General features: G+C 59.3%; 48 protein-coding genes and 12 pseudogenes (2 of these 60 running past the window's edge). 25 read left to right on the forward strand and 35 right to left on the reverse strand.

Annotated elements, in window-relative coordinates:
- Together A3C3_RS41235 and A3C3_RS0106225 are read right to left on the reverse strand one after the other, a co-directional pair.
- Positions 1-348: pseudogene (locus A3C3_RS41235) on the reverse strand (ATP-dependent DNA ligase) (its annotated part extends 320 nt beyond the left edge of the window); the annotation flags it as partial.
- Positions 272-622: a hypothetical protein gene (locus tag A3C3_RS0106225; protein WP_145611696.1), complete on the reverse strand. Its 351-nt coding sequence runs from the start codon at positions 620-622 to the stop codon at positions 272-274. The gene A3C3_RS0106225 and the pseudogene A3C3_RS41235, both read right to left, overlap by 77 nt.
- Between A3C3_RS0106225 and A3C3_RS0106230 the strand changes: the two genes are divergently transcribed.
- From A3C3_RS0106230 to A3C3_RS41240, 3 genes and pseudogenes are all read left to right on the forward strand, one after another.
- Entirely contained in the window at positions 612-1259 is a 648-nt protein-coding gene (locus A3C3_RS0106230) for an HAD family hydrolase (RefSeq protein ID WP_198019855.1), read from the forward strand. The two genes, A3C3_RS0106225 and A3C3_RS0106230, sit on opposite strands and share 11 nt — an antisense overlap.
- 267 nt (positions 1260-1526) lie before the next feature.
- Positions 1527-1781 (forward strand): annotated as a pseudogene (locus tag A3C3_RS46735) (hypothetical protein); the annotation flags it as partial.
- 425 nt (positions 1782-2206) lie between these two features.
- Positions 2207-3500 (forward strand): annotated as a pseudogene (locus A3C3_RS41240) (methyl-accepting chemotaxis protein); the annotation flags it as partial.
- A gap of 214 nt (positions 3501-3714) precedes the next feature.
- On the opposite strand, the gene A3C3_RS41245 reads toward A3C3_RS41240, so the two are convergent.
- From A3C3_RS41245 to A3C3_RS0106275, 6 genes are all read right to left on the reverse strand, one after another.
- Entirely contained in the window at positions 3715-4923 is a 1209-nt protein-coding gene (locus A3C3_RS41245) for a trypsin-like peptidase domain-containing protein (protein WP_233450577.1), read from the reverse strand.
- A gap of 270 nt (positions 4924-5193) precedes the next feature.
- Entirely contained in the window at positions 5194-5559 is a 366-nt protein-coding gene (locus A3C3_RS0106255; RefSeq protein ID WP_022713750.1) for an SPW repeat protein, read from the reverse strand.
- Between the two features lie 33 nt (positions 5560-5592).
- On the reverse strand, positions 5593-5916 hold the full coding sequence (locus A3C3_RS0106260) for a hypothetical protein (RefSeq protein WP_022713751.1): 324 nt from the start codon (positions 5914-5916) through the stop codon (positions 5593-5595).
- 432 nt (positions 5917-6348) lie between these two features.
- The gene (locus A3C3_RS46745) at positions 6349-6642 is read right to left on the reverse strand and encodes an NADH dehydrogenase ubiquinone Fe-S protein 4 (protein WP_233450578.1); all 294 of its coding nucleotides are present in this window, start codon (positions 6640-6642) and stop codon (positions 6349-6351) included.
- Between the two features lie 111 nt (positions 6643-6753).
- Positions 6754-7263, reverse strand: coding sequence for an Hsp20/alpha crystallin family protein (locus A3C3_RS0106270; protein ID WP_022713752.1), 510 nt, complete (start codon positions 7261-7263; stop codon positions 6754-6756).
- 93 nt (positions 7264-7356) lie between these two features.
- A complete protein-coding gene (locus A3C3_RS0106275; RefSeq protein WP_022713753.1) occupies positions 7357-7833 on the reverse strand; it encodes an Hsp20 family protein in 477 nt (158 codons plus the stop codon).
- A 217-nt stretch (positions 7834-8050) separates the two neighbouring features.
- Here A3C3_RS0106275 and A3C3_RS46750 point away from each other — a divergent pair.
- Positions 8051-8272, forward strand: a pseudogene (locus A3C3_RS46750) (hypothetical protein).
- 41 nt (positions 8273-8313) lie between these two features.
- On the opposite strand, the gene A3C3_RS0106280 reads toward A3C3_RS46750, so the two are convergent.
- From A3C3_RS0106280 to groES, 6 genes are all read right to left on the reverse strand, one after another.
- Complete coding sequence (locus tag A3C3_RS0106280; protein WP_022713754.1) at positions 8314-10524, reverse strand: amylo-alpha-1,6-glucosidase; 2211 nt, start codon at positions 10522-10524, stop codon at positions 8314-8316.
- A gap of 16 nt (positions 10525-10540) precedes the next feature.
- Entirely contained in the window at positions 10541-11635 is a 1095-nt protein-coding gene (locus A3C3_RS0106285; protein ID WP_022713755.1) for a glycosyltransferase family 4 protein, read from the reverse strand.
- Positions 11636-11721: 86 nt separating this feature from the next.
- On the reverse strand, positions 11722-12147 hold the full coding sequence (locus tag A3C3_RS0106290) for a hypothetical protein (protein ID WP_022713756.1): 426 nt from the start codon (positions 12145-12147) through the stop codon (positions 11722-11724).
- Positions 12148-12198: 51 nt separating this feature from the next.
- Positions 12199-12444, reverse strand: a complete 246-nt coding sequence (locus tag A3C3_RS0106295; RefSeq protein ID WP_022713757.1) for a hypothetical protein — start codon at positions 12442-12444, stop codon at positions 12199-12201.
- A 59-nt stretch (positions 12445-12503) separates the two neighbouring features.
- On the reverse strand, positions 12504-14132 hold the full coding sequence (gene groL, locus A3C3_RS0106300; RefSeq protein WP_022713758.1) for a chaperonin GroEL: 1629 nt from the start codon (positions 14130-14132) through the stop codon (positions 12504-12506).
- 46 nt (positions 14133-14178) lie between these two features.
- The gene (gene groES, locus A3C3_RS0106305) at positions 14179-14493 is read right to left on the reverse strand and encodes a co-chaperone GroES (protein WP_028739445.1); all 315 of its coding nucleotides are present in this window, start codon (positions 14491-14493) and stop codon (positions 14179-14181) included.
- Positions 14494-14773: 280 nt separating this feature from the next.
- Here groES and A3C3_RS0106310 point away from each other — a divergent pair, with 280 nt between their 5' ends.
- On the forward strand, positions 14774-15046 hold the full coding sequence (locus A3C3_RS0106310) for an usg protein (RefSeq protein WP_022713760.1): 273 nt from the start codon (positions 14774-14776) through the stop codon (positions 15044-15046).
- Between the two features lie 253 nt (positions 15047-15299).
- On the opposite strand, the pseudogene A3C3_RS41255 reads toward A3C3_RS0106310, so the two are convergent.
- The 4 genes and pseudogenes from A3C3_RS41255 to A3C3_RS0106335 form a co-directional block, all read right to left on the reverse strand.
- Positions 15300-15756: pseudogene (locus tag A3C3_RS41255) on the reverse strand (alpha/beta fold hydrolase); the annotation flags it as partial.
- A 45-nt stretch (positions 15757-15801) separates the two neighbouring features.
- A pseudogene (locus A3C3_RS41260) lies at positions 15802-16270 on the reverse strand (nuclear transport factor 2 family protein).
- Positions 16270-16896, reverse strand: a complete 627-nt coding sequence (locus tag A3C3_RS0106330) for a pyridoxamine 5'-phosphate oxidase family protein (protein WP_022713764.1) — start codon at positions 16894-16896, stop codon at positions 16270-16272. Before A3C3_RS0106330 ends, A3C3_RS41260 begins: the two are co-directional and overlap by 1 nt.
- A 98-nt stretch (positions 16897-16994) precedes the next feature.
- Complete coding sequence (locus A3C3_RS0106335) at positions 16995-17966, reverse strand: alpha/beta fold hydrolase (protein ID WP_022713765.1); 972 nt, start codon at positions 17964-17966, stop codon at positions 16995-16997.
- A 505-nt stretch (positions 17967-18471) separates the two neighbouring features.
- On the opposite strand from A3C3_RS0106335, the gene A3C3_RS0106340 reads away from it, so the two are divergent.
- Together A3C3_RS0106340 and A3C3_RS0106345 are read left to right on the forward strand one after the other, a co-directional pair.
- Positions 18472-20382: a PAS domain S-box protein gene (locus A3C3_RS0106340; RefSeq protein WP_022713766.1), complete on the forward strand. Its 1911-nt coding sequence runs from the start codon at positions 18472-18474 to the stop codon at positions 20380-20382.
- Positions 20372-20995, forward strand: coding sequence for a response regulator transcription factor (locus A3C3_RS0106345; RefSeq protein WP_022713767.1), 624 nt, complete (start codon positions 20372-20374; stop codon positions 20993-20995). Before A3C3_RS0106340 ends, A3C3_RS0106345 begins: the two co-directional genes overlap by 11 nt.
- Positions 20996-21327: 332 nt before the next feature.
- Here the strand turns inward: A3C3_RS0106345 and A3C3_RS0106350 are convergent, their stop codons facing one another.
- Positions 21328-22398, reverse strand: a complete 1071-nt coding sequence (locus A3C3_RS0106350) for an LLM class flavin-dependent oxidoreductase (protein ID WP_022713768.1) — start codon at positions 22396-22398, stop codon at positions 21328-21330.
- A 313-nt stretch (positions 22399-22711) separates the two neighbouring features.
- Here A3C3_RS0106350 and A3C3_RS0106355 point away from each other — a divergent pair, with 313 nt between their 5' ends.
- The 3 genes from A3C3_RS0106355 to A3C3_RS0106365 all read left to right on the forward strand — a co-directional run bounded on the left by A3C3_RS0106355 (position 22712) and on the right by A3C3_RS0106365 (position 24364).
- Positions 22712-23518 (forward strand): sulfite exporter TauE/SafE family protein, encoded by an 807-nt coding sequence (locus A3C3_RS0106355; protein WP_022713769.1) that lies wholly within the window; start codon positions 22712-22714, stop codon positions 23516-23518.
- Positions 23519-23831: 313 nt separating this feature from the next.
- Positions 23832-24074 (forward strand): type II toxin-antitoxin system ParD family antitoxin, encoded by a 243-nt coding sequence (locus tag A3C3_RS0106360; RefSeq protein ID WP_028739446.1) that lies wholly within the window; start codon positions 23832-23834, stop codon positions 24072-24074.
- On the forward strand, positions 24071-24364 hold the full coding sequence (locus tag A3C3_RS0106365) for a type II toxin-antitoxin system RelE/ParE family toxin (protein WP_022713771.1): 294 nt from the start codon (positions 24071-24073) through the stop codon (positions 24362-24364). Before A3C3_RS0106360 ends, A3C3_RS0106365 begins: the two co-directional genes overlap by 4 nt.
- A gap of 306 nt (positions 24365-24670) precedes the next feature.
- Here A3C3_RS0106365 and A3C3_RS37845 read toward each other — a convergent pair.
- Positions 24671-25249, reverse strand: a pseudogene (locus tag A3C3_RS37845) (LysR substrate-binding domain-containing protein); the annotation flags it as partial.
- On the opposite strand from A3C3_RS37845, the pseudogene A3C3_RS46755 reads away from it, so the two are divergent.
- Together A3C3_RS46755 and A3C3_RS48500 are read left to right on the forward strand one after the other, a co-directional pair.
- Positions 25244-25366: pseudogene (locus A3C3_RS46755) on the forward strand (substrate-binding domain-containing protein); the annotation flags it as partial. The pseudogenes A3C3_RS37845 and A3C3_RS46755 sit on opposite strands and share 6 nt — an antisense overlap.
- Positions 25367-25467: 101 nt before the next feature.
- Positions 25468-25654: pseudogene (locus A3C3_RS48500) on the forward strand (amidohydrolase family protein); the annotation flags it as partial.
- A gap of 209 nt (positions 25655-25863) precedes the next feature.
- On the opposite strand, the gene A3C3_RS0106385 reads toward A3C3_RS48500, so the two are convergent.
- Positions 25864-26454 (reverse strand): SOS response-associated peptidase, encoded by a 591-nt coding sequence (locus tag A3C3_RS0106385; protein ID WP_022713775.1) that lies wholly within the window; start codon positions 26452-26454, stop codon positions 25864-25866.
- A 56-nt stretch (positions 26455-26510) separates the two neighbouring features.
- On the opposite strand from A3C3_RS0106385, the gene A3C3_RS0106390 reads away from it, so the two are divergent.
- Positions 26511-27008 (forward strand): SOS response-associated peptidase family protein, encoded by a 498-nt coding sequence (locus tag A3C3_RS0106390; RefSeq protein WP_022713776.1) that lies wholly within the window; start codon positions 26511-26513, stop codon positions 27006-27008.
- On the opposite strand, the gene dinB is transcribed toward A3C3_RS0106390, so the two are convergent.
- On the reverse strand, positions 27005-28093 hold the full coding sequence (gene dinB / locus A3C3_RS0106395; RefSeq protein ID WP_028739447.1) for a DNA polymerase IV: 1089 nt from the start codon (positions 28091-28093) through the stop codon (positions 27005-27007). The two genes, A3C3_RS0106390 and dinB, sit on opposite strands and share 4 nt — an antisense overlap.
- Positions 28094-28785: 692 nt before the next feature.
- Here dinB and A3C3_RS0106400 point away from each other — a divergent pair.
- The 4 genes from A3C3_RS0106400 to A3C3_RS0106415 all read left to right on the forward strand — a co-directional run bounded on the left by A3C3_RS0106400 (position 28786) and on the right by A3C3_RS0106415 (position 35525).
- Positions 28786-29796: a DUF7256 domain-containing protein gene (locus tag A3C3_RS0106400; protein ID WP_022713778.1), complete on the forward strand. Its 1011-nt coding sequence runs from the start codon at positions 28786-28788 to the stop codon at positions 29794-29796.
- A gap of 272 nt (positions 29797-30068) precedes the next feature.
- A complete protein-coding gene (locus tag A3C3_RS0106405; protein WP_022713779.1) occupies positions 30069-30827 on the forward strand; it encodes an ImuA family protein in 759 nt (252 codons plus the stop codon).
- The gene (locus tag A3C3_RS0106410; protein ID WP_022713780.1) at positions 30748-32262 is read left to right on the forward strand and encodes a Y-family DNA polymerase; all 1515 of its coding nucleotides are present in this window, start codon (positions 30748-30750) and stop codon (positions 32260-32262) included. The genes A3C3_RS0106405 and A3C3_RS0106410 overlap by 80 nt, the downstream gene beginning before the upstream one ends.
- Positions 32262-35525, forward strand: a complete 3264-nt coding sequence (locus tag A3C3_RS0106415) for an error-prone DNA polymerase (RefSeq protein WP_028739449.1) — start codon at positions 32262-32264, stop codon at positions 35523-35525. The genes A3C3_RS0106410 and A3C3_RS0106415 overlap by 1 nt, the downstream gene beginning before the upstream one ends.
- Before the next feature lie 38 nt (positions 35526-35563).
- On the opposite strand, the gene A3C3_RS0106420 is transcribed toward A3C3_RS0106415, so the two are convergent.
- On the reverse strand, positions 35564-36595 hold the full coding sequence (locus A3C3_RS0106420) for a LacI family DNA-binding transcriptional regulator (protein ID WP_022713782.1): 1032 nt from the start codon (positions 36593-36595) through the stop codon (positions 35564-35566).
- A gap of 114 nt (positions 36596-36709) precedes the next feature.
- Between A3C3_RS0106420 and A3C3_RS0106425 the strand changes: the two genes are divergently transcribed.
- A complete protein-coding gene (locus A3C3_RS0106425; RefSeq protein ID WP_022713783.1) occupies positions 36710-37660 on the forward strand; it encodes a dihydrodipicolinate synthase family protein in 951 nt (316 codons plus the stop codon).
- Between the two features lie 225 nt (positions 37661-37885).
- Entirely contained in the window at positions 37886-39268 is a 1383-nt protein-coding gene (locus A3C3_RS0106430; RefSeq protein ID WP_022713784.1) for an MFS transporter, read from the forward strand.
- Positions 39269-39271: 3 nt separating this feature from the next.
- Here A3C3_RS0106430 and A3C3_RS48110 read toward each other — a convergent pair.
- The 11 genes and pseudogenes from A3C3_RS48110 to A3C3_RS0106490 form a co-directional block, all read right to left on the reverse strand.
- Positions 39272-39545, reverse strand: a pseudogene (locus A3C3_RS48110) (DUF5615 family PIN-like protein); the annotation flags it as partial.
- On the reverse strand, positions 39542-40174 hold the full coding sequence (locus A3C3_RS0106440) for a DUF433 domain-containing protein (RefSeq protein ID WP_022713786.1): 633 nt from the start codon (positions 40172-40174) through the stop codon (positions 39542-39544). The pseudogene A3C3_RS48110 and the gene A3C3_RS0106440, both read right to left, overlap by 4 nt.
- 150 nt (positions 40175-40324) lie before the next feature.
- Positions 40325-41048, reverse strand: a pseudogene (locus tag A3C3_RS41265) (amidase family protein); the annotation flags it as partial.
- A 21-nt stretch (positions 41049-41069) separates the two neighbouring features.
- A complete protein-coding gene (locus A3C3_RS0106455) occupies positions 41070-41423 on the reverse strand; it encodes a cupin domain-containing protein (protein ID WP_022713789.1) in 354 nt (117 codons plus the stop codon).
- Entirely contained in the window at positions 41416-42084 is a 669-nt protein-coding gene (locus A3C3_RS0106460) for a cysteine hydrolase family protein (RefSeq protein ID WP_022713790.1), read from the reverse strand. Before A3C3_RS0106460 ends, A3C3_RS0106455 begins: the two co-directional genes overlap by 8 nt.
- A complete protein-coding gene (locus A3C3_RS0106465; protein WP_022713791.1) occupies positions 42084-43634 on the reverse strand; it encodes an ABC transporter ATP-binding protein in 1551 nt (516 codons plus the stop codon). The genes A3C3_RS0106460 and A3C3_RS0106465 overlap by 1 nt, the downstream gene beginning before the upstream one ends.
- On the reverse strand, positions 43631-44332 hold the full coding sequence (gene biuH / locus A3C3_RS0106470; protein WP_022713792.1) for a biuret amidohydrolase: 702 nt from the start codon (positions 44330-44332) through the stop codon (positions 43631-43633). Before biuH ends, A3C3_RS0106465 begins: the two co-directional genes overlap by 4 nt.
- 11 nt (positions 44333-44343) lie before the next feature.
- The gene (locus tag A3C3_RS0106475) at positions 44344-45360 is read right to left on the reverse strand and encodes a formamidase (RefSeq protein ID WP_022713793.1); all 1017 of its coding nucleotides are present in this window, start codon (positions 45358-45360) and stop codon (positions 44344-44346) included.
- Positions 45361-45372: 12 nt separating this feature from the next.
- The gene (locus A3C3_RS0106480; RefSeq protein ID WP_022713794.1) at positions 45373-46299 is read right to left on the reverse strand and encodes an ABC transporter permease; all 927 of its coding nucleotides are present in this window, start codon (positions 46297-46299) and stop codon (positions 45373-45375) included.
- The gene (locus tag A3C3_RS0106485; RefSeq protein ID WP_022713795.1) at positions 46299-47429 is read right to left on the reverse strand and encodes an ABC transporter permease; all 1131 of its coding nucleotides are present in this window, start codon (positions 47427-47429) and stop codon (positions 46299-46301) included. Before A3C3_RS0106485 ends, A3C3_RS0106480 begins: the two co-directional genes overlap by 1 nt.
- Positions 47430-47449: 20 nt before the next feature.
- On the reverse strand, positions 47450-48577 hold the full coding sequence (locus A3C3_RS0106490; protein ID WP_022713796.1) for a BMP family ABC transporter substrate-binding protein: 1128 nt from the start codon (positions 48575-48577) through the stop codon (positions 47450-47452).
- Between the two features lie 339 nt (positions 48578-48916).
- Between A3C3_RS0106490 and A3C3_RS0106495 the strand changes: the two genes are divergently transcribed.
- The 4 genes and pseudogenes from A3C3_RS0106495 (at position 48917) to A3C3_RS0106515 (ending at position 52888) form a co-directional block, all read left to right on the forward strand.
- Complete coding sequence (locus A3C3_RS0106495; RefSeq protein ID WP_028739450.1) at positions 48917-49591, forward strand: GntR family transcriptional regulator; 675 nt, start codon at positions 48917-48919, stop codon at positions 49589-49591.
- Positions 49592-49599: 8 nt separating this feature from the next.
- Positions 49600-50142: pseudogene (locus tag A3C3_RS48505) on the forward strand (IS3 family transposase); the annotation flags it as partial.
- 540 nt (positions 50143-50682) lie between these two features.
- The gene (locus A3C3_RS42505; RefSeq protein WP_145611702.1) at positions 50683-52443 is read left to right on the forward strand and encodes a polysaccharide lyase family 7 protein; all 1761 of its coding nucleotides are present in this window, start codon (positions 50683-50685) and stop codon (positions 52441-52443) included.
- 181 nt (positions 52444-52624) lie between these two features.
- Positions 52625-52888 carry a hypothetical protein gene (locus A3C3_RS0106515; RefSeq protein WP_022713800.1) on the forward strand — a complete coding sequence of 88 codons (264 nt, stop codon included), beginning with the start codon at positions 52625-52627 and terminating at the stop codon, positions 52886-52888.
- Between the two features lie 39 nt (positions 52889-52927).
- On the opposite strand, the gene A3C3_RS0106520 is transcribed toward A3C3_RS0106515, so the two are convergent.
- On the reverse strand, positions 52928-54013 hold the full coding sequence (locus tag A3C3_RS0106520; RefSeq protein WP_022713801.1) for an alginate lyase family protein: 1086 nt from the start codon (positions 54011-54013) through the stop codon (positions 52928-52930).
- Positions 54014-54932: 919 nt separating this feature from the next.
- On the opposite strand from A3C3_RS0106520, the gene A3C3_RS0106525 reads away from it, so the two are divergent.
- Complete coding sequence (locus tag A3C3_RS0106525; protein WP_233450579.1) at positions 54933-56249, forward strand: nucleotide sugar dehydrogenase; 1317 nt, start codon at positions 54933-54935, stop codon at positions 56247-56249.
- 6 nt (positions 56250-56255) lie between these two features.
- A protein-coding gene (locus tag A3C3_RS0106530; RefSeq protein ID WP_022713803.1) for a glycosyltransferase crosses the window boundary here: on the forward strand, positions 56256-56942 show its beginning. Its footprint extends 843 nt past the window's final position; only the first 687 of its 1530 coding nucleotides appear in the window; it begins with the start codon at positions 56256-56258; its stop codon lies off the right edge, out of view.

A 56942-nucleotide genomic window follows, 5' to 3' on the forward strand; every position in this document is an offset into this window, starting at 1 on the left:
TATCGAGCAGGCCTTCACCAGAAGTACGGCACCATCGCCATGCACTTCTTCCGACAGCTGGATTGCGCCGGTGGCGCCATCCAAAAAGTCTTCCAGCAGATGCCGGCGGACGGAGAGCTCGGTTCCCGTCAGGTCATGACCATCGAAACAGAGAAGGTCGAACGCGAAAAACAGCGATTCCATCGACGAACGCTTGCCCCCGCGTCCACCCAGCGAGCGCTGCAGCGCCCCGAAATCAGACCGACCCTCTTTATCGAGCACCACGGCCTCGTCATCGAGGATGGCTGTTCCCACGCCGAGCTTTCGTGCCGCCTCGGCGATGACTGGAAACCGGTGCGCCCATAAGTGCCATGGCGATCATGATCCTGCGCCGGTCGCCGATCAGGTCGGAGAGAATGCCGAGCGAGACGCTGATGGTGACCGCCGACACCGAGAGATAGGGCAGGGTCGAGCCATAGGCGGAACCCTGGACGAAGATCATGAAGGCAAGGAGCAGTAATTGCGGCCGGGCACGGATCTGACGAAGGGAATGAAACATCGGAAATGCAATCTCAAAGCGGACCTCCGTCGCATCGTCGACAGAAGCGCTGGAGCGCTTGCAGGCAAATGGAGTGAAAGTCATTCCAGTAACCGCCGCTCCGGCAGGCTGGTGCGATCAGATGGCACGCATGTGGCCCGTGGACGGTGTGATCGGGGAAAACGGCGGATTTTTCTTCCGACGACAACCGCAAGGACACGGTCTGGAACGGCACTTTTGGCATTCGTTGGCCGACCAGGAATCCACCCGCGACCGCCTTAAGGAGATCGCCGACATTGTCCGTACCAAGTTTGGCACGGCCAGGCTCGCCGAAGATCAACCGTTCCGATTGACCAGTCTAGCCTTTGCCCAGCCGGACACACCGACCGACGTCGCCGCCATCGTTGCGGCCCTGCGCGAGGCGGGAGCAAATGTGACGGTCAACAATCTCTGGATCCTCGCTTGGCTGGGCAACTATGACAAGCTGGCCATGAGCCGGAGGATATTGTCCGCACACTATAACCTGGATATCGACAGGGACCCCCAGCAAGTCCTCTACGCCGGAGATTCCACAAACGATGCGCCGATGTTCGCTTTTTTCAGGCACTCGGTTGGCGTGAGTACTGTCGTCCGCTATCTCGCCGAGATACCGAAGCCACCCAACTGGATCACGGAAGGCCCTGGCGGGGCCGGGTTTGTGGAAATCGCCGACGCCGTAATCGCTGCACGGTCTGGAAGTTAGGAGCTGATTTCGGCTCGATGTCCCCTTGCCGCGCTCGGGCGATCGTTCTGGTGTGTCACTGATCGCGATGAGGCTTTGAGCCTGCCGGCGGGGCGAGGTGGCGAATTCGCCCGTGGTTCGCCGGCCCGGATTCACGAGAGCGAGCCCCGGCGGTCGGGACATTTTCATTTCAGTCCTTCGTATTGATACGGTGAAAATCAAAGGCCGGAATTTTCATCAAGGAATCCACTGCGATTGCTCTGTTTGAGTGGGAGTCCGGCGGTTCGATTATCCTGGGCAGAGGCGAAGGGTTTCGAGCGTGACGTCTACCAGCAGATGGCCCGCGACAATCCCGACCCAACCCCTGAGGGGCGGCCGGATCTTCCTCGATCCGCAACGATCGCATGGCCACCGCCGTGGCACCGCTGTCGCCGCGCGCATGTCCCGGCGCTGCTTGCGAAAAACCTCCGCCTGGCGGGACTATTGTGAGAGCGACCGCTAGAGCAGGCGGTCAAACGGCTCGGAAAATCACGCGCAACGTGATCTCTGAAGTGTTTCTTCCGGCTATTCAAGTGGCAGAGCCACGACCAAAATCGAAGCTTGCGGCCAGTCGCTTATGTCGCGGAGCCAGTCCAACGATCGTCAACCTCTCGTCGGCTGTAACGCCATCCTGCCACCCCGAACGAACTCTTCGTCGCGAGCGCCGCTTGTTAATTCGATTCGCTGTGAGCCCCCAGCAAACCACCCTGGATAGCATGCCTAATGGGCCTTGCTATGTGTCGTTTGTAAGCAACACAAAACTCGAAGCCAGTGAGGGCGGAAATGAATGAAGTTAATTCTAAATTAGCACAACGCCCGAGTGTCAAGCAGGCCCTTATTGCCGTTTTGTCCGTCATCTGTGGCGAATTCTTGAAGTTACTCGACCCGCGTGGTCGCCCTCAGGAGCTGGAGACCCGAATGAAGCCACCGCCGCAAGCGATGCGTTCATAGTCACAGCAATAATTGCAACCCTCGCAGTTCTGGTCGCCTTGGCCGGAACGATATTCGCCGTGCTCGGCATCGCAAATCCGATCCGCCGCATCGCCTCTGCCATGAAGATCTTGTCCGACGGCGATCTGCAAAGTGAGATCCCCTTTGCCGGCCGCGCCGATGAGATTGGCGCGATGGCGGCAGCGGTTGAAGTATTCCGACAAAATGCCATAAATGTCCTTCGCTTGGAGCAGGGAAGCGTCGGCATCGCGAAGCCAGTCAGAGGCCGCTCGTGCAGCTGCACAGGAGCGTGCGGAGCGAGAAGCGCAACAATTGCGGTTTGCGACGACGACGCTGGGCGACGGGCTGAGACGTCTGGCTGGCGGCGACGTCTCTTTCCAGCTGGCGGAGCCCTTCGCTGCGGAATACGAGCAATTACGCGAGGATTTCAACACGTCGCTCAAACAGCTCGGTACGGCGATCGGCGCTGTATTGCAAACGGTGCACAGCATCGACAATGGAACGCGCGAAATCGCGTCCGGTGCGCAAGATCTTTCCAAGCGTACGGAGCAGCAGGCCGCCTCCCTGGAGGAGACGGCGGCAGCTCTCGATGAGATTACCACCAACGTTGCCACCGCCTCCAAGCGAACCGACGAGGCTCGCAATGTCGCACACGAGGCTAATGTCAGTGCTGACCGTTCCGCGGCCGTCGTGTCTGAAGCCGAACAGGCTATGAGGCGCATCGAGGACAGCTCGGTGCAGATCTCCAATATCATTGGTGTGATCGACGAAATCGCTTTCCAGACAAACCTCCTGGCGCTCAACGCAGGCGTCGAGGCAGCCCGCGCCGGAGAAGCCGGCAAAGGCTTTGCGGTTGTCGCTCAGGAGGTGCGCGAGCTCGCGCAGCGCGCAGCGACGGCGGCAAAGGAGATTAAAGGGCTCATCGAAAAGTCGTCCGTCGAAGTCGGAACCGGCGTGAGACTGGTCCTCGAAACGGGCCTGTCGCTGAAGTCGATCGGCAATCATGTGTCTCAGATCAATCAGCTAATGTCGGCGATCGCGACATCCGCTCGAGAGCAGTCTACGGGCCTCGCCGAGATCAACACCGCCGTCAATCAAATGGATCAATCCACTCAGCAAAACGCGGCGATGGTCGAACAGTCCACGGCAGCGGCAGCGTCCTTGTCGAGCGAGGCGAGCAGACTGCGCGATCTGGTCAACCAATTTCGTCTCGACGATGCCCCCAGCCGTAGTGCCACGATGAGAAGTGATGTCCGACACAGGGCAGCGTGATCGTGGCTCGGCCGTCTCGTCGGACGGCGGCTGCTGTGATTGGCGGTCAAGCGCTCCTGCTTTAGTTCATCACGTGCTCGCTGATGTCGAAGATCGCCGCGTTATCCTGGACCTCACGCAGGTCCTTGTAGGCGGGATGGCAGGTCCCCGACCAGCCACGATAGTCAATCTCGGCGATGAGCGTCGGTTGCGCTGTCGCGGCCCTGTGTCCGGATTACCTGATGACCAACAGAAAGCGAGCCCCGTCACGGAAAAGCTCAAGGGCGGCTATAGCTGCCTTTTTGCTGATGGCTCGGCGCAACTCGGCGACAGAAGTGACCGGGATTCTGTTGACCGCAACGACCATATCCCCGGCGCGAAGGCCGGCGCGGTCAGCCACGCTGCCAGCGGCCACGCTCGCGATGACGACGCCGGAAACACCAGCTGCCCCAGATTCAGCAGCTGAGGCATCCCGCAGTCTCGCGCCGTCGAGCGGTGTGCCCGAGAAGTCCGCGGGGGCGCGATCTTCGCTTGCGATGGGTACCTCAATTTCCCGCTGGTCATCACTTCGCTTCACGGTCAGCCTGATCTTGCTGCCTGCGGGCGTTAGACCGATGCGGTTCCTGAGGTCAGTGGCGCCGCGCACTTGGCGTCCATCAATGGCCGTCACCACGTCCCCGCTCTTCACTCCAGCCCGATCGGCCGCCGAGCCGCGTTCAACGTTGGCGACGAGCGCGCCGCGAAGGCCGCCGAGATTGAGGGCTTCCGCCAGATCCGGCGTAGATCCTGGATACCGATGCCCAGCCTGCCACGCTGCACCTCGCCGTGGGCGGTCAACTGGTTCATTACGGACACCGCGATGCTGCTCGGCACCGCGAAGCCGATACCCACATTCGCACCGGCCGGGCTGAGGATTGCGGTATTGACTATTGACCCCGATCAGCTTGCCGTCGAGCGTGACCAGCGCTCCGCCTGAATTGCCGGGATTGATCGAGGCATCGGTTTGGATGAAGTCTTCATAGCCTTCGATATTGAGCCCGCTGCGCCCGAGCGCACTGACAATGCCGGAGGTGACCGTCTGGCCGAGTCCGAACGGGTTGCCGATGGCGACGACATAATCACCGACCTTGAGAGTATCGGAGTCTCCGATCTGGATCGCCGTGAGGTTCTTCGCGTCGATCTGCAGCAGCGCAATGTCGGTCTCCTTGTCGCTGCCGATCAGTTTAGCAAGCAGCTGCCGGCCATCTTTCAACGTGACGGAGATCTCCGTGCCGCCATCGACAACGTGGTGGTTCGTCAACACGTAGCCCTTGTCAGCGTCGACGATAACGCCGGAGCCGGCGCTCATCCGAGCCTGGGGTTGCTGCTCAGGCAGATTGAAGTACCGTCGGAAATAGGGGTCGTTGTAAAGCGGATTGTTTTCGGTCGGCGACCGCGAAACCACCGCAATGTTGACGACGGCCGGCGTGACATCGGCGCAAGTGTCGGCAGGTTCGCGGACGAAGCAGCTGGTGCGAGCGTCTGCGCAACGACCGGTGCGACCGTGAACAGGAGGGCTCCGGCGGCAATCGCTGCGGATGCGGCGATCGTGCGGAACCTCGGGGCGGGATCGGACATCGGTTGCTCCTTGAATCTAATGGTTCTTCTCTTCAGGCATGACGCGCGCAGGGACCAAAGGAACGGGCCCGGGGGCCCGGACCCGTTCTCACCCGGTTCACACGGTTGACAACGGATGGTTATGGCTGAACCAGATGCTGCCTGCGGCGAGGAGCGCGACGACAAGGCCGGCAATCACGTGCGCCCACATGGCTGCTGTCACGGCAGAGAAGCCGAGGACCCATGGAGCGACCACGGCCCATATGCCGAGCACCAAGTTGATCCACTCCTCTGCCTCATAAAAGGCATAGAGCGCCGCGACGGCGACCACGGCGATGGCCGCACCGACAATCCATGCATTCCAGGCGGCATAGGTCTCAGCGGCGAAACCGAAGAGCCAGGGGGTGATCAAAAGACCAAGACCGGCAACGATATTGACGATATCGAAAGCCGTCCGGTGGTTCGAAGATAGGGACTTCAGCATCGTTCATTTTCTCCTTCTCGGTTGGTTGCATCATCAATAGGCCGCCTCCTGCGAACAGGAGACGGGTGCGGCGGCGGCATTTGAACCGCCGTCGCCGCGAAGCCCGGTCATCGTGGAATTGGAATCCGGAAGAGGCGCTGTTGCTGCTGGTCCGGACACGAACAACGCCAGTTCGGCCCCGGCGAGCACGCCACTGGCGATCTCCTGGAGCGCAAGTTCGCTCTCATTTATGCCCGGCAGATCAACCCTTGGCTTCGCACCACGGTTGAGGGCGCGGCAGCACGCGGCTGCCGCAACAGCCAGCACGAACTTGTTTGGCAGGATCTTCTGGCAATCGAAGACGACATGAGGGTCCATGGGCGCATCTCACGCGGCTTTCCGACCGACCATACTATCGTCCCGCCTGCTCGTGGTTTCTCGATCGAGCGCGAGCAAAGCCTCCTCGATCTCATGGAGGTGCGAAGGCCGGTTGTTCTCCGGCGTGCATTCGTAAATCGCGTGACTGGCTAGATATTCCGTCCAGGCCCAGTTCATCAGGATCGAACGCTTCGCTTCAAGGGACAGCGCTCGATCGCGGAGGACGCCTATCGGAAATGACCACATCGCCGGGCCGGAAGCATGGTCCTGGTTCGTCTTCCCATCCAGTGCACGCCTGTCGCTTTGCTGAAGCGCGGGAGGGTCAAGCCGTTCCAGTGTCGCATCAGCCAAGGCATCAGACGGTTGGTGCGACCGCTGGCCGGTGCCTTGCTTTGCCTGTGCAGCCGTTTTGCCTGGCGGGCGTTGCACCACTTAGCTAAGCCCCTGACCCTCGGCATAGCGGATGGCGGATTCGAGCGTGGGGAATTTCAGCTCCACCTGGGTAAGCGTGTCGGCACTTCCTGTGTAGCCCATTAAAGGTTCGATGAATGGCGCGCTGCGGCGGTCGAAAACAAGCCGCCAGCCCTTCGTCCACGCGGTCCCTGATGTTGTCACCGAGCGCGACGGTTTGAAGATCCGGGCAACGGCTTTCTCGGGAAACAGTGAATGCCCGAAACAAGGATGGCTCCGCCGGTTGTCGTTCGAGACACGCGAACCGGAAGCCATTGCTATTCTCCCGTTATGTGTGGGTCTGACAGTCTCCATCATTTGTCCTCCCCATGTTGGCGAAGGATGCGCGGCGGCCGCCAGGTGGCCGGCGCCGCGCGTTCGTCTCGATCAGCTCTTGATGGTGATGCGCTTGACCTGCGACTGCGCCTTCTCGGTCTTCGGCAAGGTGACAGTCAGCACGCCGTTCCTGAAGGTGGCGTCGACTTGGTCTTCCTTGACCTCGAAACCGAGCGGAATGCGGCGCTCGAAGCGGCCGTAGTAGCGCTCGGAGAACTGCCGATCCTTGTCCTCGCTCTCGGAGCGCTTGTCGCCCTTCAGGGTCAGCACGCCATCATTGAGCAGGACTTCGATGTCCTTTTCCTCAAGGCCGGGGACTTCGGCCGTCAACTTGATCTCCTTGTCGGTGTCGGAGATCTCGACGCTCGGCCAGCCACCCCCGAAGGCGGAGGCGTTGCCGAAGGACGGCAGGCCGGAGGCAAAGCCTCGGAAGACATCATCGAACAGACGGTTCACCTCACGATGAAGCGACAGGAAGGGATCACGGTCGTCATCGCGCAAGAGACTTGGAACCCGGTTGCCATTGTTGCGGCCCCAGGGAATCAGATCACGAACACTCATGTTTCTTCTCCTTTCTGTTGGTTCGTTTGGCGAAACTTTCCTGCCGGCGCCGGACCATGCCCGGCGCCTTGTTTGCGGTCTGCTGGGGAACGCTTAAGCCGCCTGGTGCTTGCCCTCGATCTGCTTGGTCTCGGCCTTCGGCATTATCTGGCCGGTTCGGATCTCGATCTGGCGCGGCTTCATCTCTTCAGGGATTTCGCGCTTGAGATCGATGGTCAGTAGACCGTTGACGAGACCCGCACCCATGACCCTGACGTGGTCGGCCAGTTCGAAGCGACGCTGGAATGAGCCGCTGCCGATGCCGCGATGCAGATATTGGACGTCATCGCCGTTCGCCTTCTGTCCGGAGACGATGAGCATGTTCTGCTCTTGGGTCATCGCCAGTTCGTCCTGTGAGAAGCCCGCAACTGCCATGACAATGCGGTAATCATTCTCGCCAGTTTTTACGATATCGTAAGGCGGCCAACTGTCGCTCGTCTCCGCGCGGCTTGCAGCCTCGAGAGCGTTCAACATTCGGTCGAAGCCGATGCTCGACCGGAACAGGGGTGAGAAATCGAGGTTTGTCCTCATAGCCATATCCTCCTTATAAGCAACATGGATACAAGGAGACGCCAAGAGCGACCGGCGTCTCCTGGACCTGTGTCGATCCCCGGTGGGCAATCGACTAATACTGATATAATTCAGTGCCTTAGAATTTCAAGGGAAGTGGAATTTCTCGGTGGAAAAAATGGAATTTTTCCGGGGCGCCACCATGTTCGGGCCGAGGTAAAGAGGGGAGAAAATGGCTATGACCATGACTTCAGACGACGTCATCGCGGTCCTTGGGCCGACGAAACGCTAGTGGCCGAGGTCATCGCGACAGGTGCAACCCAGGCCGAACTCGCCGAGGCATTTGCGTGGGCCATCAACGACGAAGCCTTGATGGGCGAAGGAAGCCGTCTGCCGACAGGCACGGTTGCCGCGCTCGTTGAGCTGCTGGTCCGCCGACGAGGAAGAGCAGGACAAATAGCATGGTTTGGACTTGACCGCCGGAGCGGTCGATCCAACCGGTCATGCCGTCGTGAGCACGCGGATATCGCCCGTGCGATCGATCACGTCCACCACGACATTGCGACCAGAGCGTCGAATGGCAATGTCGACCGAACCATTGCCGATCAGCAGGTGCCGCAACGTGACTTCGTCGAGGAAGCTAGGAAGCCGCGGCTCGTTCAAACTGATCTGCAAGGCGTTCGGATCGAACTCGAGACCGAGGCACGATTGCAATAACGACAAAGGAGTTGCCGCCGCCCATGCCTGCGGCGAGCAGGCGACCGGATAGAAGGTCGGCCCCTGTGCGCGCCTGCGCGGCAGGCCGCAGAAAAGTTCGGGAAGCCGCCGCAAGTCGATATAGGTCGAAGCGCTAAATAATCCCTCGAAGATCCGCGCGGCTTCCGCGCGATAGCCATAACGAGCAAGACCGCTGGCGATCAAGGCATTGTCATGCGGCCAGACCGAGCCGTTGTGGTAGCTCATGGGATTGTAACGCGCCTCTGTGGAGGCAATAGTGCGGATGCCCCAGCCACAGAAGGATGAGGCACTCATCAAAGTGAGGGTGAGCTGTGCGGCCCGTTCGGGATAGGCGATGCCGGTAAACAGGGCATGGCCGGCATTGGAGGAGCGGACCCTGCAGGGTCGCTTGTCCCCGTCGAGCGCCAGCACGTAGGTGCCAAGTTCCTCGTCGAAGAAGCTCGTATCAAAGGCGCGACGCAGGCGCTGCGCCCGTGCTAAGAAGCCGGCGGCCCGTTCCGGCCGGCCGAGAAGCCGAAAGATCTCGGCCGCCGCATGCCAGGCGCCATAGACATAGGCCTGAACTTCGGCGATCGCGATCGGACCCTTAGCCAGCGTACCGTCAGCGTGGAAAATGGAGTCGTGGCTGTCCTTCCATGCTTGGTTGACCAACCCTTCTTCCGTCTGCCGCCCATATTCGACGAAGCCGTCGCCGTCGCGATCGCCATGGTCGTCAATCCATGTCAGTGCGGCTTCGATATGCGGCTGGAGACGGTCGATGGTCGCAAGATCACCGGTTCGTCTGAGATATTCGCCGGCCAGCATCACGAATAAAGGCGTCGAATCGATACTGCCATAGTAGCGGCGAAAAGGAACCTCGCCGAGCTCGGCCATTTCGCCACAGCGCACCTCGTGCAGGATCTTGCCGGGTTCCGCATCGGCGACTGGATCGATCTCCGCTGCCTGGTTGGCTGCCAAGTGGCCAAGAACTCCGCGGGCGACCTCCGGATCGAGCCAGAGCGTCTCCAGCGCCGTAATCAGAGCATCACGTCCGAAGACCGTGCTGAACCAGGGAATCCCGGCGTAGGGATAGGGGCCTTCCGGCTTGTCGGTCATCAGCATGTAGAGGTCGGAGATGCTGCGTCGGGCGACTTCGTTGAAGATTTCGTTCGACGTTGAGATCGAGGCGGCGCGCGACGAAGAGGCGCGCAGGGCTCTGCGTGAATCCCGCAGGGCAAGGAAAAACGAACGGTGGCCGGGTTTTCGAGACCCCATCTGATCACAGCCGATTTCTATGAACAAAGACCGGCTCTCATGCGGGGCCAGATGGAGATCATAAATGACATGGTCGGTGGCGAGTTCGTCCGGCTGCGGATCGAAGGAAAGTCGCGTCGATCGTCCTCGGTTGTCGAGGCCGATATAGGAGAGACAGACACAATCCTGCTCGACGACAGGGGAAAGATGGCGCCCTCTTTTCGCCCTGACCGTTCCGCGAACTTCGAACAGATCGGCGAAATCCGCTCCGAAAGCAATCTCGATACGAATAAGCTGCGGCCGGTCGTCAAAATTCTTTATCGATAGTCGCTCGTAGCAGTGAGCATTCCAGAGGAAGCGAGACCTGCGCAGGTGGATGAGGTCGTGGCCGAGGACAAGCCGTTCCTTGTCGTCGAAGAGGTCGGGATTGGTGAGATCGCATGTGAGCGACGCGTTGTCGTCGCGCAGTGTCGACGACAACAGCATCGGGCGCTTGCCGTTGATCGTCAGGTGGAGATGCGAGAGATACCGGGTGTCACGATGAAACAGGCCTTCCGGGCTGCCTGGCCCGGAAACTGCGTCGCCATTGTGATCGAATACGGCGAAGGTATCGCCGTGCTTGAGAGTGCGCGGCCGGCGCTCCTGCAGTGATGCGGTGGCCGGAATGAAAAATTGCGCGACCGGTGTCGCCGGGCCGGCCGATGCGGGCGCTGGACTCCTGTCTGCGGAAGCGATCGACATTGCTCCTCCTGAAGTTTCAGGCGACCACCTGCAGGTCGAGTGGCTGCCCATTCGACCGGCGAAGTGGAGCGGCTTTGGTACGGACGCCGGGTAGGTTACGGTAGAGGTCGACGTAGTCGCTCGCCATCCGTTCCGCGGTGAAGCGCTTCTCGAATGTGGCCCGCACTCTGCGGCGATCAATCCGAAGCGCCCATTCGACGTTCTCGGCCGCCTCGGTGACGCTGTCGACCAGGATGCCGGACACGCCGTTGTCGATCACCTCCGGAACCGAGCCGCAGCCGAAGGCGATGACCGGGGTGCCGCAAGCCATTGCCTCGATCATCACCAGTCCGAACGGCTCCGGCCAATCGATCGGAAAAAGCAAGGCTCCAGCATTTCCAAGGAACGCTGCTTTCTGATGCTCATTGATCTCGCCGATGAACTCGACATTGGAATGACGTTTCACCATCGGCTCGATGACCGTTTCCCAGTAGGCCCTGTCGGCATTGTCGATCTTGGCGGCGATCTTCAGCTGCATGCCGACTTTTGCCGCGATCTCTATGGCGCGATCGGGTCGCTTTTCCGGCGAAATGCGGCCGAGAAACGCGAGGTAATTGCCCTTTGGTTTTTCCGTGAAGGGCAGCAGATCGGCGGGTAGACCGTGGTAAACCGTCCCGGCCCAGTTGACCGGTGGCATAGGCCGGCGCTGGTCATTGGAGATCGATACGAGCGGAATATCTGCGAAGGCTTGGTAGAAGGGCTTGAGATCCGGCAGATCGAGACGGCCGTGCAAGGTCGTCAACGTGCGGTCGGCAAAATCCCGGATCAGCGGGAAATGCAATAGATCGATGTGGAAATGCAGCACGTCGAACTCATGGGCGCGGCGGCGAATTTCCTCAAGCATCACGACCTGATGTGGCAGGTGGTCCTTGACCGCCGGGTTGAGTCGTAGCGCAAGATCTGAGCAGGGCACCAGTCTTGCATCGGTGACGGAGTCGCCACTGGCAAAGAGCGTGACGCCATGGCCCTGTGCAACAAGTTCTTCGGTGAGATAGGAGACAATCCGCTCCGTTCCCCCATAGAGCTTCGGCGGAACGCTTTCGGCGAGCGGTGCGATCTGCGCGATCTTCATCGGCAAAACCTCCTCAAGTGAGCAAAGAGTCGTCGGTAAAAATCTTCTCCGCGTCCGACCAGGCACGCGGCGTTCAGAGGGATTGGCTAGATCTCGAATGGTTGCTTGCGACGCCCTCCTTTCCAGTAGCTGCACAGGTTGAAGCCGCCGCCGGATCGGTACGACCGGGGTCTGCGGCGACGGCTTTTGCTGTCATTAAAGAAAGCCACAGTCTTTTGCGCCGACGTGCTTTGATCGTCACCATCGAGGGCCTTCAAGGTCGCAAGAACCTCATCATAGGAGACGATCTGCTCCGTACCCGGATAGCGTCGCCAGGCCGGCATGGATTCGATTGCACACATGTCGGACGCCCATGAGGCCAGAATGGCCCGCTTCTCGTCCTTGCTGATATTGTCCGCCATCAGCACGTCGCGGGGATGATCGAAATGCATGGCCGGGTGCAACAGATGCGCGGCGCTTATTGTTGCTACGGCATGCTTGGCTGCAGAATTGCTATCAGTTTCCTTTCTCATGTTCCGACTCCACGGATATAGGACCAATAGACCTTGTCGACTCTCTTATGGTCACGCGGCTTGGGCAGGCTGCTTTTCGAACAATCCGCGCGCGGCCTGAACCATGGTCTTCAGGTGTTCGGGATTGCGAACACCCTGCCGATAAAGCTCCACGACGATGGCCGCGATGCGTTCGGCTTCTTCAGAATAGCGAGGCACGTCCGCCATCGTCCTGAGGTCATCGAAGACGTGCTGGCAGATTTCGAGATCACGGGAATCGAGCGGCGCTTGCGACTTCTTGATGATCGTTTGAACCATCTATTCCTCCACTGCTGGAGGCCCGCCCTTAAGAGCAGGGCGGGCCGCCGTCGATTGCCTTAGAAGTCCATGCCGGCACCGGCGGGGATCGCCGGAGCGGCTTCCTTCTTCGGTTTTTCGGCGATCATAGCCTCCGTCGTCACCAGCAGGCCGGCAACGGAGGCTGCATCCTGAAGCGCGGTGCGCACGACCTTGGCCGGATCGATCACGCCCTGTGCGTAGAGATCGCCATATTCGCCGTTCTGGGCGTTCCAGCCGTAGGAGAACTCGCTCTTTTCGCGCAGCTTGCCGACGATGATCGAACCTTCTGCGCCGGCATTCTCGGCGATTTGACGCACAGGTGCCTCGATCGCGCGGCGCACGATTTCGACGCCGACACGCTGGTCCTGGTTGGCCGTGTTAAGATTGTCGAGCGCCTTGACGGCCCGCAGCAGCGCGACGCCACCGCCCGGTAGGATACCTTCCTCGACGGCCGCGCGGGTCGCATGCAGCGCGTCGTCGACGCGGTCCTTCTTTTCCTTGACCTCGACTTCCGTCGAGCCGCCGACGCGGATGACGGCAACGCCGCCGGCGAGCTTGGCCAGGCGTTCCTGCAGCTTCTCGCGGTCGTAGTCAGAGGTGGTTTCCTCGATCTGCGCGCGGATCTGCGCAACCCGGCCTTCGATGTCGGACTTGGTGCCCGCACCGTCGACGATCGTCGTGTTCTCCTTCTCGATCGCGACCTTCTTGGCTCGGCCAAGCATGTTCAGCGTCACGTTCTCCAGTTTGATGCCGAGGTCTTCGGAAATGACTGTGCCGCCCGTCAGGATAGCGATGTCTTCCAGCATGGCCTTGCGGCGGTCACCGAAGCCCGGAGCCTTGACGGCAGCGATCTTGAGGCCACCACGCAGCTTGTTGACGACGAGCGTGGCGAGAGCCTCGCCTTCGACGTCCTCAGCAATGATAAGCAAAGGCTTGCCGGACTGCACGACGGCTTCGAGAACCGGCAGCATTGACTGCAGGTTCGAAAGCTTCTTCTCGTGGATGAGGATATAAGGATCCTCGAACTCGACGCGCATCTTCTCGGCATTGGTGACGAAGTAAGGGCTGAGATAGCCACGGTCGAACTGCATGCCTTCGACGACTTCAAGTTCGGTTTCGGCCGTCTTGGCTTCCTCGACGGTGATGACGCCCTCGTTGCCAACCTTTTCCATTGCCTCGGCAAGATACCGACCGATCTCTTCGTCGCCATTGGCCGAAATCGTGCCGACCTGGGCGATCTCCGAATTGTTGGAGATCTTGCGCGCGTTGGTCTTCAGTTCCTTGACCACGGCGTCGACAGCAAGGTCGATGCCGCGCTTCAGGTCCATCGGGTTCATACCCGACGCCACCGCCTTGGCGCCTTCCTTGACGATTGCCTGGGCAAGCACGGTCGCGGTCGTTGTGCCGTCGCCGGCGAGATCGTTGGTCTTCGATGCCACCTCGCGCAGCATCTGGGCGCCCATGTTTTCGAACTTGTCTTCGAGTTCGATTTCCTTGGCGACCGAAACGCCGTCCTTGGTTATGCGCGGTGCACCGAAGGACTTGTCGATCACGACGTTGCGGCCTTTCGGGCCGAGGGTCACCTTTACGGCGTTGGCCAGGATATCGACCCCACGCAGCATGCGTTCACGGGCATCGGTGTGGAACTTGACTTCTTTCGCAGCCATTTCTTTAACTCCTCAATAGGCAGCTAGTTTAACTGACGGGTCGGTTTCACGCGGCCTGCTTCTGCTCGGCCGGGGCTTCGATGATGCCCATGACATCGCTTTCTTTCATGATCAGCAGGTCCTCGCCGTTGATCTTGATCTCGGTGCCGGACCATTTGCCGAACAGGATGCGATCGCCAGCCTTGACGTCGAGCGCCTGGACCTGGCCGGCATCGTTACGCGCGCCGGGGCCGACGGCGATGACCTCGCCTTCCTGCGGTTTTTCCTTGGCGGTATCGGGAATGATGATTCCGCCCTTGGTTTTCTCTTCAGACTCAACCCGGCGGACAAGAATGCGATCATGAAGTGGTCGGAACGACATGTTTTCCTCCGATGGACAAACAATGATGACGTTGTTCCCCTGGCCGGACCGGATGACCAGTCCGGGCGGGTGCAAAACCCCGTTCGAGCGTTTTGCGCAAAATGATCTGGTTTGGCGGTTTTTCGATTTCAAGAGGTCCAAAACAAAAAATTAGCACTCTTCATCGGCGGCTGCTAACATACTGGAAAGGAACAACAACCAGGCCTAGAGCATTCAAAAAATCATTGATGGCCGCAAAAATTTACGCCACCTTCAGGCTGTCACAAAACGGAGATGAAGCATGCGATTTTCATCGGATCTGGAGCGTCAGCTCAACGGTTATGGCCTTACCACCGCGCATATCCTCTACCGCATTCCCGATTTCGAATCCGTCCTTCAGACTTATGTCTGGCAGGATTACGATCTGGCTCCCGATTTCCCTGAGATGCAGAAGTTCCTCAACTACTGGCAGGCCAACCTTGACGGGCCGCTGCATTCCGTCCGCTATACGCATCAGCGCCTGATCGGACCGAACGAATGGCGCCGCGTTGAAGGCGAGTTCAAGCTCCATTGAGACTTGAAACCGGATTTTTCGCTTCCTGGCTTTTGTCGCGACCGAGGCTTGACGAGCCCGGCCACTGTCGCACGTCATTCCGGTCTCCGTGTGAGATATCAAAAGTGGGTCGGGATCGCACAAGCTAAATGGTCCCAACGCTGCAATTGAGTGGCAAAGCCTCGACGAGCGATGGAGGATTTCAAGCGCTACTGCATCGGAGCACCAGAGACGGCCTGAGACCAGATCGCTGATTGTGAAGGGCAAGCGAGCAGATGGCGAGAGGTTTCATGATCTCGCGCAGGGCATCGCGGTTGGCGGTCGTGGGATCGGTATCGCCTGATCGGATTCCAGACGTCGCTCAACCCCTCCTCGTAGGCATTGCCATTTTGGGAAAATGATTGCTGTCACCCGCTCTGGGAACGTCATCGCGACGCGGAAACCGATAGGCGCTCCGATATCGAAAGCGTAGAGAGCAAATCGCCCGATGCCCAGCACCTCAATGATCCTCTGGATGATGCGGGCAAGATTGTCGAACGTGTAGGCGAAATTTCCGCGCGCAGGCGCTTCCGACTGGCCAAACCCTGCAATGTCGGGTGCGATGAGGTGAAATCGGTCCGCGAGTAGCAGATCGCGAAACATGTGGCTCGATGATGGAAACCCGTGCAGCAATAACAGGGTCGGTTTGGCGGGTTCTCCGGCCTGCCGATAAATACTTCGCGACCGTCGATATCAACGCGGTGATAGGTGGTGTTTCCTCATGTCGTTCTTCCCCCTTAGAAACCGAAATCGCTGAGACCGGGGTGCTCATCCGGTCGACGGCCAAGCGGCCAGTGGAATCGGCGATCCTGGCTTTGGATTGGTGTGTCGTTGATGAAGGCGAGGCGTTTTTGCATGAGGCCATCAGTTCCAAACTCCCAATTTTCGGTTCCATATGACCGAAACTAGTTGCGCTGCCGTCGCGCCATCCATAGGCAAAGCCAACAGCGATGCGGTTGCCGGTAAAGGCCCAAAGCTCCGTGATCAGTCTGTATTCGAGTTCGCGTTGCCATTTCCGCGTGAGAAAGCCGATGATCGCTTCGCGGCCGTTTATAGACTCGGACCGGTTGCGCCACCGGCTGTCATGGCCATAGCCAGCGGTACCTTTTCGGGATTGCGGTTGTTCCAGCCATCCTCCGCAAGCCGAACCTTTTCTGTTGCAGAAGCCCCTGAAAAGGGCGGCAATGGGGGTTTTGTGGCGTCCATTATTTTCCTCCCAAGGCCTCGAGCCGAGTACGCAATTCTGCATTCTCCGACTCCAGTTCGGCTAAGCGTTCACGCAACGGTGCTACCGCTTTCTCGACCTCGTGTTCGGTGTAACGCGGTGTGATATGTTGGGGGCAGTTCCAATCGAAGGCTTCCAGCCGCAGCCGAAAAATCCGTTCTGCCTTTGCCCGGTAGCCGGCGTCAAAAACAAGGTCGGTCAGCGTTGGGTCGGCATCGAGTGTCAGCTTCTCGACATGCATATATATCTTGAGGCGTGCTCGTCTCGGGTAATCCACCACAAAGAGACAGGCCCGGTCATTTGCGGCAAAGTTTCCGGTACTGATATATTGGCGGTTGCCCCTGTAGTCGGCGAAAGCCAGTGTTTTCTTGTCGACGATTTTGAGAAAGCCCTTTGGCCCACCGCGATGCTGAACATATGGCCAGCCGGTTTCCGACACAGAGGCAATGTAGAAGCTGTCCCGTGCAGAGATGAAAGCCAGTTCGCTGTCGGTGAAGCTGTCGGATTCTCGATGGTGGTCGCCTAACCAAATCTGGTCGGAACCCATTTCAGCTTGTGCCAGCCGCACATTCGGAGTGATTGCAACTTCCAAAAAATGGTACGGCATGGGGATCTCCAAAATCTGGAATTTAGTAACTGCTGTTCAGCGGTGCGACCTCGGCTTGGCGGAACCTTGGTCACACCGCCGGTAACCATGCCTGATGGTCACTTCTTTGCGACGCTGCGATCCAGGAAGTCGTTGATTAGCGGAGCAGCGACGTCCAGCTTTTCTTCGAGCAGGAAGTGACCTGAGTTCAGGATATGAATTTCGGCATCCGGAAGATCCTTGAGATAAGGATGAGCGCCAGCCTCAGGAAAGATATAATCGTTCTTGCCCCAGACGATGAGCGTGGGCGGTTTGCGCTCACGAAAGAAACTTTGGAACGCAGGGTAAAGCGGCACGTTGGTGCGATAATCATACAACATATCGAGCTGGATATCCTTGTTGCCTGGTCGGTCCAGAAGAGCCTGGTCGTGAACCCAGTTGTCAGGGCTGATGCGCGACACGTCTTCCATGCCATCGGTATACTGGAACTTGGTCGTTTCGAGCGTGACCAGACCGGAGAGCGCCTCACGGCTCTTCTCAGACCCATCGGACCAGTAGGTCTTGATGGGATCCCAAAATTCCTTCAGCCCCTCATCATAGGCGTTGCCGTTCTGGATGATCAGCGCACTCACCCGTTCCGGATGTTTCAGCGCCACGCGGTAGCCCACCGGTGCACCATAATCCATTACGTACATCGCGTAGCTTTTGACCGCCAAATGATCCAGCAACTTGTCTACGATATCGGCGACGCCGCCAAACGTGTAGGCAAATTTGCTACGATTGGGAGATGCACTTTGGCCATAACCCGGATAGTCCGGCGCGATGACGTGGTATCGGTCTGCAAGAAGCGGGATCAGATTCCGGAACATGTGGGAGGACGTCGGAAAACCATGGAGTAGCAGCACGACCGGAGCGTCGGCCGGACCGGCTTCCCGGTAGAAGATATCGAGGCCCTCGATCGTCGCAGTTCGGTAGTGGATGGGAACCGGAGCTTCGCGAACGTCCGCGGCGTGCGCAGGAAGCGCGCCTACCATTGTTGCCGCGGTCATGCTGGCGGTCGCCAACGTCAGGCACATAATCAAACTACGCATGATAGTCTCCCCATAAGTCGAGATGAAACGATGAAACGAAAATTAGTTTCGAGTGAGGGCTCCTTTGGGCCGTTCAGGCCGAGCAAACGCCGTCGCGATAAACAACGTCACCGGAGGCTGTTGCCTCAGGTCAGGATGGCAGTGATGTAGAATTTCAATGCACGTTCGATGTGAAGGCGACGACGGACTTGCCGACGTCGCCATTCATCAAGGGCCTCTATGTGTAGGAGTAAGCGGGTTTCTGATCGCTCTCAATTGCGATCTAGGTCACGTGCAACTAGACGATGGCATTGCAGGCGTAGACCTTGGTATATCGATTTGTCCTTACGTAACTCACAGAAATCCCGTAACTTTTCCTTCGAATGATCGACTGTGCCTGGACATGTCCTGTTCATGGAGGCGGAATTTTTGGGCTCTGTCGGGTTCCCCCGGAGGCTTATCGATACGCATTGCTGTTGATTGAACGCGGTAGCCGGAGCGTCATAAATTCCGGGCGGAGAGTGTTGTGGATAGAGAGCCGGAAACCGATCCCATTATCGATCTGATCCCCGCAATGGTGTGGTCCGCGACATCGGATGGCATGCTGGATTTCGCCAACCAGCACTTTCTTGAGTTCATCGGGGCGCCGCTTGAGGCAATCTCCGGAGTGGGATTCTACAAGCTGTTTCACCCCGACGACACGTCACATCTCGCTTCGGAATGGCATGACATCATGGCATCGAAGAATGCCAGAGAGGTCGTGGGCAGGCTGAGGCGCGCAGATGGCCAATATCGTTGGTGCACGCTCCGGCAAAAGCCGCGGCTCGATGCCGAAGGAAATGTCGTGAGATGGTATGGTGTGGTCCTCGACATCGAAGATCGCAAACAGGTCGAAAACGCATTGAAGGAAACGAAGACTGCACTTGCGGCTAGCGAAGAGAACCTCAGCCTTATCATCAATTCTCTGCCTGTTCTCGTATGGTCAGCCCGACCGGATGGCAGTGCCGATTTTGTCAATAAAAGCTGGTTGGACTATGCAGGTCGTCCTGCCGACCAAATCCTCGAGTGGGGCTTTCTGGACCTTTACCATCCTGATGACATTCCAGGCATGGTGGACACCTGGAAGAAAGACCTCGAGCATTCCGACCACACCGTCTTAAAAGGGCGCATTCGCGGAGCAGACGGCAATTACCGATGGTTTTATTTCTCGGGCCGCAAGCTGGTTGATGCCAACGGCATCGTTCGCTGGTTCGGCGTCAATATCGATATCGAAGACCTGCAATATGCGGAGAATGCTCTTCGAGAAAGCGAAGCTGCGCTCAGGGAAAGCGAACACAAGCTCAATCTTATCATCAATACGATACCCGCGATGGCATGGTCCTGCACTTCAGATGGCCGGCTTGAATACTTCAATCGAAACTTGATCGATTATGTCGGCCTACCTGTTGAGGAGATCGTGGGCTTCGGTTTTTACCGCATGTTTCATCCCGATGATGTCGAGCCGATGCGGGTGGCCTGGGACGATATCGTGGCCTCGAAAAAAAGTCGTCCCGTAGACGCCCGCATCAGACGCGCGGATGGCGAATATCGATGGTTCAACCTTCGACAAAGCCCGCTTCTGGATTCTGATGGAAATGTCGTGAGATGGTACGGGGTAGTCGTCGATATCCAGGATCGCAAGCGGGCGGAAGAGTCCTTGCGACAAAGCCAGAGTAACTTGGCGCATGTGACGCGGATGACGGCCACGGGCGAACTTGCCGTTTCGATCGCCCATGAGGTTAATCAGCCGCTGATGGCAATCGTCACAAATGCCGGCACATGCCTGCGCTGGCTGCAACCGGGACATACCGATATCGAACAGGCCCGGCTCGCGGCCGAGAGGATCGTCAAGGATGGTCATCGCGCCGGCGACATCATCGCGAGTATCAGAGCAATGGCTCAGAAGTCACCAGCCCGGATGGAGCGAACTGACTTGAAGGGCGCCTTGCGTGATGTGCTGGATCTTTTGAGAGGGGAACTTCGTCACCGACAGATCGAACTCGATCTCGATCTTCCGAAATGGTCTCCGGAGGTCATTGGGAATCGAACCCAGCTGCAACAGGTAGTTCTGAACTTGGTCATGAATAGCGCCGAAGCGATGGGCGCTTCTTCGAGCGAAAGACGTATCGGCATCAGATGTACTAAGGACGAGGAGCAATTCGTGAGAGTGAGTGTCTCCGACTCAGGGCGCGGTGTTCCGCCCGACGAATTGGACCGAGTTTTCGAAGCGTTCTACAGCACAAAGGCCGACGGTATCGGAATGGGACTTTCGATATGTCGCTCAATCGTCGAAGCCCATGGCGGCAGGATTTGGGCTTCGGTGGCAGACAGCCAAGCTGGCACGGTGTTCACGTTTACATTGCCAATGGCGGAGGTCACAGCCGACTATGATCGATGATCGCAAAAGAGGACCGCCGACCGTCATCATTATAGATGACGACGAAAGCGTCCGCGAAGCTTTGAGAGGACTGTTCGAATCCGTAGGGCTTGCCACTGAAACCCATGGCTCGGTGCCGGAGTTCCTTGCTGCGGATGATCCCGACCGTGCAGGTTGTATTGTCCTGGATATTCGGCTGCCAGGCCAGAGTGGACTGGAGTTTCAGGAGGCTCTGGCGAAAAACCGGTATCCAAGGTCGGTGGTGTTGATCAGCGCTCATGTTGATGTCGCTATGGCTGTTCGAGCAATGAAAGCCGGGGCTATTGATGTCCTTACCAAGCCCGTGCGCGAACAGGACTTGCTTGAAGCGGTAAACCGTGCTTTGGCAAGTGATAATGCTCGACGCGAAGAGGCTAATCAAACTGCTGCATTGCGCCAAAGGTATTCCAAACTTTCCGAGCGTGAGCGGCAGATCATGGCATTTGTTGTCGCCGGGAAGCTGAACAAGCAGATTGCGGCTGAGGTTCAGCTCGCGGAGGCCACCGTGAAGCTTCATCGCGGCCACATGATGCGGAAAATGCACGCATTATCAGTCGCCGACTTGGTGAGAATTGCTAGTATTTTGGGTGATTGAGAGCAGCCGTCGGTTCGGATCCCTTCAAGACCAAAGATGTTCGGCTTCACCAGCGGGAATTACAACGGCTACCTTGACGTGGCCCGCCGCTTCTTCGTAAATCCGCACGACGACCCACCTCACCCCCTTCATCGGCACGCCGCCGATCCGTTATCTGGCTGGCAAAGGGGCGCAGGAGTCCATCCGCCCGAAGATGTTCCTGCGCATTAGCGATGGCTGACGAGAGTAACATGGGAGCGATTACCGCGGGGACAGACGCCAAGGTAAAAACATCGGCGGCCAAAAAGGTTATCGGCTGCCAACAAAGCTGAGGCCGAGACGCGGCGTCGCCCTCAGCTGCGCAACAGCGGAAGCAGCTGATCGCCTTGTCGCTTGATCTCGGACAGGTATGGCGTGTCGGAAAGCACGAAATGCGTGATGCCGAGCTCTTGGTATTTGCGCAGCGAACGGGCGACGTCCGCCGCCGAGCCGACCAGCCACGTGGTACCGGCGCCGCCCCCGCCAAACTTGCCTGGTGTGGTATAGAGATTGTCGTCGAGCACTTCGCCGCGCCTATGCAGATCGAGCAGCCGCTGCTGGCCCACCGCGACGGCCTGCAGGTGGTCGTTCCAGCCGGTGCCCTTGCTCTTGGCCATCTCGGCGACCTTCGCCTCGGCATCGGCCCAGGCCTGCTCCGTGGTGTCGCGGACTAGCGTGGTGATCCGCAACCCAAACTCCAGCGGAGGGAGGTCGCGGTCCAATTCCCTACTCAGCGCCTTGAGCCGCGTAATCCGCTCCCGGACACCTTCGAGGGGTTCACCCCAGAAGAGCTGAATATCGGCTTCGGTGGCGGACACCCGCTCGGCCGCTTCTGAGGCACCACCGAAGTAGAGCTTGGGGTGACGACGGTCGCCGCGGACCTCGATGCGCGGCATGACGGTGGATTCGGAGACCTTGAAGTGCTCGCCTGCATAGGTAATGTTCTCTTCGGTCCACAGCCTGCGCACCAGCCGCATGAACTCCTTCGTCCGGGCATAGCGGTGTGCCTGATCGCTTTCGCTGTCACCGTAGGCAGAGAGATTGTCTTTCCCGGACACTATGTTGATTCGCACGCGGCCGCCGGTGAGATAGTCCAGCGTGGCCGCAGCCGACGCGAAGTGCGCCGGTCGCCAATAGCCCGGGCGGATCGCAATGAGTGGCTCGAAGGTGGTGGTTCGCGCGGCGAGCGAAGCTGCGACGGTGAACGTGTCGGGCCGACCCCACCCCGTGCCGATGAGTGCGCCCTTCCAGCCGTGATCTTCCAGCTCCTTTGCGTGGCTGGTCAGCATCTCCAGGCTGTTGTGATTTTCAACAGTGGAATCACCGCGGTGGCCAGGCCTGACGTCGTTGGGGATATACCAAAGAAATTCGGCATTGCTGCTCATGCGGTTAGCCTGCAGTTCTGTGTGGTCTGAATAGCACGGGAAGGTGGGCTATTTTCTATCGAAACTATAGAGTATTTAGTTTAAGAATCCGCTGAATAGTAAAATATCGTGCCAAGCCGGAGGAGTCAGGAACGCTCTTGAGCTGCCTGAGTCCCATCGGCTTCCAGCGACAGAAAACCTCAAGCCTCCACCTCGCAATCCATCCCCTTGTTGCTTCGTAGAGCTGCGGTTTTGACCGTTATATCAGTTCATCTCGACTTGGGTCGGAAGGCTCGATAGGTTCTGCCGACTACAACGCTCCGAAGGATTCCCAATGGCCGAACCTGCCGTGCAACCGACGTCCCGCAGCGCACCGGCATCCTTCGGGGGAGGCGCTTTGATCGGGACCCTGGGTGGCCTTATCGGGCTTGGCGGGGCGGAGTTCAGACTGCCTCTGCTGGTCGGCGTCTTTCGTTTCGCGGCTCTTGAGGCCGTCATCATGAACAAGGCCATGAGCCTGGTCGTGGTGGCGTCCGCGCTACCGTTTCGCGCCGCTACGGTTCCGTTCGACATGATCGCCGATCATTGGACTGTGGTCGTCAATCTTCTGGCTGGGAGCCTGCTGGGCGCATGGTTCGGAGCGGGTTGGGCGGTGAGACTAAGGTCACACATGCTCTACAAGGTGATCAGCATCCTTCTGGTCGTGATCGCGGCTGTCCTCGTTCTTGGACATGACGCTACCGCAGGCCAGCCGCTCCTTCAGGGTACGGCGCAGCTCATCGCCGGGATCGCAGGGGGCTTCAGCATCGGCGTCGTCGCCTCCCTGCTCGGAGTGGCGGGCGGGGAGCTTCTGATCCCAACCCTCGTCCTCCTGTTCGGCGCGGACATCAAGCTGGCGGGCAGCCTGGCGGTCGCCGTCAGCCTGCCGACAATGCTGGTCGGCTTCACCCGATACAGCAGAGACCAGAGTTTTTCGGTCCTCGGCCGCAACAAGCGGTTTCTGCTCACGATGGCCGCAGGATCGATTGTCGGAACGTTCATCGGCGGGCTGCTCCTCGGGATCGTCCCGAACGCACTGCTTCTTCCAGTCCTTGCCGCGATCCTGCTGGTTTTCGCATGGAAGGTCTGGCGGCACAAATAGATCAAAGGTCCGAGAAGCCCATCGAACTGTCTCGATCAAGAGCCTTGGGCGGGCTCCTCTACCCACGTTCAAAAGCAACAGCCGTAACCGCTCTTTATCGAGGAAATCCACAACGGCGTAAACGGCGGTTTAAGTGCAAAAAGCAACAGCAGCGAAACCGCCGTCCTGTTCCATAAATATGCATATGCCTCAAGCCGTCGCTAAGTCATTGAAGTTGATGCTATCGAGATGGACTGGTCCGCCTCATAAAGGCTTCGAGCCTTTGACAAACTTTGCCAAAATCGGTTATGTTGCCTTCAAATGGAGGTTATCAATGGCCACGATGAACGTATCTCTTCCAGGCCCGATGAAGGATTGGGTGGAGGCTCAGGCCAGGACCGGGCGATATTCGAATGCTAGCGACTACGTGCGCGACCTGATCCGACGCGACCAGACGCGAAACGACAAGATCGCCGCCATGCAAAGTTTCGTCGAGGCCGGGCTCCAAAGTGGTGTCGGCATCCGATCAAAGGATGAACTCTTTGCTGAGGCGATGGCTCGTGCCAGCAAGTCATGAGTTTTAAGCTTTCTGCCGAAGCGGAAGAGGACATTATTGCGATCGCCGAGCAAGGTGTCCGTATGTTCGGGGCAGGCCAGGCAAAGCGATACCACGATGAACTTTTCGCATTAGTTGATCTGATAGCTGTCAATCCACGCATCGCGCGCGAACGGGATGAGATTGATCCGCCCGTTAGAATTCATCCCTTCAAAGCGCATCTAATCGTTTATCGGATCGAAGATGATGAGACAATTTTTGTAATACGAATTCGCCACGCGCATGAAGATTGGGCAAGTGATTCAATTTAGCGCACCTCGGATGGAGCTGTGGGATTTGGTGTGTCTCAGGTTCGAATCGGTTCAAGACCCACAACCGCCCACACGGTCACCGTTGATGCCCCGAGATCTGAGCCTAAATCACATGCTGATATGGTCAGAACGATGACGGACTATTGTGGAAGCTCAGGACCTCGCTGCCTGCTCCAGCCTGTCCCGTCGCACCGAGCTTCCTGCTCGTGGACACTGTCATCGTCGCGTCTTGTCGTAGTTGTGCGAGCCGATTTCCTGAACGCGATATTCGGCCCAACTTAGTTTCTCGACTGCCCTAAAAATGAACTATCTTGCCAACCACTCGGCAAAGACCTTCGCCAATCTCCTTTGGCTTCCGGTTTTCGGATAGGCAAGATAGTGGCCGATGTAGCGATTGTCTCGACAGGCTCCAACAAACGCGGGGACCAATCGCCCGCTGTCCAGATCGGGGCGCGCCAGGACGTTCGACTCGAGAGCGATGCCGAGCCCATTCGCCGCGGCATCCAGGGCCATGAAACTCCGATCGAAGCTCATCGTCGGCACAGGAGGACTCCCGAGGTTGTTCGCCTCGAACCAGTCGATCCATTGAATTCGCTTCAGATCGCTGCGGATCAGCGGGAACCTGAAGATGTCGCGGATTGACCCCAGCGATGAAGCCATCTCCGGAGAGCAGAGAGGCGACACGATCTCTTCTGAAAGCGGAATCACGATGAGATCCTCTCGGTTCTGCGGCTCCCCGTAGATGATATCCAGGTCGAAAAGACCGTCGGTGAAGCGTGCATATGTGGTGCTGGACGCGACCCGCACCTCCACCTCAGGATTTTCCTTCAGGAACGCAGGCAGACGTGGAGAAAGAACCTTGGCTGCGTAGCTGGGGGCGCAATGACCAAGGCTCCGGTCAAGAAGGATCTGGCACTGGTCATGCCGCTGGTCACGGCCGACAAGGTCGATTCACCGGAAGCCAAGGCCGTGATCGCCCGCGTCTTCCCGCCGGCCAAGTGATATCAAGCGGGTGCGGGTCCTCGACGCTGCACCCGATCGTTTTACCCATAGCGGCGGAATCAGAAGCATGGACCAGTTTCCCATCATAGATCCCCATTTCCTATGTCGAAGAGGCGATCGCTGCTTTCGGGTGGAGCGCTGCATGTTCGCTTCCAACTTCCGGTCGACAAGCTTTTTTCGAGTTACGACGCGATATTCGATTCGTTCAAGGAGATTGCGAGGACCTTTGCCGAAAGCGAGCGCAGCGCCTTGTTCCATGATAATGCCGCGCGGTTTTACCGCCTCTGACGCGCTTTGATGCCCACAATGGGCATTAAGCAGGGCAATGAGGTTGGCCGGTATGTTTTCTCTAACATTTATCCGCCAGCCTGAGGGAGCAGGTGGCCGCTTGAGGCGCCCTGGGGTGGGTAGTGCCACCACCGGCGGCCCAACCGTCGACTTCAGAGGCGTTCTCTCGCGAAAAGAACGGTGATCCAAACTTGGGCCTACACGGCGATTCACCCCACCTGCTCGACCTTTAGCGAACCTACCGGCAGAGGTTGAATGATGGAGCTCGCGGAGACGCCCGGATCGAGCCAATCCGCCCAAGCGCTGCGGTCCAGGATGACGAGCTGCCGATCGTGGTAAGGGGCGATGTCCGGCCCGGGCTCCATCGTCAGCATCGTGAAAGCCTGTCCAACCTCGGGCGTCTCGCGCCAGATGCCGGCGATGCAAAAGATCGGCTCGTCCTTCTTGGTGAACAGCCACTTGTCCTTGCGCTTTTTCGTCGGATCCTTGGGGTCGGTGAACTCGTAGAAGCCGTCGGCAATGATCAGGCAGCGGTTGGAATTGAACTTCCGGCCTTCCGACCGGAAATTATAGACCGGCCGCTTGTTCGGCCCCGGCCAGCTCCAGCGCCGCTGCACAAGCTCGGCCTCATTGCGACCGCCGTTGATGGCTCTGACGACGGGGCCGACGTCGGTAATCTTGATGTCCTCGCGCGCCTCGAGGTTCGGCGCGCCTTCGCCGAAACGGATCTTGATCTTGAGATCGGCGAAGTCCTCGACGATCGAGGCGACATTCACCATCAGCCGATAATCATTGCACATGCATCCTCCTTTCGGTTCTGGTTGTCTCGTAGACGTGTTCCTGATATGTTCCATTTATGTTGAGCGCGAAGGTTTTCCAGTCCGACGCCCCGCTCGACGAGCGCCGCGTCATCATAAGGCGCCTTCACCGCGATGTGGAGATGGTCGAACTGCCATGGGGTCTGCGTCCGCGCGAGGGGGGGCCGCGTGCAGTGAACGTCATCCGATCGGAGGGAAGGACGTTTCCGACCCACCGATGCCTGGTGCCCGCTTCCGAGTTTCGCCATCGGAGCTTCAGCTTCTCGCTCGTAAACGGCGACTGGTTCTATTTCGCGGGGATCTGGCGGCCTGCGACCCCCGATTGGCCGGAGTCCTATGCCATGCTGACGACCGAGGCGAATGCCGATATCGCGCCGTTCCACGACCGGCAGATGGTGGTTCTCACTCGCGATCAACGCATGGTCTGGCTCGACGCACTCGTGCCCGAGGACGAAATCCTTCGACCCCCGTCAGCGGGGACATTTCGCGTCAGGCGCCATTCAACCTCTCCTGTTCAGACAAAGCTTGCGGTCTAAAGCGCCAGACGCAGCTGCGGTTCCGCGACAGGTGCTCTCCGTTCCAACGAAGACAGCGACACACCGAGCAAACGTATTCCCTTTCGCGGCGGGAAGATCGGCGCGAGAAGCAGGCCGACCAACTCCTCGAGATCGCCGATCGCCGGCAGAGGCATGGGAGCGGTCTTGCTGCGAGTGATCTGGGTGAAGTCGGCATACTTGACCTTGAGCGTCACCGTCTTGGCGCCGATTTCGTTGGCCTCGCAGTATCCCCAAACCTTCTCAATCAGCGGCTGAAGCCCTTCGCGCGCGGGCTCGTAGGAATGGATGTCCTCAGCGAACGTGTCCTCAGCGCCGACCGATTTCCGCACCCGGTCCGGTTTGACCTGGCGATTGTCGATGCCGCGGGCGATCCCATAGAAATACGGTCCCGACTTGCCGAAATGCTGGGTGAGATAGTCGAGGGTTTGCTCCTTGAGGTCCGCGCCGGTCTCGATTCCGAGCCGATGCATCTTTTCGGCGGTTGCCGGTCCGACGCCGTGGAATTTCTCGACGGGAAGTTGCTCGACGAAGGCCGGGCCGTCCTTTGGGGTGATGACGGCCTGGCCGTTCGGCTTGTTGAGGTCGCTTGCCATTTTGGCGAGGAACTTGTTGTAGGAGATCCCAGCCGACGCATTGAGGCCGGTGACCTGCTTGATCTTTCCGCGGATCTCCAACGCGATCTCGGTGGCAATCTCCATGCCTTTGAGATTGTGGGTGACATCGAGATAGGCTTCATCGAGGGAGAGCGGCTCGATCATTGGCGTGTATTCGGCAAAGATCTCCCGGATATGCCGCGAGACCGCCTTGTAAACATCGAAGCGCGGCGGCACGAAAATCAGCTCCGGACATTTACGCCTGGCGGTGACCGACGGCATGGCCGAGTGAACGCCGAATTTTCGCGCTTCGTAACTGGCCGCCGCCACAACGCCGCGCGCCGCCGCATAGCCGACGGCAACCGGTTTGCCGCGCAATTCCCGGTTATCGCGCTGCTCGACCGAGGCATAAAAGGCATCCATGTCCACATGGATGATTTTTCGGACGGGGGTCGAGCTCATGTCGTTCATGGCGGCTTCAGCGATCGCGATGGGGTCGGCCGGGTCATTCAGAGATCTGCGCCGAAACAAAAAGAGAACATAGCAGGCTTCGCCGTCATATCAACTGTTTCCTCGATCGCAACGGTCGCGCCGCGAAACGAGCAGGGGCCAGAGGCGTTGACGTTCTGTGGAGATCAACATGAGGAGGCAGCCCAATAGCGGATACCGGAGCTGATAAACGCTACGTCCGGCGCGACAAGCAAGGTAGATTCAAGCAAAGCGTCGATTCCTCGCGATCGCTCTCCGCCGATGCGCCCCACGACGCGAAACACGAGGCCATGGGCAGGAGGTAATGGCGACCGCAAGCAGTGATTTGGATGCCCACCGATACCGAGGTCCCCACGCTTCCGTCGGCGCGTAAAAAGTCGCCGATAAAGCCATCGAACTGATCGCTCGTTCGAGTCCCATCTCAAAAGAGAACGCTGAGCAACTGGTCCGTTTCCGCAATGAACAGTCGAACCGTGGTCGGCGGACTATGATCGCACCTTTGCGTCATCAAATGAGAGCGAGACGGCAGTGCTTTCAAAAAGAAGGAAGTGCCAGTAATACACTTTCAGGCACAAGGATTGTCTGTTCTGCTCAAGGCGCGGCACATGCGAAAACGGGAATTCCTGACGGGGGTGGCTGTTCTGGCCCTGTCCGTCGCCGCAGGAGGTGTAGGCATGGCGGCGTCGAACGAACCGGTTGATGCTGCAGCGCTTGCAGCGCTACGGCCCGGTATGCCGATGTCGGCGGTCGAGAAGGCCATGGGCTCCGCCTGGCGCACACTGGCGCCTCATAAAGGCGGCATCATCGATATTGTCGAAAACACCCACGGCGTCATCGTGCGGATCGATCGCAAAGGGCTGGTCGGCCAGATCAGCTTCAACTCCCGCTTCGAGCATACTATTGCCGGCGTGCCCATGGGCATCTCGCTTGACGATCTTCGCACCACCCTGCCGGATATGCAGATCGGCGAGGAAAGCAAGGTGCGGCGAGCCACCCGTTTCGGCAAAAAACAATTGCCGGAGGGCGAGCTTTCCGTCCGCATCACCTATGATAGGGTCTACGAGATCGAGATTTCGAACCCCGACGCAGAATATGCGGAGCCCACCGCGCCGCCCTACCCTGCTGCGAGCGGCGCTCCCGGCGCACCTTTCTCGGACCCGAACCTGAAGCTTGCGGTCATGTCGTCGCTTCTCTACGCCAAGGCGCTCGATCTCGGCACGCCGCAACAGCTTGCGAGCCATGTTCTGGGGCGGACGGTCGATCTGGAGAAGGATGGCGACGAGCTCATCCCCGAAGCGCTGGACTATCTCACCCGCTATCCGCTGAGCGACGAACAGCTTGCGGCCGTCGAAAGGATCGAATTCGACGGCAGCGGGGCGATCTATCCGTTCGCCTGGTATTTCTGGGGCGGCGAGGAAGGCGTGTTCGATGTCAGGGATATTTCAGGCATCCGCTTCTGCCCCAACCTGAAGAGCATTTCGGTGAACTCGATGATCGACAAGGTCGATATTCGCGCCCTTGTTCCGCTGAAGACCCTTCAACGGGTGAGCATCAACGTCCCGTCGGAAAATATCGAGGCATTGCTCGATCTGCCGTCGCTCAGAACAGCCGGCCGCTTTCCCCCGAACCCGGTCACGCGCGAAATTTTCGAGGAGTTGGAGCGGCGCGGCGTGCAAGTCAACTGATCGCAGCCCGCCGACGGATCGGCAAATAAATTCAATGATCCGCTCACGATGATCCTTTAGTTGGCCACAGATCGTTCCTGGGCTCGAGGTCGCCACGCGAAAAAATTCCCTTTTCTGCCATCGATTTGAATCCGTTGGCGGAATCACCGGAAGCACATCGCCCTTCAACTCTCGCGGGCCGAGCGCGCATTGACTCGTTTTCACTTTGAGAACAAATACAGAACATATCCCTGTTCCTCAAGTCAAAAACGGGTTGCCGTCAGAAGGAGACCATGACCTCAGCAGTCGCTTCAAATGCAGTTCTCACCGAGTTGCGCGACAAAATTGCCAACTTGGAAGGGACGGGCTCACGCAATCGAAGCGTCTTGCCGTTCGGAGTGGGCGAGATCGATGCGCAGCTACCGGGAGGAGGGCTCGCCTATGGCGCGCTGCATGAGGTGGCCGGCGGCGGAAACGGAGCGATCGATGGAGCGGCTGCCGCACTCTTCGTCGGCGGCATCGCCGCCCGCACCAGTGGCAAGGTGGTCTGGTGCCTGACGCGCTTTGACCTCTTCTTCCCGGCCTTCGCCCAGATCGGCCTCCACCCCGACCGCGTCATCTTCGTCGAGGGCGATAAGGAAGAGACGGTGCTCGCAAGTTTTGAGGAAGCCTTGCGCTACGGCGGCCTCGGTGCCGTCGTCGCCGAAATCGTGCGCCTGCCGATGACGGCATCGCGCCGCCTCCAGCTTGCAGCGGAGAAGTCAGGGACATTGGGTTTGGTGGTCCGCCGATGGCGGCGGCAGACGGAGGCCTCCGACTTCGGCATGCCGACGGCTGCGGCAACCCGCTGGCGCATCTCGGTGCTGCCATCCGAACCGCTTGCCGTTCCCGGGATTGGGCGGGCGCGATGGCTGGCAGAGCTGATGCGGGTCAGGGCCGGCGAGGGAGGTGAATTCATCATCGGAGCATGTGATGGCCAGGGTCGTATCTGTCTTTCTTCCGACGCTGCCGACCGACCGGATCAGGCGGGCCGATCCTTCGCTATCCGTTGAAGCGCCGCTGGTGCTGATCGCCAGGAGCGGCTCGAAGCGCTGGATCTCCGCCGCCGATCAGGTAGCTCTCAAGCTCGGCCTTCGCGTCGACATGCCGGCGGCAAAGGCGCAGGCGCTGGTGCAGGGCCTGATCATGATCGATGCGGATCCGGCGGCGGACCTTGCGGCGCTGGAACGTCTGACGCTCTGGGCACTGTCGCAGTATTCTCCGGTCGTCGCCATCGATCTTCCCGATGGCATCGTCATGGATACGGAAGGTGCCGACCATCTTCAGGGCGGCGAGGAGCTGATGCTGTCGGGGCTCGTCAATCGCATGCGCGGCCGAGGTCTTGCCGCCCGTGCGGCGATCGCCGATACGTGGGGTGCTGCGCATGCATTGGCGCGCACGATGAACCGGGAAACGCTGATCGTCGCGCGCGGCGAGACCCACAAGGCCGTAAACCGGTTGCCTCTCTCGTCGCTGCGACTGCCGTCCGAGACCGTTGTGAGCCTCCGGACTCTTGGTTTCGCGAACGTCGGCGATCTCGCCGGCACACCACGGGCGCCGCTGATCTTGCGCTTCGGGCCGGAGGTCGGACGGCGTCTCGACCAGATGTTCGGACGCGTCGCCGAGCCGATCGATCCGATCCGGGTGGCGGAACTTGTCGAGGTTCAAAAATCATTCGCCGAGCCGATCGGTGCACGCGAGACCATCGAGAAGTACGTCACTCGACTCGTGCGACAGCTCTGTCTGCAACTCGAAACGCGCGGGCTTGGGGTTCGACGCGCCGACCTCATCGTCCACCGCGTCGACAACACCCTTCAGGCGCTCCGAGCCGGGACCGCCAAGCCCGTCCGCGACATCGCCTGGCTGACGAAACTGTTCCGCGATCGCATCGAGAGGATCGAACCCGGTTTCGGTATCGAGAAGCTCAGTCTTGCTGCCATCCTTGCCGAGCCGCTGATCGAGGCACAGTCGGCGTCGTCGCTCATCGAAGAACAGATCGCAGACGTGACGCCGCTCATCGATGTGCTCGGCAACCGCGGCGGCCAGCGGATTTTCCGTGTCGCGCCGGTCGCGAGCGATGTCCCGGAGCGCAGCGTCCAGCGGATCGCCCCGACGGCCGATGAGGACGGCGCCACCTGGCCGATGCACTGGCTAAGGCCGCCGCGGCTTCTGGCGCGTCCCGAACTGATCGAAGTGATTGCGCTCCTTCCGGATCATCCGCCGGTCTCGTTTACCTGGCGCGGCAAGCGGCGCCGGGTAAAGCGTGCCGACGGTCCGGAGCGGATCTTTGGCGAATGGTGGAAACGCAGCGCCGAATGGATCGCGGTGCGTGATTACTTCGTCGTCGAAGATGATACCGGTGAGCGGTTCTGGATTTTTCGATCGGGTGACGGCGTCGATACGGAAACCGGATCGCATAAATGGTTCCTGCATGGGGTGTTTGCGTGATGCGCTACGCCGAGCTCCAGGTCACCACCCACTTCTCGTTCCTGCGAGGCGCAAGCTCGGCAGAGGCACTGTTTGCGACCGCAAAACTCATGGGCATCGAAGCGCTCGGCGTCGTCGACCGCAACAGCCTGGCCGGTATCGTCCGGGCGCTGGAGGCCTCGCGCGCCACAGGGCTGCGGCTCGTCGTCGGCTGCCGGCTCGATCTCCAGGACGGCATGTCGATCCTCGTCTATCCGACCGATCGTGCCGCCTATTCGCGGCTGACGCGGCTGCTGACCTTGGGCAAGGGCCGCAGAGGGAAAGCAAAATGCATCCTCCATTTCGATGACGTGTCGCTGTATGCCGAGGGCCTGATCGGCGTTCTCGTACCAGACTTGGCCGATGACGCCTGCGCCATGCAACTCAGGAAGATGGCGGAGGTCTTTGGCGATCGTGCCTATGTCTCGCTCTGCCTGCGCCGCCGCCCCAACGATCAGCTTCGACTGCATGAACTGTCGAACCTGGCGGAAAGGCACCGGGTAAAGACCGTCGTTACCAATGATGTGCTGTTTCATGAACCCGGCCGCCGGCAGTTGCAGGATGTCGTCACCTGCATCCGTACCGGAACCACCATCGATGATGTCGGCTTTGAGCGTGAGCGGCACGCCGATCGATATCTGAAGCCCCCGGAAGAAATGGCTCGTCTCTTTCCCCGCTACCTGGAGGCCCTGGCGCGGACGATAGAGATTGTTGATCGCTGCAAGTTCTCGCTCGAAGAGCTGGTCTATCAGTACCCCGAGGAGGCGCTGATCCCGGGCATGACGGCGCAACAGTCGCTGGAGCATTATACCTGGGAAGGCGTCAAGACGCGTTATCCCGAAGGTCTGCCGGCGCATGTCGAGAAGACCATTCGTCATGAGCTCGCTCTGATCGAGACGATGAAATACGCGCCTTACTTCCTGACGGTCTTCTCGATCGTCCGTTATGCCCGATCGCAAGGCATTCTCTGCCAGGGCAGGGGGTCGGCTGCCAATTCCGCTGTCTGTTATGTGCTCGGCGTCACCTCGATCGACCCCGACACCAACGATCTCCTGTTCGAACGCTTTGTCTCCCAGGAGCGCGACGAGCCGCCCGATATCGATGTCGATTTCGAGCACGAACGGCGCGAGGAAGTCATCCAGTGGATCTACAAGACCTATGGCCACGACAAGGCAGCACTCTGCTCGACCGTTACCCGCTATCGCGCCAAGGGGGCCATTCGCGATGTTGGCAAGGCGCTGGGTTTGCCGGAGGATCTGATCAAGGCGCTCTCCGCCGGCATCTGGTCCTGGTCGGAAACGGTCGGCGAGCGGCAGGTCCGCGACCTCGGTCTTAATCCGGAAGATCGGCGTCTCACCCTGACCCTACGACTCGCGCAGCAGCTGATGGGGGCGCCGCGCCATCTCGGTCAGCATCCCGGCGGTTTCGTCCTCACCCATGACAGGCTCGACGACCTGGTGCCGATCGAGCCGGCAACCATGATCGATAGGCAGGTCATCGAATGGGACAAGGATGATATCGAGGCGCTGAAATTCATGAAAGTCGACGTGCTGGCGCTCGGCATGCTGACCTGCATGGCCAAGGCCTTTGCCCTGATCCGGGACCACAAGCATCATGATCTCGCCCTCGCCACGATCCCTCAGGAGGATCCGGCGACCTATGCGATGATCCGCAAGGCCGATACGCTCGGAACCTTCCAGATCGAATCCCGCGCCCAGATGTCCATGTTGCCGCGCATGAAACCGCAGACCTTCTACGATCTCGTCATCCAGGTGGCGATCGTCCGCCCCGGGCCGATCCAGGGCGACATGGTGCATCCCTATCTCCGGCGGCGCGAAGGCAAGGAGAAGGTCGAGTACCCGACGCCCGAACTGGAGGCGGTCCTCCACAAGACACTGGGCGTGCCACTGTTTCAGGAGTCGGCCATGAAGGTGGCGATGGTCTGTGCAGGGTTCACGGGCGGTGAAGCCGACCAGCTCCGCAAATCCATGGCGACCTTCAAGTTCACGGGCGGCGTCTCGAGGTTCCAAGACAAGCTCGTCTCCGGCATGATCAAAAATGGCTATACGCCGGAATTCGCTGAGAAGACATTCAGCCAGCTCGAAGGCTTCGGCTCTTATGGTTTCCCCGAAAGCCATGCCGCTTCCTTCGCGCTGATTGCCTATGCCTCCAGCTACGTGAAATGCCATTTCCCGGACGTCTTCTGTGTGGCACTGCTGAACTCGCAGCCGATGGGCTTTTATGCCCCCGCCCAGATCGTCGCCGACGCGAGGAAACATGGTGTCGAAGTCCGTCCGGTCTGCATCAACCGGTCGCGCTGGGACTGCACGCTCGAGCCGGTCGACAACACCGACCGGCATGCGGTGCGGCTCGGTATGCGTCTGGTGCGCGGTCTGGCGACAGCCGACGCGGCCAGGATCGCCGCCGCTCGCGCCGATGAACACTTTGCATCGGTCGACGATGTGTGGCGGCGGTCGGGCGTACCGGCCGCCTCGCTCGTCGAGCTTGCCGACGCCGATGCTTTCCTGCCGTCCCTCCGCCTCGAGCGACGCGAGGCGCTCTGGGCGATCAAGGCCCTGCGCGACGAGCCGCTTCCGCTCTTCACTGCCGCGGCGGAACGGGAGGCGCGAGCCATCGCCGAGCAGCAGGAGCCGGAAGTCGAGCTCAGGCAGATGACCGAAGGCCACAACGTCGTCGAGGATTACAGCCATACCGGCCTGACGCTTCGCCAGCATCCCTTGAGTTTCCTGCGGAGCGACCTCACCAAACGTCGGATCGTCCCCTGTGCCGAAGCGATGGCGGCGCGCGACGGGCAATGGCTGATGGCGGCCGGCCTGGTGCTGGTGCGCCAGCGGCCGGGCTCGGCAAAGGGCGTGATGTTCATCACCATCGAGGACGAGACCGGTGTCGCCAATGTCGTCGTCTGGCCAAAACTCTTCGAGCGGTCGCGGCGCGTAGTGCTCGGCGCCGGCATGATGGCGATCAATGGCAGGATCCAGCGGGAAGGGGACGTGGTGCACCTGGTCGCCCAGCAGCTTTTCGATCTCTCGGCCGATCTGTCGAACCTTGCCGAGCGCGACGGAGCTTTCCGGCCGCCGACCGGCCGCGGTGACGAGTTCGCACATGGCTCACCCGGCAGTCCGGACTCCCGCGAACGACCGGCGCCGGGGCTTCGGGCAAGAGATATGTTCGTGCCGGATCTTCATATCGATACATTGAAGATCAAGAGCCGGAATTTTCAGTGATTCTGAAGGATGAACGCGGGTCAGCGGTTCGGTTCCTGTCAAGTCCTGGGCTTGGCGGACGATTTTCGGGGTATGAGGGTCGGGGCCGAGACACGGATCCGATCGTCCGCTGAAATAGCGCCGCTTGCGAGCAGGTCCAAAGCGTTTGACGCAATCTGCTCGAAGGGGACGCGAAGTGTCGTCAGCGGGGTTGGAAGATGACTGACGATAGGAATATCGTTGTATCCGACGACTGAAACATCGTTGGGCACGGAAATTCCGAGGCGCGAAAGACCGGACAGCGCGCCGATCGCGGTGTTGTCATTCACGGCAAAGATCGCCGTGGGACGATCTTCCAGGCGCATGAGCTGCTCGGCTGCATCCGCTCCAGCGTCGATCCCGAAGGTCGACGGAACAATGCAATCCGGACAGACCGAGACCCCAGCCTCGTCCAGTGCCTGCCTGTAGCCTTCGACGCGTCCGAGCGCGCTGGAGGCATATGACGGACCAGCAACTACTCCGATACGACGATGACCCAGGTCCAGGAGGTGGCGCGTCGCCAGATATCCACCCAACCTGTCGTCGCCAATCGAAGAAAGACTTCGTCCGTCGGTGCGTAGAGCCAGGACAAAAGGTACGCGCCGGGCCAGCAGCTCGTCAGGAAAATCATCATCCTCACGTGCGGTCGAAAGGATCAATCCGTCAACGCCCCGTTTTAGAAGCGACTCGGCAGCAAGCCTATCGGCCTTGGGCTTGTCATCGGTCGTCGCGACAATGGCGAAGCGGCCACTTTTGCTGCACGCTTTTGCCAGGGATTCGTAGAGCATAGCCATGACGGTATCGGTCAGCCGGGGCACGATCACGCCGACCGTCATCGTGCTGCCGCGTCTCAGGCTCGCAGCGGAGACATCTCGGACATAACCCATATCGTCCGCGATCTTCCGGACGCGACGCGCCGTTTCGTTATCGGACCGGGGAAGCCGCTCATCGAGGATGCGCGACACTGTGGATTTCGAAACGCCAGCAGCCGACGCAACATCAAGGATGGTCACCCGTGTCCGGCGGTTCGCTTCTTCGGCCTTTGAATCCATTTCACTTTTCCATTTACGGCGTTCTCGCGATCAATGCCCCTTGGGAACGTTCCCATTAACGTTCCCATCGCTGATCACGAAGGCGGACAGCGGCTATCAAGGAGGAGACAACCTATGCCAACGATGGATTTGAAGGGCCTGAGCCCGGCACCCGTTACCGCGTTCACTCGCGACGGAGAGGTCGATTACGCTGCCAATGCCCGTATCGCCAAGTGGCTCGCAGGCATGGACGGCGTAAGGAGCCTAGTCATTCTCGGCCATGCCGGCGAAGGCACATTCCTGACTGAGGAAGAGCGCCTGAAGCTCATCCGCACCTATGTCGAAGCCGTCAATGGTCAGGTTCCAATCATCGCCGGTATCACGGGCGAGGGCACCAAGGTCGCCGCTGAAGAAGCCAAGAAGTGCAAGGCTGCCGGCGCGACCGGCGCGCTCGTTTACCCCAACCACGGTTGGCTGCGCTTCGGGTTCCAGAAAGGCGCGCCGCAGGATCGTTACAAGGCGATCTGGCAGGAATCCGGTCTGCAGTGCATCCTCTTCCAGTATCCGGACGCCACCAAGGCTTCCTACGATCTGGACACCCAACTTGCGATCGCGACCCAGGATGGCGTCGTTGCCACCAAAAATGGCGTCCGAAACATGAAGCGCTGGTACGTCGAGATTCCGGAGCTCAAGAAGGCCAACCCGAACCTGCAGATCCTGACCTGCCATGACGAATGGCTGCTGCCGACCATGTTCGATGTTGACGGCCTGCTTGTCGGCTACGGCAATATAGCACCGGAGCTGCTGATCGACCTGATCAAGGCAGGAAAGGCGCAGAACTACACGGAAGCCCGCCAGATATTCGAACGTCTCCTTCCGGTCACCCGTGCCGTTTATCATCGTGGTTCCCACATGGAAGGCACCGTGGCCCTGAAGCTCGGCCTCGTTCATCGTGGTGTCCTCGACCATGCCACCGTCCGCGAGCCGCTGAAGAACCTCGGCGAAAAGGCGGAAGCGGAAATCTTCGCAGCCTTCGACGCCGCAGGCATCGGCCGGGTCGAGCAGCTGATGGCAGCAGCTGAGTAATTGAGAACGCCTCCGCCTTTCACGCGGAGGCGCTTTTATGGGGAGGAGAATTGCGGCCAGTGATGCGCCGCAGTCGCACCGTCTGTTACGCTGGTGCCTGCCTCGCCGGAGAGCCGTGCCTTCCGGATTCACAGCAACACCGTGCCAAAGGATCCCGAAGTTTAAGACATCCAACGCGTAGGTTCGACGCCAGGCCGGGAGAGCGGTCAGGCAAAGGGAGGAAACATGAATATGGAACAACGGATGACCGCGCCGTCGCCGGTCGTCGATGCCCAAGCTGAAATCAGTGCCCGCCTTGAACGGCTGCCGGTGACCCGGGAAGTCTTCTGGGCCCGAAACATCGTCGGCGCCGCGACATTCTTTGACGGTTACACCGTCATCGCCATCGCCTATGCCATGCCGGTTCTCGTCCGCGAATGGGGTTTGACGCCGGGACAGACGGGAATGATCCTGTCGATGGGTTACCTCGGGCAGCTGATTGGCGCCATCTGCTTTGGCTGGCTTGCTGAAAGGATCGGCCGTCTCAAAGTGCTGCTATTCACAATCCTGCTATTCGTCAGCATGGACGTCGCCTGCCTCTTCGCGGCCGGCGCCGGCATGATGATGGCATTCCGCATGATTCAGGGCATTGGAACCGGCGGCGAAGTTCCGGTCGCAAGTGCCTATATCAACGAGCTTATCGGCTCGAAGGGGCGTGGCCGCTTCTTCCTGTTGTATGAGGTCGTGTTCTTGCTCGGCCTCGTCGGTGCGGGCTTGATCGGCTACTTCATGGTCCCGGTCTACGGCTGGAAGGCGATGTTCGTCGTCGGCCTGATCCCTGCGATCCTCATGATCCCGCTGCGCTGGTTCCTCCATGAATCACCGCGCTGGCTGGCCGCCAACGGTCGCTATGAGGAAGCCGGCCGCATCGTCACCAAGTTGGAGAACAGTGCCCGCGCTGCCGGCAAGGAACTGCCGGAGCCGAAAGTCGTGGCCGCTCCCGTCCGCCGCAAATCCGACTGGCGCGAACTTTTCCAGGGCATCTACCTCAAGCGCACACTGTCGATCTGGGCCATGTGGTTCTGCGCCTATATGGTTGCCAATGGAACGATCACCTGGCTTCCGACCCTCTATCGGCAAACGTTCAATCTGCCGCTTGAAACCAGCATCTTCTACGGCTTTGTCACTTCGATCGGCGGTGTGATTGCGGCCGTTATCTGCGCACTGCTCATCGATAAAGTCGGCCGTAAGCGCTGGTACGCGGGTGCACTTCTGATCGCGCCGATCCCGCTTGTCATGCTCGCCTGGCTGGGTGCGACATCACCGATCCAGGTTCTGATCCTCGCCGGTCTCGCTTACGCCATCGTCCAGACCGTGACCTTCTCGCTCTACCTCTATTCAGCAGAGATCTACCCGACCCGCCTTCGTGCCATTGGCACGGGTACAGGCAGTGCCTGGCTGCGTCTCGGATCTTCTGCGGGGCCCATCGCTGTAGGCTGGGTCATGTCATCGATGGGCATCCAGTATGTCTTTGGCGCTTTCGCAGCGATCCTTCTGGTTGGCGCCCTGGTCACGGTCCTCTTCGCGGTTGAGACCAAGGGCCAGGTCCTGGAGGAACTTTCGCCGTGACGACAGACTGAGCGTGAACAATTCCCGTTGTTGCACCGGCAGGACTTGCGGAACGATGATCAACAGGCCGGCATGCAGATCCTCTTTGCTATAGAGTTTTCTGAAGTCGCGGGCATTGTTCGTCACGAAGGTGAAATCTCCCGCAACGATCCGAGGCATCAGATCCCAATCGGCCTCGCCGCTTAAACCCAGCCAATTCACGTGGAAGCAATCGTGCCCCGTGATCTTGAGCCACGGCCACGAGCGTGTGCAGGCATTCATCGATGAGGAATTTCACGAAGCCTTGCCTGAGGGTTTTCGTGTACTGGCGACGCCGAGAGGCAAACGGTTTACCGACTTCACCTTCAGGCCCTGTTCTGACAGCTTGCGAGGCCGCCCCCTGGCAGGATGGGCGGCGACCCAGATTTCGGCGAGATCTACCATGCGCGCTGTGAGAGCCGGATAGCCATCAACGAGCTCGTCGGTGGTAGCGCCTTGCTGTTTCATCGCAGCGATTGTTCGCACTGGTACGCGGGTGCCCTTGAAGACGGGCTCGCCGCCAACCACGCCTTTGACGCTATGGATAATCTTGTCCGCTTCCCGGAGCGCCTCGCTCCGTGCCGCCAGTTGCTCCCTTGCTCGGGCAACATCAACGATTAGATAGTCGTCCGCTCTGACAGTGGCTGCATTGGGATTCTCGTCAATTGTATCGAACAGACGCTTGCGACGCTCCGCGGACAGGATCGAGCCGACGCCATACCAGAGCTTCAAACGAAGCAGATCATCATCTGTGAGCGCTCGGACGGAACTGTGCGACAGTCGGGTCGCGAGGATTCGCTTGTCGATGGCGTTATGGACCGATTTGATGCCGATCTCACTCACGGCTGCCGCCTCGGCGGGCGTGTATTCACGAATGGCGCTGGCCATAATCATTCTCCTTGTGCAGAATATATATAGCAAGTGACGCTTGGCGTAAAGGTCGAGCTCTGAAACTCTATTTGCGACGGCTCGGAAAATAGAATTGTGCTGGTGAAGGTCGCGACTCCGCTGCTCTACTCGTCAGTCTCAACAGCTGACAAGCACCGGCTGGGCCGAGCCTAATCGGGGTGCGGGAACGAATTTCGAATGGGGATCCGTCTCGTCATATTTTGCGGCACGGAAAACACTTTCCAGGCATCATAGACCGTGAGCGCGAAGACCGAAACGCAGTCCAGCGTGCGACAGGCGGGAACAACGCCACTCGTCGAAAACGCGCCAACACTTGGTTTTAGGCCGACGATATTGTTGAGCCCGGCACGGATACGGCCTGAGCCGGCCGTATCCGTGCCGAGCGCAAAGCTGACGATGCCTTGGGCGGTCGCCACCCCCGAACCGGACGATGAACCGCCAGGCATCAGCTTGGGATCGATAGCGTTCCGCGGGATCGGGTAGGCGAGCGGGCGGACGCCGACGAGGCCGGTCGCGAACTGGTCGAGGTTGGTCTTGCCGATCACCAGAGCGCCGGCCTCTTTCAGCAGGCGGACGACAGTCGCGTCGTTTTCCGGCAGGTAGGCATAGTCCGGGAGGCGGCGGTGGTCGGCATGCCGGCAACGTCGATATTATCCTTCACTGCGATAGGAATGCCGAAAAGCGGTTTTGCAGGATCGAACGTTCCGAGTTTCGCCGCCTCGGCCAAAACGGTGTCCTTTTCGACCGGGTGAATGAAGATCCCGGGATCGCTAACTTCGATGATGCGGGCAAAGACCGCTTCGACAACGTCGGCGACACTGCCGCCATCCCCGTAGAACGCGTGCGGTGATATCGAAGGCCGGTCTCGTCGCGTTCATACCCTTTCCTCTTCCAGTATCCTTACGGGCCGATCCCATTGGATCAGGACGACGCAGCCGCTCTCGCTCCAGACGGAGTGTTCGGTGTCCGGCGCGTTGACGATATAGCTGCCACGGCCGTAATCGCCGGTCTCGTCGGATTGTACCCCATCGAGCACCAGGATGGTTTCAAGCCCCTCATGCCGGTGGCGCGGTACAGAGGCGCCTGGCTCGTATTTCAGGAGAGCCACGCCCGGCTGGTCGCCTTGGAAAGGTCTAATCCAGTGAATGGTGACTTCATCGCGGAAGCGGACGAATTCCAGATCCTTCCACCCACCCGATGTGAGCAGTTCGCGGGTCGTTTCAGGCATGGGCGATACTTTCCAGAATGTCGTCGACATGGGCAGTCCAGCCGACGATCGCGCCCTGGGCGCGGATCATCGCCATTGCCGCGGCCTTGAATTCGGGAAAATAACTCTCCGTCGCCTCCTCGGCGAGCAGACATTCATAGCCACGGTCGTTTGCCTCGCGCATGGTCGTCTGGACGCATACTTCCGTCGTGACGCCAGCAAACACGAGCTGCTTGATGCCGCCTTGCTTCAGCACGTCGCCGAGCTCGGTGGCATAGAAAGCGCCCTTGCCGGGCTTTTCAATCACCACCTCCCCGTCGACGGGTGCCACGTCCGGAAGAATTGCCGTGCCGGGTTCGCCCGAGATCAGGATGCGGCCCATCGGGCCTTCGTCACCGATCTTAAGCGAAGGACTGCCTCGGTCGCGTTTGGCGGGCGGCAGGTCGGAGAGGTCCGGCCGGTGGCATTCCATCGTATGGATGACCGGCAGGCCGGCAGCGCGAAAACCTTCGATCAGACGTTTCACGTCCGGCACGATCTTGGTGATGCGGCTGACATCATTGCCGAGGCACGCGCCGAAACCGCCAGGCTCGGCGAAATCGCGCTGCATGTCGATGACGATCAGCGCAAGTGCGCCGGATTTCACGGCAAAGGGAAAGGGTTCTGCCTTAATTGCGACCATCAATGATGCCCTGCCATATGCGCCCCGATGACGCCGATATCGGCCGAACGCGCCGGCGTCTCGTAGACGAGCTTGCCGTCCGAGATCACCATGATGCGGTCCGACATCTCGAGGAGCTCGTCGAGATCCTCCGAAAGAAGAAGGACCGCGGCTCCGGCATTGCGAGCCTTCATGATTCGGGCGCGGATTTCGGCGACGGCTGAGAAATCAAGGCCGAAACAGGGATTGGAGACGATCAGCAGATCGACATCGCCAGTCAGTTCGCGGGCCAGCACGGCACGCTGCACGTTGCCGCCCGAAAGCGCTGCAATCGGCGAGGAGGAAGAGGCCGTTTTGACCTTGAAATCTGAGATCAGCGCCGACGCACGCTTCTTCATGCTGCTGCTGTTCAGCCAGATCGCGTCCTGGCCGTCCGGCTTCAAGTCGAAGGTGCGGAAGGCAAGGTTCTCGCTGACGGTCATTTTGGGCGCGCAGGCGTTCTGCAACGGCTCTTCGGGGATGAAACGCACCTTGTTCTTGCGGGTCTCCTCGCGGGTGGCGCCGTAAGCCTCGCCATTGACCATGACCTGGCCGGTATCGGTCGGGCGCTGGCCAGCGAGAATTTCTGTCAGCTCCTTCTGGCCGTTGCCGGAAATGCCTGCAATGCCGACAATCTCGCCGGAGCGGACCGTAAGCTCGTCGATTTCGATCGTCTTCAGGCCGGACCGGTCCGGGGCTTTCACCTGGCTTACTCTCAGCACCGGTCTTGCCGCTTCCGCCACCGGCAGACGGCTGTCGAGCTCGGCGAGCTTGACGTCGCCGATCATCATCGCCGCCATCTCGGCGGTGGAGAGCTCGCCGACCTTGCCGGTGCCGACCAGCTTGCCGCGACGCAGGATCGAGCACGCGTCGGCGAATTTCGTCACCTCATGGAATTTGTGGGAAATCATCAGCACGGTGAGCTCGCCGCGTTCGGTCATGCCGCGCACGATGCCGAGCATCTCGTCGGCTTCGGCGGGGGTCAGCACGGAGGTCGGTTCGTCGAGGACGAGGAAGGAGCGGCCGAGATAGAGCTGCTTGACGATTTCGAGCTTCTGTTTTTCGCCGGCGGCAAGCTCGCTTACCGGCCTGTCGAGCGGGATCTTGAACGGCATGCGCTCCATGAAGGCCGCCAGATCCTTGCGTTCCCTGGCCCAGTTGATCACCGCGGGTACTTCGGTGCGGCTGATGACCAGGTTTTCAGCGCCGGTCAGAGACGGAACGAGTGTGAAATGCTGGTAGACCATGCCGAGCCCATAGGTCGCGGCATCCCTGGGTGAGGCGATTGCCACCTCGTGGCCGTCGACCGACAGCGAGCCGGATGTCGCGTGATAGAAGCCCATGATGCATTTGACGAGCGTCGACTTGCCGGCGCCGTTTTCGCCAAGAAGCGCGTGAAATGAGCCGGCCGGAACGGCGATCGAGACGTTGTCGAGCGCGGTGAACGAGCCGAAGCGCATGGTCATGCCGAGCGTATCGATGCCGACCGCCTTGCCGGCCTTGGGGAGGGGCGTGTCGCGAACGGTGCTCATGGCAGCTGGCTCACAAACGTTTCGGAATTGGAGACGGAGCCGAAGACGCCGCCCTGCATCTTCACCATCTTGATCGCGGCGAGGTGGTTTCCGTAGTCGGTCGCACCGCAGCAGTCCTCCAAAAGCAGGCATTCGTAGCCGCGATCGTTCGCCTCGCGCATCGTCGTCGAGACGCAGACATCGGTGGTGATTCCCGTGAGGATAATGTTCTCGATGCGCTTCTGATTGAGGATGAGTTCGAGGTCGGTGGCGCAGAACGAGCCCTTGCCGGGCTTGTCGATGATCGTCTCGCCTTCGATCGGGTAGAGTTCGGGGATGATGTCCCAGCCGGGTTCGCCACGCGTCAGAATACGGCCGCAGGGGCCGGGATCACCAATGCCGGCGCCGATCCGCTGCGAGCGCCAACGTTTGTTGGCCGGCAGATCGGCGAGGTCGGGACGATGGCCCTCGCGGGTGTGGATGATGTGGTAGCCCTTGGCCCGCATGGCGGCAAGTACGTGTTTGATGGGTTCGATCGGTGCCTGCACCAGCGACAGGTCGTAGCCCATGTGGTCGACATAGCCGCCCTTGCCGCAGAAGTCCGTCTGCATGTCGATGATGATGAGGGCGGTGTTGTCCGGCCTCAGAGCGCCGTTATAGGGCCACGGATACGGATCGGCGTCGATAAAATGCCCTTTGGATTCGGCGATCGCGTCCATCAATCTCTCTCCTATTCCGCGGCAGGTTTGAGGGGTTCGTCGTACCGGAGCATCGGCTTGTCAAATCCGCAGGACGTGCCGTCCTTGACCTTTATCTCGTCTTCCCACGGCAGGCGGTATTTCCCGGCGACGAGGTCGTGCATATAGGTGTAGGGCGCATCCTGCGCGCCGCCGGCGACGGCGACATAGCCGCGATGGCCGAACTGGTAGATGTTGTTCTCCACGCCCCAGCCGAGCCGGGCCTCCCGCACCAGGTCAGGACGCACCTCGGCGGTGATGATCTCGTTGACGCGGCCGGAGGTTCCATGGGCGATGATCGTGCCGTCGAAATTGCAGATCATGCCTTCGCCCATGGAATCGAACGTGCCGTCCGAGCCGCACATGCAGACATTCGCGGTGACCATCAGGTTGCAGAAGGCGTTGGCCTGATTGGTAAAACGCCAGGCTTCGCGGATCGGCGCCGTATAGCCGGCCGTGCGGATCATGATTTCGGCGCCCTTGTAGGCGCATTCGCGCGCCATCTCCGGGAACATACCGTCATGGCAGATGATGAGCGCGAGCTTGGCACCGTTCGGGCCATCGATGACGGGAATGCCGAAATTACCGGGCTCCCAAGGCTCAACCGGCACCCAGGGATGCATCTTGCGGTAATAGAGCTTCAGCTCGCCCTGGTCGTCGATGACGATACCGGAATTGTAGGGCATGCCACCCGGATTGAGCTCCATGATCGAGAAGCATCCCCAGATTGCGTTGTCCCTGCAGGCCTGCTTGAAAGCCGCGACCTCCGGCCCGTCGAGCGTGCACATAATCTCCGGATTGATGTCCATGGAGAGGCCGTGCAGGGCGTATTCGGGAAAGACGACCAGATCCATGCCAGGCTGGTTGCGCCGCGCCTTGGCGACCAGATCGACGATCACTTGCGTCTGGCGCGCAAGATCGGCCTTGGTGACCGTCACCGGCAACTGAAGCTGCACGAGGCCGATGCCGACGCCGTGTTCGGATTTGTTGAGACCGCCAAGTCCGTTCATCGGAAAGCTCCGTTATTTCGTGAGCGACAGCGCGCCCGGCGCACCGGCGAGCGAGCGGGTGGGCGAGGACGTGGCAATCAGGATGATGAGGGTGAGCACGTAGGGCGCGGCGTAGAAGAGATAGTAGCCCTGTGTGACGCCGACCGATTGCAGCGCCGGGCCGAGCGCGCCGGCACCGCCGAAAAGAAGCGCGGCCAGGAAGCAGCCGATCGGGTTCCAGCGCGCGAATATGACAAGTGCGACCGCCATCAGGCCCTGGCCCGACGAGATGCCTTCATTCCACGAGCCGGGATAGTAGAGCGAGAGGTAGGCACCGCCGATCGCCGCCAGCGCACCGCCTGTGGCCGTCGCCAGCAAGCGAACCTGGTCCGGGTGGATGCCCATGGCCCGGGCCGCGTCCGTGCTGTCGCCGACGACGCGCAGGATCAGGCCGATGCGAGTGTTCTTGAACCCCCAGAAGAGGAAGAGTGCCAGCGCTGCGCCGAGGAAGAACAGCACGTTGATGTTGAGTGCAGCCTGGATCTGCGGAGAGGTTGCCCAGCCGCCGAGCGGAATCGAGGGCAGTTTCGGCGCCACCGGCTGTATGAAGGACTTGCCGAGGAAGAAGGCGAGTCCGAGCCCGAACTGCATCATGGCGATGCCGATGGCGATGTCGTTGACCTTGGGGAACTTGCAGATCCAGCCATGGATCAGCCCGAAGATCGCGCCTGCCATCATGGCGGCGAGCACACCGAGGGTCGGCGAACCGGTGATCACCGCCACAGCATAGGCTGTCATGGCGCCGAAGACGAGGGTCCCTTCGAGCCCCAGGTTGATACGTCCGGAGCGTTCGGTAATCGTCTCGCCGAGGCTCACGAAGATGAACGGGGTCGAGACACGGATGGCACCGGCGAAAATCGCCAGTGGAACGCCCCAGATGCCGATCGCTGTTTCCTCCATCACAGGCTCCTCGTCCAAAGATCGGGATTGAAGACCTTGAACCGTCCGTAGAAGGTCTCGCAGACGAGAATGACGATGAAGAGCGTCCCCTGCAGCACCAGCACCGTCGCATCCGGCAGACCCATGCGCCGCTGGATGAGGCCACCCGAAGCATCAATGCCGCCGAGCAGGATGGCGACGGGGATGATCGCCAGCGGGTTGTGGCGGGCGAGGAAGGCGACGAGGATGCCGGTATAGCCGTAGCCGGCTGCCAGCGAGGCGTTGGCACTCCCCTGTACCGCCGCCACTTCGATCATGCCTGCCAGACCGGCGAAACCGCCGGCAAGCGCAGTAAATCCGACGATCAGCTTGCCGACGGCCAAACCCTGGATCTGCGCGGCGCGCACGTTGCCGCCGGCGATGCGGGCCGCAAATCCGTAGCTGGTCGCTTCGATCAGCACCCAGGAAATGATGCAGGCGAAAATGCCGACGACCAGACCCCAATGCACATCCATGCCGGGAATATTGCCGAGCATGTATTCCGCCGGCAGCGGCTCGGTCGACGGCTTGTTGAGGCTTGCGGGATCGCGCAGCGGTCCTTCGACAAATTGGTTCATCAAGGCGATGGCGATATAGGAGAGCAGCAGCGACGAGATGGTTTCGTTGACGCCACGGGAGTGGCGCAGGAAACCGGCAAGGCCGATCCAGATACCGCCGACCACCATGGCAGCGATCGCCATCAGAATGAGGCTGAGGAAAACAGGCGCGGTGCCGGCGAGCGGCAGAGCCATGGCCGCGGCAGCAACGCCGCCCAGCACGACCGCTCCTTCCCCGCCGATGATGACGAGGCCGAGGCGGGCGGGCAGGGCGACGCAGAGCGCCGTCAGGAGAAGGGGTGCGGCGCGGCTGAGGCTGTTTTGCACCGAAAACCAGCTGCCGAAGCCGCCGGTATACATCAGTTGGAAGAGGGTGGCCGGCGACTTGCCGACCACCAGGATGAAGAGGGAGAAGAGCGAAAGACCAATGAGGATGGCCGCAAGGCCGATGACGATCGGCTCGGCTCGCCGCGCGATCCATTCGAGGACGGGGCGCAGCGAAGCCGGTTTTTCGGAGGCGATGGATATTGCGGGATCATTGGCCTCGATGGTCATGGCGCTTCTCCCTTCGCGGTTTACGCTGTGGACCCGACGACGCCCTCGACCAGGTAGTTCATGCTTTCGAGCTCGATCGCGTCTTCGGCGTAGCTCTTGCCGGCAGCCACGACGGTATCGCCCTTGTTGTCCTTCAAGGGTCCCTTGAAGACCGAGAAGCCACCCTTCATCATCTGAGCCTGCGTGGCTTCGAAGGCCTTGCGGCCCGCCTCGGACACGCCGGGGCCGAGCGCGCTCATCTTCACGAAGCCATCCTTCAGGCCGCCGCGCACGAAGTTGCCGAGCTTTTCGCCGGCCTGCGCCTTCTTGACGAAGTCGCTGTAGACGTTGCCCCAGGCCCATTCAGCGCCCGTGAGATATTTTTCGGGGGCGAGCGGGCTCTGATTGGCGTGATAACCGCAGATGAAGGCGCCTCGGCCGGCGCCGGTTTCTACGACGACCTTCGGGCTGTCGACGTGGCAGGTGATGACGTCGGCGCCTTGGTCGACTAGCGCGTTGGTGGCTTCGGCTTCCTTGACGGCGAGCGACCATTCACCGGTGAAGATCACCTGGCAGGTGATGGTCGGATCGACTGCGCGCGCCCCTAGCAGGAACGCGTTGATATTCTGCAGGACCTGCGGGATCGGCTTTGCGGCGATGAAGCCGATCTTTTTGCTTTTTGTCGCATGGCCGGCGGCGATGCCGTTTAGATACTGGCCTTGGAAGATATAGCCGAAATAGGAGCCGGTGTTGGCGGGGTGCTTGCCTTCCTGCCAAAGCCCGCCGCAGTGGCGGAACTGGATGTCGGGATATTTAGCCGCCATGGCCAGCATGTGGGGATCGAAGTAGCCGAAGGAGGTCGGGAAGAGCAGGGTCGCGCCGTCCAGGTTAATCATGGATTCCATCGTCTTCTGGACGTCGACGGTCTCCGGAACGTTCTCTTCTTCGACCAGCGTCACGCCCGGCATGGCCTTGATGACGGCGGCGCCTTCCGCATGGGCCTGATTGTAGCCGTAGTCGTCCTTGGGGCCGACATAGATGAAGCCGACGGTAAGAGCGGTTTGGGCTGCGGCGGGGGAGCTCATCAGGCCCGGCATGGTACCGGAGAGCAGACCGGCAGCGGAAGCCTGGAGGAAATTGCGGCGGTTCATGGAAAGGAGTTTGGTCATCGGAATGCTCCTTGCGGCGCGGGGAGGTTTACGAACGGGTACAGAAAAGTGCATGCAATGTGCGTGCCAGAAACTAATATACTGATTAGTATACGTTATTAATGAAACAAAGAACTGCTCCATGGAAAGTGCATACAGATTGATCGCGCATTCGCATAAAAAATAGTCAGTACATATTTATTGTTCATTATGACTGCCCCGATAGTATCGCATCGGCGATTCTGACGCGTCTACTGCTTCAAAAAGTGAAAATGTAACAATATCTTCGCTGCGCTGTTTGACTTATGGAGTCCCGAGCGGCATCTGTATGCAGAATGGTGACGTAAGTAGATTCGCATGGTGAAGCAGGCTAGACGCAGAGAAGTCATCCGCGCCGGAACCACCGTCGAGCAGATGGTGCGGGCGATTTCCGATATGATCGTCACGGGTGCAATCCTGCCGGGCGCGAAGTTGGACGAGGTGTCGCTCGCGGTCCGTTTTGACGTTTCGCGCACACCCGTACGAGAGGCTTTGCGCGAGCTGGGCGCCATGGGATTGGTCGTGCGCGAGCCAAACCGCAGTGCCGTCGTTACCAATGTCACCGAGGCTTATCTGCATTCGATGTTCGAGGCGATGGCGGAACTCGAAGCGATCTGCGCCAGGCTTTCGGCCGACCGTATGACGGTCGATGAGCGGCGCGCGCTTGAGTTGATGCATCGAGGATCGATGAGGCTGGTGCATGCCGGCGCGGAAGAGGAATATTCGGTTCACAACACCGAATTCCACACCCGGCTTTATCGCGGCGCGCATAACGATCATGTCTTTGAAATGGTAACCCAGACGCGGGCACGGCTTGCGCCTTTTCGGCGGGCGCAGTTCCGTCTGCCCGGGCGTCTGGCGAAATCCTATGAAGAGCACGGTCGGATCGTGACCGCGATCATGCGAGCGGATGCCGCGGCCGCGGGGCAGGCGGCATATTCCCATGTGGAAATTGTTAGCGATGCCAGCGCGGTATTCGCAGCTGCCGGAGAGTGATGCCCTCGCGGATCGTCGCCGAACTGTCACTGGATATCGCCATGCTCCAGACGTTCTGTCAAAAAAGCTTTGGGGCTCGCAAGCGCAAGCTTGTCGACGCGATCAAGGCGGACTGGAAGGTCTCGATCCGGCGTGCATGTTCGGTGTTGAAGATCGATCGCTCGCTTTATGTCTGCAGGGCCAGGCGCGGCGAGCAGGCCGAACGCTGAAGATCAAGGACATCTGCCAGACGCGGGTGCGTTACGGCTACCGGCGCGTTCACATCCTGCTCAATCGCGACGGGCGGCCTGTCAATCCGAAGCGAATCTATCGCCTTTACAAGGAGATGGACCTCCAGCGCAACAAGGATTCCCAAGCGCCGCGTCAAAGGGAAGCTTCGGGCGGATCGCACGGAAGCGTCCCATTCCAACCAAATGGACTTTGTTCATGACCAGTTGGCCACGGGGCGCAAAATCCGGGTGCTGACAGTGGTCGACGCTTTCTCGCCATTTTCGTCTGCGGTCGATGCACGCTTCAGCCATCGGGGCGAGGATGTGGTTCGGGCACTCGAGCGGGTGTGCTGACAGGTCGGTTAATCGTGCTTCGAAGGAGAACGGAATGCCACACATAGCTGCTGGGAAATTGCATTAGCGTTCGCGATGGCGTCCGTTCCCGACGCCTTGAGTCAAGTGACAGTCCTTGGGTGCGGTTGCGTTCACATTCGATGGGGCCGGCAATGTCGGCGATACTAAAGCCGTCTTGGCGCGCTCAGCAGCCGAGCATTCCAATCCCGGAAGAGATCACGCGTCTCACCGGCAATGCCCACGGCATGGTGGTCGACCAATTGAGTTTCAAAGAAGAACCGGCCCTTCCCCGACGGTGATATCTATTTGCCACTGAACCCAGGGAGGCGACCAGCGCCTTTACGTTCCCGTAGCAATTCTTCCCGCATAGTAAGGCCAAGCAAAACGATAACGGGACGGTTCGGAAACTCATTCGTACCGGGCCCCACAAGTTGTCTTAGCGTTTTCGGCGAACAGTCTCGTCGGATTCACATGCATCCAAGTTCCTGATGAGACGAGATATTATCCCTCTTTGAGGATGAGTTAGTGGTGACAAATTCCGATAACTTCGATCTAATGAACTGGAAACTCTGCCTGCCGATCGACGAGGATGGTGGAACCATTGGTACGGCTTTGGAGATCCTGGAGCTCACGGGCTTCGAACATTCGTCCTATTTCTACATGGCCGACGATGGGGCGATGGTGTTTCGCGCGATCACTGATGGCGCCTTGACCAAGGGCACGACTTGCGCGAGGTCAGAGCTGCGCGAGATGGATGGTCACTCGTTAGCCTCCTGGAGCTTGGATGAAGGAGGCACGATGACCGCGACCTTGAAGGTCGATGAGGCGCCGCAAATGACGGACGGCGTGGATGGGCGTATCGTCGTCGGCCAGATTCATGGTTCGGAAGATGAACTGGTCAGGCTCTATTGGGAGAATGGTGAAGTCTATTTTAAGAGCGACAAGGGCGGAGACGGCGACGATTCCTTGAGATTCGAGCTCACCAATACAAGCGGTGAAACGCCGCAAGTTTCTCTTGGGGAGCAGTTCTCCTACGAGATTGACGTTCACGGAGATACACTGACGGTCATCCTCTATGCCGGCGGGGACACGTACACGTCGGTAACAACGGTCAGTTCCGCCTGGGATGGCGAACAGTTCTACTTCAAGGCGGGTGCCTACCTTGGAAGCAATGAGACGAACAGTACGGGCGCTGGCCAGGTATCATTTTATGGGTTTGATTTTTCTCACGTACCAGGCGACGGGTTGGGCGGCCTGGTGAGTACCGTGACAGCCGATGACGGGGCGAGTGACTATTCGGCAGATTCAACCGGAACGATCGGCAATGATGTGCTTACGGGCGGTGAGCTCGCTGACGTCATCTACGGCTATGGTGGCGATGACGTCGTTCGCGCAGGTGCCGGCGACGACAGGATCGTGGGTGGCTCTGGCGCTGATAAGGTGCTGGGACAGGACGGCGCCGATGTGGTTTCCGCAGGGGCGGGCGATGATATCGTCTATGGCGGCGACGGTAACGATACAATCGATGGAGGTGCCGGCAACGACACACTCAAGGGCGAAACCGGCGCGAATACGATCACCGGCGGCGATGGAGACGATACCGTCTACGGTGGGGCAGGTACCGATGACCTGAGTGGTGACGCCGGTGCCGACACGATCGTCGCGGGTGAGGGCGACGATTTCCTCAGCGGCGGCGCGGATAATGATAGGCTCTATGGCGGTGAAGGCGCCGACCGGCTATACGGCCAAGCCGGTGACGACATGCTAGTCGGTCAGGGCGGCGCTGACAGGCTGGTCGGGGCAGACGGCAATGATACGCTCTATGGCTATAGCGATAGTGACAAACTTTATGGCGACGCAGGAGCGGACAAGCTGGTGGGCGGTGACGGCGACGACACGCTCTACGGAGGGGCCGGCGACGACCGACTTTATGCCGACGAAGGCGCTGACAATCTCTACGGCGGAACGGGCGCCGACACCTTCGTCTTCACTTCGCTCGATCCGTCGACGTTAACTTCCACCGGCCGCGACGACATCTACCAGTTTTCTAAGGCTGAATCCGATATCATCAATCTCAGCTCGATCGATGCGAACACGACCATTAATGGTGGTCAAGCCTTCGTTTTCATCGGGACTACTGCGTTTTCACAGCAAGTCTGCGAACTGCGCTATGTCAATACCGGTTCGGAGACCTATATCTATGGCGATGTCAACGGCGACGGGGCTGCGGACTTTTCGATCCACGTCGATGGCGTCGTCCAGCTTCAGAGCAGCGACTTTATCCTCTGACGGACAACAGTGGTCGCACCGGTCCGCTTTCTCTCAATATTTTGTAAATTCGACATTGCTTTTATATAAAAAGTTGTATGATCTTTCAGTTCGTGTAACAATTGAAGTTGTAGGCGTTCACGCTTTTATTGAATGGGCTTTTGGGGGAAAATTAGCTTAGGAACAAGGATGGGAGGATCCTGTGAACTTGCAGCAAAGAGCAATTTTGAAGGCGGCGCTTGCGGATATTGAAAATCTCGCAGCGCCCAGACATATCGATCGGGTGAGTGCGGCACTTGGTATGGACATGGTTCAATTCGCCAAGCTCGGCGCCGACGGCATGAAACAGGTCATCTACAGCGCGTTACTGTTTGGCAGCACTGCCGCGACAAGCGCTTCCATTCAGAAAAGATGGCGCGACGCAGCACAAGTCAAACTACCGTCCGCTTCACCAACGCGCAACTGATGTCTGTTTCCCGACCGTTTGCAGCGATTTCGGATTATCTCAGAGCAGCGGAAGCGCGTCGAGCTTCAACGCTGCAGAGTAGCTGGTTTCCGAGGAGATTGTCGATTGGCGCTGACCGGCGATACGCTCGAATTCCGTGGGATCCTGTAGGGCCTCGCGCGTCATCGCCGTGAGACGTTTGAACCTGTCGAGGCACTTTGACTGAAGCGGTTCGCCGCTGTCCGAGGCGAGCTTGATGATGGCAGCGAGTGGGCGCAACGCATAGACATGGTAGTCAAGGGCTTTCTCTCCACGCGACAGTTCCGCCGGCAGGAAGCCGCGATCATCTACCTGGCAAGCGCCGATCTCGAAACTCGTTTTGCCCCATGTCTTGAAATCAGCATTATCGAGAAGAAAACCGACGGCAGCGACAGACAGGCCCGCCCAATAACGGTGATTATTCGTCTTCGACTTCGGGCCGAGGCGAAACGAATAAGCGTCCATGGTATCGCGGGCAAGTGTGCTGAACCATGTCGAGTAAAGCGCCTTACGCTCACTGGAGAGCTCGACCCGTTTGCTGGCCGACCGAACCGCAAGTGCGATTTCGGCTACCCAGCGGTCGCGGCTAAGATAGGCGTCAACAGTGCGCATGTCCGTCAGCGCCATCGCGGTCGCCCACCGATCGACATTATGCAGCACGCATTCTGCCCGTGCCTGGGCAACCAGCGAACTATTTGATCCGGCATAGGCAATGTTGGTCAGTAGCCGAATAGAGTTGCGAATTGGCTGTACGGTCCTATCGCGCGTTTCCAAGGCCTCGTCGTCGATCGAGGATTTTGACCTGTCGTCAGCCCTGTACTTCGATTGGGTCTGCAGCATTGCGGGCGGCGCAGGAATGCTGACGCAAAGAGGAACTTGTTCGGGTTCCGCGCCCGGTGCCCCGCTGCTAAAGCCGTTGGTGGAAAGGGAAGAAATACTGCCGGTTTGGATCGTATAATCCTTCTGGGCGGCGACAGCCGCGGTCGCTTCTGATGCCGCGGTATCCTGCTGGTCAGAAGTGCCTAAAAGGCGGCCACTCAGATCTGAGAATAGGGTTGTCAGCCTCTCTGGAGTGGTTGGCGACTGGATTGTAAACGTGTCGGGCACGGCTGACGCTTCCTGAGCACCGCAGATGGTCGGTGAGAATATGTGAATTGCAATAATAGTCCCGACTTTGAACGTATTTACTCTCATCTTTATCTCCCGCGTTTAGGGAGAAAATAGAGGACACGAAGCAATATTCTCTTTTGGTAATGTATAAAATTTTATGGAATCTAATTTTTATTTGGTATTGAAGATATTGACTTCAGAGATTGCAATTTACGGAATGAATTAAGTAAATTTTTACTATCAAGAGGTTCGCCATATTTGGCTGATCGTTGCGTCCGTTTTGGAGCGTTCTCCATGAATGTCAGCAGTGATGATCAGCTATGCGAGCGCAAAAGCGTTTGGATGACCGACTAACTGTGGTCCATAGATTGGCATCGTGCTGTCCGCGATATGTGTAGGTCGCGGGTAGACATGCGGCCTTGCGGTGGGCTTCGACTTGGCGTTGCTGGTCATTGCGCGCTTACGCTTAGCGCGTGCCTTTGTCTGGCGATTCTCTCTCAATCGTGCGGTTGACGGAGCGTTGCGCCTTTGCCTCAGTCGTCAAGAACTCACATAAATCAATTTTCGGTTAATACTGCGGTGCGCAAAAAATGAGCGCCATGTGCACATATTTTGATCATGTTATAACACGTTGATATTGTTAATAAAATTATGAAGCGGAAGCCACTCCTATGTATAAGGTTACTTAATACTGGCTCAAAACGAGTGTGCCTAATTTTGATGCAAATATAAGCTTTCGATTATGTTGATAACCGAGTCTCGTTATGTTGACGTCATAAAGAAATGCTGTATTGCAAAATCGAAAGGGGCGCTCTTCGCACGTGCAACATATAGATTTATTTGAATTTATTGCGGCGGTTAGAAAAGCGACATTTCTATTCTTTATTGAACGAAAATTGCGGGAAAGGGTGCAGTGGTGGGCAAGAAAAATTGGCGTGTAAGTATTTTTGGTGCGGGTTATGTTGGGGCCGTATCGGCCGGTTGTCTCGCAAAAGACGGCTTCAAGGTTGTGGCGGTCGATCCGGACCAGTACAAGGTCAAGTGCATCTCCGAAGGCCACTCTCCAATCTACGAACCAGGCTTGGCTGACCTGATCGAAACCGGTGTCGAGAACGGCCTCTTGACGGCGACCAGCGACTATATCGCCGCGATCAACGAGACCGATATCTCGTTCTGCTGCCCGGGTACGCCGAGCCGTGAAGACGGTTCGCTGGACACGAGCTATGTCAAGCTGGTCTGCGAGCAGATCGGTGTTGCATTGCGCGACAAGAGCGAATTCCACATGGTCGTTATGCGCTCGACGATCCTTCCAGGCACGGTCGAGGACGTGGTCATCCCGGCCCTTGAAGGCGCCTCCGGCAAGAAGGTCGGAGTGGACTTCGGTCTGGCCTACTACCCGGAATTCCTGCGCGAAGGTACGGCAATCGCCGACTACTACAGCCCAGGTGCGATCGTCTTTGGCCAGTACGAAGGCGATGAGAAAACCGTTCAGGCGCTGCACGACCTCTGCGCCTCGGTCGAAGTCAAGCCGCACGTCATCCCGATCCGCAGCGCCGAAATCGTCAAGTACACCAACAACTGCTGGCATGCGGTAAAGATTTCCTTCGCCAACGAAATCGGCAATCTCTGCAAATCCGTCGGCATCGACAGCCACGTCGTGATGGATGTTGTCTGCGCCGACACGCGACTCAACATTTCCCGCGCCTATATGAAGCCCGGCTTCGCCTATGGCGGCTCCTGCCTTCCGAAGGACCTTCGGGCGCTGCGTCATTTCGGCAAGATGCAGAACGTGTCGACGCCGGTCCTCGACGCCACTGTCGAGGCGAACCAGTATCAGCTCGAGCGCGCCTTCCGCCTCGTCAATCGCTCCGGCGCCAAGAAAATCGGCCTTCTCGGCCTGACCTTCAAGTCGGACACGGACGACCTGCGTGAGAGCCCGCTGGTCCTTCTGGCCGAACGCTTGATGGGTAAGGGTTACGAGCTGTCGATCTATGACTCCAACGTCTCGGTCAATGATCACGGCGGCCGCAACTACATCTCGCACCTGGCGAGCTTCATGCGTTCGTCGCCCGAGGAGGTCGTGTCGGAGAGCGAGGCCATCGTGGTCGGCATCAACGGCCAGGGCACCAAGGATGCCCTGAAGGGGGCGCGGGAAGGCGTTAAGGTCATCGACCTTGTCCGTATCCCCGTCGAGATGCCGTCAGGCGTGCACTACGAAGGTCTCGTCTGGTAAACCCTGATGTTGGGAGTCCTCAAGCATATCATTTTTGTCCTCCTGTTGGCTCTGTGTGCAGCGCTGCTGCCGCAGCAGGCATTCGACGAGAAGGCACGCGACGCCGCATTGGTGGTCGGCGTCATCGGGCTGTGGCGTTGGTCTTGGGGACTGCTTCATTTGCTGCGCAGTGTCTGGTTCCGGCTCGTCCGGTTCCCGGCGATGCGTCGAGTGGCGGAAGCGGCAGCGAAGTCGCAAGGGTTGGGGCATGCCTACTTCCTGATTACGAGCTTCAGGATCGATGCCCCGACCACCACCAAGGTCTATAGCGGCGCTTTCGTCGCGGCAGCCAATGCGCCCGCCGGTGCAACGATCGTCTGCTCGATCGTTGAAATCGGCGACGAGCGCCTCATTCGTCGCCTTGCCGAAGTAATGTATGGCGACAGCCTGCCGTTCCGGCTGGAAATCGTCCGCATTCCAGGGACGGGCAAACGCGATGCGCTGGCCGCCGGCTTCCGTGCCATCGCGGCGCTCAACCCGGCTGGCGACGATACCGTCTCGGTGATCGACGGCGACAGCATTGTGCCGCCCGATCTTGTCGAACGGTGCGCCTGCATGTTCCTGATCAATCCGAATCTGGGCGCGCTGACCACCGATGAGGTGTGCACCGTCGAGGGCGCGGAAATCTTCAAGCAGTGGTATTCGATGCGTTTT

This window comes from Rhizobium mongolense USDA 1844, from assembly GCF_000419765.1.
Lineage (GTDB): Bacteria > Pseudomonadota > Alphaproteobacteria > Rhizobiales > Rhizobiaceae > Rhizobium > Rhizobium mongolense.

Excerpts from the sequence above, each read along its gene's own strand:
- A3C3_RS0106225 (WP_145611696.1), bottom strand. The coding sequence starts at position 622 with ATGACTTTCACTCCATTTGCCTGCAAGCGCTCCAGCGCTTCTGTCGAC.
- A3C3_RS0106255 (WP_022713750.1), bottom strand. The coding sequence starts at position 5,559 with ATGCTGAAGTCCCTATCTTCGAACCACCGGACGGCTTTCGATATCGTC.
- A3C3_RS0106260 (WP_022713751.1), bottom strand. The coding sequence starts at position 5,916 with ATGGACCCTCATGTCGTCTTCGATTGCCAGAAGATCCTGCCAAACAAG.
- A3C3_RS46745 (WP_233450578.1), bottom strand. The coding sequence starts at position 6,642 with ATGGCTTCCGGTTCGCGTGTCTCGAACGACAACCGGCGGAGCCATCCT.
- A3C3_RS0106270 (WP_022713752.1), bottom strand. The coding sequence starts at position 7,263 with ATGAGTGTTCGTGATCTGATTCCCTGGGGCCGCAACAATGGCAACCGG.
- A3C3_RS0106275 (WP_022713753.1), bottom strand. The coding sequence starts at position 7,833 with ATGAGGACAAACCTCGATTTCTCACCCCTGTTCCGGTCGAGCATCGGC.
- A3C3_RS0106280 (WP_022713754.1), bottom strand. The coding sequence starts at position 10,524 with ATGTCGATCGCTTCCGCAGACAGGAGTCCAGCGCCCGCATCGGCCGGC.
- A3C3_RS0106285 (WP_022713755.1), bottom strand. The coding sequence starts at position 11,635 with ATGAAGATCGCGCAGATCGCACCGCTCGCCGAAAGCGTTCCGCCGAAG.
- A3C3_RS0106290 (WP_022713756.1), bottom strand. The coding sequence starts at position 12,147 with ATGAGAAAGGAAACTGATAGCAATTCTGCAGCCAAGCATGCCGTAGCA.
- A3C3_RS0106295 (WP_022713757.1), bottom strand. The coding sequence starts at position 12,444 with ATGGTTCAAACGATCATCAAGAAGTCGCAAGCGCCGCTCGATTCCCGT.
- groL (WP_022713758.1), bottom strand. The coding sequence starts at position 14,132 with ATGGCTGCGAAAGAAGTCAAGTTCCACACCGATGCCCGTGAACGCATG.
- groES (WP_028739445.1), bottom strand. The coding sequence starts at position 14,493 with ATGTCGTTCCGACCACTTCATGATCGCATTCTTGTCCGCCGGGTTGAG.
- A3C3_RS0106310 (WP_022713760.1), top strand. The coding sequence starts at position 14,774 with ATGCGATTTTCATCGGATCTGGAGCGTCAGCTCAACGGTTATGGCCTT.
- A3C3_RS0106330 (WP_022713764.1), bottom strand. The coding sequence starts at position 16,896 with ATGCCGTACCATTTTTTGGAAGTTGCAATCACTCCGAATGTGCGGCTG.
- A3C3_RS0106335 (WP_022713765.1), bottom strand. The coding sequence starts at position 17,966 with ATGCGTAGTTTGATTATGTGCCTGACGTTGGCGACCGCCAGCATGACC.
- A3C3_RS0106345 (WP_022713767.1), top strand. The coding sequence starts at position 20,372 with ATGATCGATGATCGCAAAAGAGGACCGCCGACCGTCATCATTATAGAT.
- A3C3_RS0106350 (WP_022713768.1), bottom strand. The coding sequence starts at position 22,398 with ATGAGCAGCAATGCCGAATTTCTTTGGTATATCCCCAACGACGTCAGG.
- A3C3_RS0106355 (WP_022713769.1), top strand. The coding sequence starts at position 22,712 with ATGGCCGAACCTGCCGTGCAACCGACGTCCCGCAGCGCACCGGCATCC.
- A3C3_RS0106360 (WP_028739446.1), top strand. The coding sequence starts at position 23,832 with ATGGCCACGATGAACGTATCTCTTCCAGGCCCGATGAAGGATTGGGTG.
- A3C3_RS0106365 (WP_022713771.1), top strand. The coding sequence starts at position 24,071 with ATGAGTTTTAAGCTTTCTGCCGAAGCGGAAGAGGACATTATTGCGATC.
- A3C3_RS0106385 (WP_022713775.1), bottom strand. The coding sequence starts at position 26,454 with ATGTGCAATGATTATCGGCTGATGGTGAATGTCGCCTCGATCGTCGAG.
- A3C3_RS0106390 (WP_022713776.1), top strand. The coding sequence starts at position 26,511 with ATGTTGAGCGCGAAGGTTTTCCAGTCCGACGCCCCGCTCGACGAGCGC.
- dinB (WP_028739447.1), bottom strand. The coding sequence starts at position 28,093 with ATGAACGACATGAGCTCGACCCCCGTCCGAAAAATCATCCATGTGGAC.
- A3C3_RS0106400 (WP_022713778.1), top strand. The coding sequence starts at position 28,786 with ATGGCGGCGTCGAACGAACCGGTTGATGCTGCAGCGCTTGCAGCGCTA.
- A3C3_RS0106405 (WP_022713779.1), top strand. The coding sequence starts at position 30,069 with ATGACCTCAGCAGTCGCTTCAAATGCAGTTCTCACCGAGTTGCGCGAC.
- A3C3_RS0106410 (WP_022713780.1), top strand. The coding sequence starts at position 30,748 with ATGGCCAGGGTCGTATCTGTCTTTCTTCCGACGCTGCCGACCGACCGG.
- A3C3_RS0106415 (WP_028739449.1), top strand. The coding sequence starts at position 32,262 with ATGCGCTACGCCGAGCTCCAGGTCACCACCCACTTCTCGTTCCTGCGA.
- A3C3_RS0106420 (WP_022713782.1), bottom strand. The coding sequence starts at position 36,595 with ATGGATTCAAAGGCCGAAGAAGCGAACCGCCGGACACGGGTGACCATC.
- A3C3_RS0106425 (WP_022713783.1), top strand. The coding sequence starts at position 36,710 with ATGCCAACGATGGATTTGAAGGGCCTGAGCCCGGCACCCGTTACCGCG.
- A3C3_RS0106430 (WP_022713784.1), top strand. The coding sequence starts at position 37,886 with ATGAATATGGAACAACGGATGACCGCGCCGTCGCCGGTCGTCGATGCC.
- A3C3_RS0106440 (WP_022713786.1), bottom strand. The coding sequence starts at position 40,174 with ATGGCCAGCGCCATTCGTGAATACACGCCCGCCGAGGCGGCAGCCGTG.
- A3C3_RS0106455 (WP_022713789.1), bottom strand. The coding sequence starts at position 41,423 with ATGCCTGAAACGACCCGCGAACTGCTCACATCGGGTGGGTGGAAGGAT.
- A3C3_RS0106460 (WP_022713790.1), bottom strand. The coding sequence starts at position 42,084 with ATGGTCGCAATTAAGGCAGAACCCTTTCCCTTTGCCGTGAAATCCGGC.
- A3C3_RS0106465 (WP_022713791.1), bottom strand. The coding sequence starts at position 43,634 with ATGAGCACCGTTCGCGACACGCCCCTCCCCAAGGCCGGCAAGGCGGTC.
- biuH (WP_022713792.1), bottom strand. The coding sequence starts at position 44,332 with ATGGACGCGATCGCCGAATCCAAAGGGCATTTTATCGACGCCGATCCG.
- A3C3_RS0106475 (WP_022713793.1), bottom strand. The coding sequence starts at position 45,360 with ATGAACGGACTTGGCGGTCTCAACAAATCCGAACACGGCGTCGGCATC.
- A3C3_RS0106480 (WP_022713794.1), bottom strand. The coding sequence starts at position 46,299 with ATGGAGGAAACAGCGATCGGCATCTGGGGCGTTCCACTGGCGATTTTC.
- A3C3_RS0106485 (WP_022713795.1), bottom strand. The coding sequence starts at position 47,429 with ATGACCATCGAGGCCAATGATCCCGCAATATCCATCGCCTCCGAAAAA.
- A3C3_RS0106490 (WP_022713796.1), bottom strand. The coding sequence starts at position 48,577 with ATGACCAAACTCCTTTCCATGAACCGCCGCAATTTCCTCCAGGCTTCC.